53 protein-coding genes (1 of these 53 only partly in view) are annotated in these 57,671 nt (G+C 32.5%); 26 read left to right on the top strand and 27 right to left on the bottom strand.

The window, feature by feature from the left end; translation table 11 throughout:
- Positions 1-420 carry the 5' end (the start) of a GMP reductase gene (locus VKY41_RS06380; RefSeq protein ID WP_500813604.1) on the bottom strand. 621 nt of this gene lie to the left of the window's left edge, so the window shows 420 of its 1,041 coding nt (coding positions 1-420); the start codon lies at positions 418-420; its stop codon lies off the left edge, out of view.
- A gap of 215 nt (positions 421-635) precedes the next feature.
- Here VKY41_RS06380 and VKY41_RS06385 point away from each other — a divergent pair, with 215 nt between their 5' ends.
- Positions 636-1,184, top strand: a complete 549-nt coding sequence (locus VKY41_RS06385) for a class I SAM-dependent methyltransferase (protein WP_500813605.1) — start codon at positions 636-638, stop codon at positions 1,182-1,184.
- 2 nt (positions 1,185-1,186) lie between these two features.
- On the opposite strand, the gene VKY41_RS06390 is transcribed toward VKY41_RS06385, so the two are convergent.
- Both VKY41_RS06390 and VKY41_RS06395 read right to left on the bottom strand, forming a co-directional pair.
- The gene (locus VKY41_RS06390; RefSeq protein ID WP_500813606.1) at positions 1,187-1,567 is read right to left on the bottom strand and encodes a RidA family protein; all 381 of its coding nucleotides are present in this window, start codon (positions 1,565-1,567) and stop codon (positions 1,187-1,189) included.
- A gap of 48 nt (positions 1,568-1,615) precedes the next feature.
- Positions 1,616-4,366, bottom strand: coding sequence for a putative LPS assembly protein LptD (locus tag VKY41_RS06395; RefSeq protein ID WP_500813607.1), 2,751 nt, complete (start codon positions 4,364-4,366; stop codon positions 1,616-1,618).
- Positions 4,367-4,561: 195 nt separating this feature from the next.
- On the opposite strand from VKY41_RS06395, the gene VKY41_RS06400 reads away from it, so the two are divergent.
- From VKY41_RS06400 to VKY41_RS06425, 6 genes are all read left to right on the top strand, one after another.
- Entirely contained in the window at positions 4,562-5,689 is a 1,128-nt protein-coding gene (locus VKY41_RS06400; protein WP_500813608.1) for an N-acetylmuramoyl-L-alanine amidase family protein, read from the top strand.
- A gap of 55 nt (positions 5,690-5,744) precedes the next feature.
- Positions 5,745-6,692 (top strand): MlaD family protein, encoded by a 948-nt coding sequence (locus VKY41_RS06405; protein WP_500813609.1) that lies wholly within the window; start codon positions 5,745-5,747, stop codon positions 6,690-6,692.
- A 16-nt stretch (positions 6,693-6,708) separates the two neighbouring features.
- The gene (locus VKY41_RS06410) at positions 6,709-8,019 is read left to right on the top strand and encodes a 4Fe-4S dicluster domain-containing protein (RefSeq protein WP_500813610.1); all 1,311 of its coding nucleotides are present in this window, start codon (positions 6,709-6,711) and stop codon (positions 8,017-8,019) included.
- A 41-nt stretch (positions 8,020-8,060) separates the two neighbouring features.
- On the top strand, positions 8,061-8,507 hold the full coding sequence (locus VKY41_RS06415) for an LNS2 domain-containing protein (protein WP_500813611.1): 447 nt from the start codon (positions 8,061-8,063) through the stop codon (positions 8,505-8,507).
- A gap of 69 nt (positions 8,508-8,576) precedes the next feature.
- Entirely contained in the window at positions 8,577-9,368 is a 792-nt protein-coding gene (locus VKY41_RS06420; RefSeq protein WP_500813612.1) for a (Fe-S)-binding protein, read from the top strand.
- Complete coding sequence (locus VKY41_RS06425; RefSeq protein ID WP_500813613.1) at positions 9,368-9,853, top strand: ABC transporter ATPase; 486 nt, start codon at positions 9,368-9,370, stop codon at positions 9,851-9,853. Before VKY41_RS06420 ends, VKY41_RS06425 begins: the two co-directional genes overlap by 1 nt.
- 58 nt (positions 9,854-9,911) lie before the next feature.
- Here VKY41_RS06425 and VKY41_RS06430 read toward each other — a convergent pair whose 3' ends face one another.
- On the bottom strand, positions 9,912-10,310 hold the full coding sequence (locus tag VKY41_RS06430; RefSeq protein WP_500813614.1) for a helix-turn-helix domain-containing protein: 399 nt from the start codon (positions 10,308-10,310) through the stop codon (positions 9,912-9,914).
- A 300-nt stretch (positions 10,311-10,610) separates the two neighbouring features.
- Here VKY41_RS06430 and VKY41_RS06435 point away from each other — a divergent pair, with 300 nt between their 5' ends.
- The 3 genes from VKY41_RS06435 to VKY41_RS06445 all read left to right on the top strand — a co-directional run bounded on the left by VKY41_RS06435 (position 10,611) and on the right by VKY41_RS06445 (position 13,156).
- Positions 10,611-11,777 carry a M14 family zinc carboxypeptidase gene (locus VKY41_RS06435; RefSeq protein WP_500813615.1) on the top strand — a complete coding sequence of 389 codons (1,167 nt, stop codon included), beginning with the start codon at positions 10,611-10,613 and terminating at the stop codon, positions 11,775-11,777.
- Positions 11,778-11,840: 63 nt separating this feature from the next.
- Entirely contained in the window at positions 11,841-12,320 is a 480-nt protein-coding gene (locus VKY41_RS06440) for an Lrp/AsnC family transcriptional regulator (RefSeq protein ID WP_500813616.1), read from the top strand.
- 158 nt (positions 12,321-12,478) lie between these two features.
- Positions 12,479-13,156, top strand: a complete 678-nt coding sequence (locus VKY41_RS06445; protein ID WP_500813617.1) for a DUF2461 domain-containing protein — start codon at positions 12,479-12,481, stop codon at positions 13,154-13,156.
- Here VKY41_RS06445 and VKY41_RS06450 read toward each other — a convergent pair.
- Both VKY41_RS06450 and VKY41_RS06455 read right to left on the bottom strand, forming a co-directional pair.
- Positions 13,149-13,595: a transcription elongation factor gene (locus VKY41_RS06450; RefSeq protein ID WP_500813618.1), complete on the bottom strand. Its 447-nt coding sequence runs from the start codon at positions 13,593-13,595 to the stop codon at positions 13,149-13,151. The two genes, VKY41_RS06445 and VKY41_RS06450, sit on opposite strands and share 8 nt — an antisense overlap.
- 3 nt (positions 13,596-13,598) lie before the next feature.
- On the bottom strand, positions 13,599-14,000 hold the full coding sequence (locus VKY41_RS06455) for a glyoxalase (RefSeq protein ID WP_500813619.1): 402 nt from the start codon (positions 13,998-14,000) through the stop codon (positions 13,599-13,601).
- Between the two features lie 168 nt (positions 14,001-14,168).
- On the opposite strand from VKY41_RS06455, the gene VKY41_RS06460 reads away from it, so the two are divergent.
- Positions 14,169-14,555 carry an acyl-CoA thioesterase gene (locus tag VKY41_RS06460; RefSeq protein WP_500813620.1) on the top strand — a complete coding sequence of 129 codons (387 nt, stop codon included), beginning with the start codon at positions 14,169-14,171 and terminating at the stop codon, positions 14,553-14,555.
- Here the strand turns inward: VKY41_RS06460 and VKY41_RS06465 are convergent, their stop codons facing one another.
- Positions 14,556-15,800 carry a mechanosensitive ion channel family protein gene (locus VKY41_RS06465; protein ID WP_500813621.1) on the bottom strand — a complete coding sequence of 415 codons (1,245 nt, stop codon included), beginning with the start codon at positions 15,798-15,800 and terminating at the stop codon, positions 14,556-14,558.
- Entirely contained in the window at positions 15,800-16,099 is a 300-nt protein-coding gene (locus VKY41_RS06470) for a DUF3817 domain-containing protein (protein ID WP_500813622.1), read from the bottom strand. The genes VKY41_RS06465 and VKY41_RS06470 overlap by 1 nt, the downstream gene beginning before the upstream one ends.
- A 232-nt stretch (positions 16,100-16,331) precedes the next feature.
- Here VKY41_RS06470 and VKY41_RS06475 point away from each other — a divergent pair, with 232 nt between their 5' ends.
- On the top strand, positions 16,332-17,675 hold the full coding sequence (locus tag VKY41_RS06475; protein ID WP_500813623.1) for a T9SS type A sorting domain-containing protein: 1,344 nt from the start codon (positions 16,332-16,334) through the stop codon (positions 17,673-17,675).
- Between the two features lie 266 nt (positions 17,676-17,941).
- Positions 17,942-18,400 carry a cold-shock protein gene (locus VKY41_RS06480; protein ID WP_500813624.1) on the top strand — a complete coding sequence of 153 codons (459 nt, stop codon included), beginning with the start codon at positions 17,942-17,944 and terminating at the stop codon, positions 18,398-18,400.
- A gap of 197 nt (positions 18,401-18,597) precedes the next feature.
- Here the strand turns inward: VKY41_RS06480 and VKY41_RS06485 are convergent, their stop codons facing one another.
- Positions 18,598-18,969 carry a DNA topoisomerase IV gene (locus VKY41_RS06485; protein ID WP_500813625.1) on the bottom strand — a complete coding sequence of 124 codons (372 nt, stop codon included), beginning with the start codon at positions 18,967-18,969 and terminating at the stop codon, positions 18,598-18,600.
- A gap of 240 nt (positions 18,970-19,209) precedes the next feature.
- Between VKY41_RS06485 and VKY41_RS06490 the strand changes: the two genes are divergently transcribed.
- Genes VKY41_RS06490 through VKY41_RS06500 form a run of 3 tightly spaced genes read left to right on the top strand, consistent with a single transcriptional unit; the run spans position 19,210 to position 24,764 of the window.
- Complete coding sequence (locus VKY41_RS06490; RefSeq protein ID WP_500813626.1) at positions 19,210-22,125, top strand: serine hydrolase domain-containing protein; 2,916 nt, start codon at positions 19,210-19,212, stop codon at positions 22,123-22,125.
- A 46-nt stretch (positions 22,126-22,171) separates the two neighbouring features.
- A complete protein-coding gene (gene bshA, locus VKY41_RS06495) occupies positions 22,172-23,311 on the top strand; it encodes an N-acetyl-alpha-D-glucosaminyl L-malate synthase BshA (protein WP_500813627.1) in 1,140 nt (379 codons plus the stop codon).
- 49 nt (positions 23,312-23,360) lie between these two features.
- Entirely contained in the window at positions 23,361-24,764 is a 1,404-nt protein-coding gene (locus tag VKY41_RS06500; protein WP_500813628.1) for a Gfo/Idh/MocA family protein, read from the top strand.
- Here the strand turns inward: VKY41_RS06500 and VKY41_RS06505 are convergent.
- From VKY41_RS06505 to VKY41_RS06515, 3 genes are all read right to left on the bottom strand, one after another.
- Complete coding sequence (locus VKY41_RS06505; protein WP_500813629.1) at positions 24,747-25,850, bottom strand: phosphotransferase enzyme family protein; 1,104 nt, start codon at positions 25,848-25,850, stop codon at positions 24,747-24,749. The two genes, VKY41_RS06500 and VKY41_RS06505, sit on opposite strands and share 18 nt — an antisense overlap.
- The gene (locus tag VKY41_RS06510; RefSeq protein WP_500813630.1) at positions 25,844-26,683 is read right to left on the bottom strand and encodes a nucleotidyltransferase family protein; all 840 of its coding nucleotides are present in this window, start codon (positions 26,681-26,683) and stop codon (positions 25,844-25,846) included. The genes VKY41_RS06505 and VKY41_RS06510 overlap by 7 nt, the downstream gene beginning before the upstream one ends.
- Before the next feature lie 64 nt (positions 26,684-26,747).
- Positions 26,748-27,236: a hypothetical protein gene (locus VKY41_RS06515; protein WP_500813631.1), complete on the bottom strand. Its 489-nt coding sequence runs from the start codon at positions 27,234-27,236 to the stop codon at positions 26,748-26,750.
- 132 nt (positions 27,237-27,368) lie between these two features.
- Here VKY41_RS06515 and VKY41_RS06520 point away from each other — a divergent pair, with 132 nt between their 5' ends.
- From VKY41_RS06520 to VKY41_RS06535, 4 genes are all read left to right on the top strand, one after another.
- A complete protein-coding gene (locus VKY41_RS06520) occupies positions 27,369-30,263 on the top strand; it encodes an FAD-binding and (Fe-S)-binding domain-containing protein (protein WP_500813632.1) in 2,895 nt (964 codons plus the stop codon).
- A gap of 69 nt (positions 30,264-30,332) precedes the next feature.
- Entirely contained in the window at positions 30,333-31,394 is a 1,062-nt protein-coding gene (gene aroC / locus VKY41_RS06525; protein WP_500813633.1) for a chorismate synthase, read from the top strand.
- Positions 31,395-31,447: 53 nt separating this feature from the next.
- The gene (locus VKY41_RS06530) at positions 31,448-32,893 is read left to right on the top strand and encodes a dicarboxylate/amino acid:cation symporter (protein WP_500813634.1); all 1,446 of its coding nucleotides are present in this window, start codon (positions 31,448-31,450) and stop codon (positions 32,891-32,893) included.
- Positions 32,894-32,923: 30 nt separating this feature from the next.
- Positions 32,924-33,760 carry a sulfurtransferase gene (locus tag VKY41_RS06535; protein ID WP_500813635.1) on the top strand — a complete coding sequence of 279 codons (837 nt, stop codon included), beginning with the start codon at positions 32,924-32,926 and terminating at the stop codon, positions 33,758-33,760.
- 314 nt (positions 33,761-34,074) lie between these two features.
- Here VKY41_RS06535 and VKY41_RS06540 read toward each other — a convergent pair whose 3' ends face one another.
- From VKY41_RS06540 to VKY41_RS06555, 4 genes are all read right to left on the bottom strand, one after another.
- Positions 34,075-34,986 (bottom strand): EamA family transporter, encoded by a 912-nt coding sequence (locus VKY41_RS06540; RefSeq protein WP_500813636.1) that lies wholly within the window; start codon positions 34,984-34,986, stop codon positions 34,075-34,077.
- Positions 34,987-35,166: 180 nt separating this feature from the next.
- The gene (locus tag VKY41_RS06545) at positions 35,167-35,841 is read right to left on the bottom strand and encodes a hypothetical protein (RefSeq protein WP_500813637.1); all 675 of its coding nucleotides are present in this window, start codon (positions 35,839-35,841) and stop codon (positions 35,167-35,169) included.
- Positions 35,842-36,091: 250 nt separating this feature from the next.
- On the bottom strand, positions 36,092-36,508 hold the full coding sequence (locus VKY41_RS06550) for a thiol-disulfide oxidoreductase DCC family protein (RefSeq protein ID WP_500813638.1): 417 nt from the start codon (positions 36,506-36,508) through the stop codon (positions 36,092-36,094).
- A gap of 1 nt (position 36,509) precedes the next feature.
- Positions 36,510-38,678, bottom strand: coding sequence for an endonuclease MutS2 (locus VKY41_RS06555; RefSeq protein ID WP_500813639.1), 2,169 nt, complete (start codon positions 38,676-38,678; stop codon positions 36,510-36,512).
- A 140-nt stretch (positions 38,679-38,818) separates the two neighbouring features.
- Here VKY41_RS06555 and VKY41_RS06560 point away from each other — a divergent pair, with 140 nt between their 5' ends.
- Complete coding sequence (locus VKY41_RS06560) at positions 38,819-39,781, top strand: alpha/beta fold hydrolase (protein WP_500813640.1); 963 nt, start codon at positions 38,819-38,821, stop codon at positions 39,779-39,781.
- Positions 39,782-39,801: 20 nt separating this feature from the next.
- Here VKY41_RS06560 and VKY41_RS06565 read toward each other — a convergent pair whose 3' ends face one another.
- Entirely contained in the window at positions 39,802-41,295 is a 1,494-nt protein-coding gene (locus tag VKY41_RS06565; protein WP_500813641.1) for a YfcC family protein, read from the bottom strand.
- Positions 41,296-41,363: 68 nt separating this feature from the next.
- Here VKY41_RS06565 and VKY41_RS06570 point away from each other — a divergent pair, with 68 nt between their 5' ends.
- Complete coding sequence (locus tag VKY41_RS06570; protein ID WP_500813642.1) at positions 41,364-42,029, top strand: uracil-DNA glycosylase; 666 nt, start codon at positions 41,364-41,366, stop codon at positions 42,027-42,029.
- Between the two features lie 292 nt (positions 42,030-42,321).
- Here the strand turns inward: VKY41_RS06570 and VKY41_RS06575 are convergent, their stop codons facing one another.
- The 5 genes from VKY41_RS06575 to VKY41_RS06595 form a co-directional block, all read right to left on the bottom strand.
- Positions 42,322-43,176 carry a substrate-binding domain-containing protein gene (locus tag VKY41_RS06575; protein WP_500813643.1) on the bottom strand — a complete coding sequence of 285 codons (855 nt, stop codon included), beginning with the start codon at positions 43,174-43,176 and terminating at the stop codon, positions 42,322-42,324.
- 44 nt (positions 43,177-43,220) lie between these two features.
- Positions 43,221-44,087 carry a nucleoside phosphorylase gene (locus VKY41_RS06580; protein WP_500813644.1) on the bottom strand — a complete coding sequence of 289 codons (867 nt, stop codon included), beginning with the start codon at positions 44,085-44,087 and terminating at the stop codon, positions 43,221-43,223.
- Complete coding sequence (locus VKY41_RS06585) at positions 44,077-45,018, bottom strand: DUF1835 domain-containing protein (RefSeq protein ID WP_500813645.1); 942 nt, start codon at positions 45,016-45,018, stop codon at positions 44,077-44,079. The genes VKY41_RS06580 and VKY41_RS06585 overlap by 11 nt, the downstream gene beginning before the upstream one ends.
- Complete coding sequence (locus VKY41_RS06590) at positions 45,018-45,350, bottom strand: translation initiation factor (protein WP_500813646.1); 333 nt, start codon at positions 45,348-45,350, stop codon at positions 45,018-45,020. Before VKY41_RS06590 ends, VKY41_RS06585 begins: the two co-directional genes overlap by 1 nt.
- Positions 45,351-45,424: 74 nt before the next feature.
- Entirely contained in the window at positions 45,425-46,375 is a 951-nt protein-coding gene (locus tag VKY41_RS06595) for an isopenicillin N synthase family dioxygenase (RefSeq protein ID WP_500813647.1), read from the bottom strand.
- A 135-nt stretch (positions 46,376-46,510) separates the two neighbouring features.
- On the opposite strand from VKY41_RS06595, the gene VKY41_RS06600 reads away from it, so the two are divergent.
- On the top strand, positions 46,511-48,508 hold the full coding sequence (locus VKY41_RS06600; RefSeq protein WP_500813658.1) for an alpha-ketoacid dehydrogenase subunit alpha/beta: 1,998 nt from the start codon (positions 46,511-46,513) through the stop codon (positions 48,506-48,508).
- A gap of 67 nt (positions 48,509-48,575) precedes the next feature.
- Here the strand turns inward: VKY41_RS06600 and VKY41_RS06605 are convergent, their stop codons facing one another.
- Complete coding sequence (locus VKY41_RS06605) at positions 48,576-49,889, bottom strand: dipeptidase (protein WP_500813648.1); 1,314 nt, start codon at positions 49,887-49,889, stop codon at positions 48,576-48,578.
- 123 nt (positions 49,890-50,012) lie between these two features.
- Here VKY41_RS06605 and VKY41_RS06610 point away from each other — a divergent pair, with 123 nt between their 5' ends.
- Positions 50,013-50,405, top strand: coding sequence for a 3D domain-containing protein (locus tag VKY41_RS06610; protein ID WP_500813649.1), 393 nt, complete (start codon positions 50,013-50,015; stop codon positions 50,403-50,405).
- A 670-nt stretch (positions 50,406-51,075) separates the two neighbouring features.
- Entirely contained in the window at positions 51,076-51,765 is a 690-nt protein-coding gene (locus tag VKY41_RS06615) for a hypothetical protein (RefSeq protein WP_500813650.1), read from the top strand.
- Here the strand turns inward: VKY41_RS06615 and VKY41_RS06620 are convergent.
- Complete coding sequence (locus VKY41_RS06620; RefSeq protein WP_500813651.1) at positions 51,755-52,333, bottom strand: pseudouridine synthase; 579 nt, start codon at positions 52,331-52,333, stop codon at positions 51,755-51,757. The genes VKY41_RS06615 and VKY41_RS06620 overlap by 11 nt on opposite strands.
- Before the next feature lie 152 nt (positions 52,334-52,485).
- On the opposite strand from VKY41_RS06620, the gene VKY41_RS06625 reads away from it, so the two are divergent.
- The gene (locus VKY41_RS06625; protein WP_500813652.1) at positions 52,486-54,045 is read left to right on the top strand and encodes a DEAD/DEAH box helicase; all 1,560 of its coding nucleotides are present in this window, start codon (positions 52,486-52,488) and stop codon (positions 54,043-54,045) included.
- 136 nt (positions 54,046-54,181) lie between these two features.
- On the opposite strand, the gene VKY41_RS06630 is transcribed toward VKY41_RS06625, so the two are convergent.
- The 3 genes from VKY41_RS06630 to VKY41_RS06640 form a co-directional block, all read right to left on the bottom strand.
- Positions 54,182-55,018, bottom strand: coding sequence for an OmpA/MotB family protein (locus VKY41_RS06630; RefSeq protein ID WP_500813653.1), 837 nt, complete (start codon positions 55,016-55,018; stop codon positions 54,182-54,184).
- A gap of 219 nt (positions 55,019-55,237) precedes the next feature.
- A complete protein-coding gene (locus VKY41_RS06635; RefSeq protein WP_500813654.1) occupies positions 55,238-56,044 on the bottom strand; it encodes a DUF1853 family protein in 807 nt (268 codons plus the stop codon).
- A 616-nt stretch (positions 56,045-56,660) separates the two neighbouring features.
- Positions 56,661-57,455 carry a hypothetical protein gene (locus VKY41_RS06640; RefSeq protein ID WP_500813655.1) on the bottom strand — a complete coding sequence of 265 codons (795 nt, stop codon included), beginning with the start codon at positions 57,453-57,455 and terminating at the stop codon, positions 56,661-56,663.
- Between the last annotated feature and the right edge of the window lie 216 nt (positions 57,456-57,671).

Raw genomic sequence — 57,671 nt, forward strand, 5'->3', positions numbered from 1 at the left:
ATCCACAAAATGTTCAGAATAACCATTGGCCACATCGATGCATATAAATTTTAATTCAGGATGTAACTTAAAAATAGTGGCAAGTTTTTTTAGATCTTCTTTTCCTGTGCCTGTACTTACTGCAATATAATCAGAAATGTTTTTAGGCGCATTTTTTAAAAAGTTTTCCCAATCTTGAAGAGAGTAATGTTTGTGTATAGCCGTGAATAATTTGTTTTTTGTCAAAGCCAAGGCCATTTCAAAAGTGCCAACGGTATCCATATTTGCAGCCATAATAGGAATTCCACTCCATGTAGCTTGACTGTTTAGAAAGTTGAAACTTCGCTCTAAACTAACTTGCGACCGACTTTTTAAAGTAGAACGTTTTGGTCTAATCATCACATCCTTAAAGCCTAGTTTTATGTCGTGTTCTATTCGCATTTTTGAAATTTTTTGGGTTACTATCAAAAATACAAGTTCTTTTATTCATTTTAAAGCCAATTGTATTATTAAGTTTTCTTCTTATTAACAATTATTAATGAAAAACACAAAGATTAATTTACTCACATTTTGTCATTAGATAATAGAAAGATTAACTTCGTGAACTAATAGTTTTATTAAGTTTAAAGGACAAATATTTATAAATACATGTTTTAATGAAAGCCTTAGATAGATATTTGCAAAATGTTCGTATTAACAAAGCGAAAAAGTTTATTAGAAAGAACGATGCTGTTTTGGATATTGGCAGTGTGGATGGTGTGATGTTTGAAAAGTGGAAAAATGAAATTTCATATAGTTATGGAATTGATCCAATTTTGAATAAGGAAATTAAGACAAATTCATATACACTTTTGCCTGGAAAGTTTCCTGAAGATGTTCCGAAAAACTTAAGCTTTGATGCTATTACTATGCTAGCTGTTTTAGAGCACATTCCAAAAGATGTTCAGGATAGCATGTCGCAAGAAATTTATAGCTTATTAAAACATAAAGGGAGAGTTATTATAACTGTCCCTTCACCACAAGTAGATTTTATTTTAGAAATTCTATTAAAATTAAAGCTAATAGATGGTATGAGTTTGGAAGAACACTATGGTTTTAAACCTAGTGATACTGAAACTATATTTTCAAAAGGTTTTAAGCTAATTAAAAAGAAGAAATTTCAATTAGGACTCAATAACTTGTATGTGTTTGAAAAATTAGATTAAGCTTATTTCGCGGCCATCATACTAATTTCAACATTTACAAATTTCGGTAAATTGGCAACTTGAACTGTTTCACGGGCTGGTGCAGTTTCTTCATTAAAATAGGTGCCATACACTTCATTTATTTTCGAAAAATCATTCATGTCGCTAACAAAAATGGTTGCTTTAAAGACGTTTTCAAAAGTCATGTCTGCAGCTTTTAAAACAGCTTTTAAATTTTCCATTACCTGTCTAGTTTCCGTTTTAATATCGTCCAAAACCAAGTCCATAGTTTCTGGATTCAAAGCTATTTGACCTGAAGTGTATAAAATACCATTAACTAAAACAGCTTGATTGTATGGTCCAATTGGAGCTGGAGCTAGGGGAGTGTTGATGATTTTTTTCATAATTAATAATTTTACATTCTATTAATGAAATATTTTCATTAACAATAATTAAAGTAGTTTATCAGGTTGTCTTCGTTTATCGTATTTAATATCTTTAAGAAGATTAGATTTAATACCAATAAAGAAGTTCCAAGAACTTCTGTCGCTAAATGGTATCCAGTTTAAACTCATTCTCCAGCTCAGTAAGTCTCTTTCAAATCTTAAAGAAGTATAGGTGAAACCTTTATTTTTGAAATCGTAACCTGAAGAAGCTCCAACTTTCCAACGTGGGGACAATTCCACATCTCCAGAAAACATTAATGAATGAGAGGATATTTCATCTTCACGTCTTACGTTTGTATAGTTAACGGCATAGGCAAAGCGAATACTCCATGGGATTAAACTTGTGTATAAATCGCTTGGTGTTTTTTCCTCTTCGTCGTCATCTTCATAAAAACTTTGATCCGCAAAATCTTGAGAACGTCCAAATAAATCATCAGCTCGGCCACCACTTCTTAGGTTTTCATTAGTGCTTTGTTTGGTTTCGCCACCAGTAAAAGTAGTATTAGAAATGGTGTAATTCATGGTAATGTTAGCACTTGTTAGTCTAAAAAGGCTTCCTCCATTATCAACATTCCACATGTCAACTAAGTTGTTGTTATTGTCTAATGCGTAAGGGTTTAAAGAAGCTCCAAAGTTAACAGACATTTTATTTTTTAATAACTGAGTACTACCAGAAATTGTAACATTACTCCAGTTTAATGAGTCGGCTGCAATGTCGTAACCTGTACTAATGTTTAGGTTGTCCAAAAGTTTTATTTTTCTTGGTTCGGTTGCAGTAGAATCTTTATCGCGAACTTTCATTTCTAAATTGTTTCCTAAAGAAAAACCAACAGTATTTGAGTAACGGTTATTAGGAGAGCCATAAACAGATTTTTCAAACCTAGAGTATTCTACTTCCTCTCTAGTTAAACCATCTGCACTAACTACTTCGTAAGTATCGTAATACTTATTAAAAGATGGATTTATGCTATAGCTTATTGAAGGTCTAACAACATGCCTAAGCGCTTTAATTTTTTTGTCCTCACCTTCTTTTTCAAAATTAAACATTCCGTATAAAGTGGTTCCTAAACTAGTATTGAAATCGTATGTTCTATAGGAAGCAAACCCGTTATTTTCATTGGTTATTACTTGATTTATAGTTTCGTCGTAATATTTATCCACGGTTTTAAAAGTCCAAGTCTCCTTGAAATTAGTTGTAGCACTCAAGCTTAAATATTTAAACACTTTGAAATTGGTTGTAAGTGGAATACTATGACTTACTCCGTTTTGGGCTTGATCCCACATTTCTTTTTTAAAGAATAAAGAATCGGTAGTTTGAATTCTGTTTTCAGCTCTTACACTGTATTGAAAGTTGATATTTTGAATGGCACCTTTTTTAGAACCTGTTTTTGGCTCGAAAGGATAAATTCTGCTAACACTTGCTTGTAATGTTGGCAAGGTCATGTTAATTTGTTCAGTATTGGTGTTTTGTGAATGAGTTGCTGCTACACTCATATTTACCTGTGGTTCTCCTTGAAAGGTTTTTGAGTAAGAAACAGACGATGCCATGGTGTTATTCAAAAAACTTGGGGCGTTTACCTGATTTATAGACTCTTGATAATACTTACTACTTCCTAAGTTAACAGATGCAGAAAATCTAGAATTTGGACTTGATTTCGTGTCTTGGCTATGAGACCATCGTATATTATAAATGGTGGATTTGGAATAATCGGGAAATCCACGTTCACTGCTAATAAGGTTTTCATACCTAAACCCTAAATTACCACCAAATTTATAACGTAGGGCATAATCGCTTTCAAAACGTAAACCATAACTTCCATTGGTATAATAATCTCCTAAAACAGCTAAATCAATATAATCGCTAATTGCAAAATAATAACCACCGTTTTGTAAAAAATAACCCCGACTGCTTTGTTCACCAAAACTAGGAATTAAAACTCCAGAAGTTTGTTTCTTGGTTAAAGGGAAAAAACCAAATGGTAAACCAATTGGAGTTGGAACATCTGCAATTACCATATTAGTTAGTCCAACAACAATCTTTTTTCCTGGTACTAACTTAATTTTATTAGCTTGAAAGTAATATTCAGGATTCTCTATGTCTTTAGAAGTTGTAAACCGACCTTTGTATAAAAAGATAACGGAATCGTTTTCTTTTTTTGTGATTGGCGCGTAAATTTGCATGCCTTGCTGTTCGGTTTTCGAATTAAAAATTAAGGCTTTTTCAGTTTTATAGTTAAATCTAATAGAGTCTGGTTCTACCAAATTGTCTCCTTGTTTAAATGATGGACGCTGTGTATAAACTCCAGCCGTATCTTTTATTCGTCCAGCATAAACTTCATTTTTATTATAATCTATTACTATAACTCCGGCTTTTAACTCCATATCATCAAAAAACACTTCGGCTTCATTATATAAATAAAGTTTTTGTTCTTTAATGTTAAATGAGGTGTAGTCTTTAGCTTTATACGTAACAGTAGACGTTAATAGTTCTGGTTTAGGCTTAATGGAATCTTGTATGGTAGAGTCTTGTTCAACTTTGGCAACCTCTAATTTTTGTAGAGCATCAACACCAACGGTAATCGTGTCCTCGACTTTATTAGGAGAAACTATTCTTCCAGTTTTTGGAATGTCTTGAGCGAAGCCAAAAGTGTTTATAAACACTGTAAAACTTAAGGCAAAAAGTATGTAAAAGTTGTTTGTATGCAACGCTTTTAAATGTATTTTTGTAAAAGTATGGCTCGGTTTTTGAATTGCCAAAATTACATATATTTTTTGTGATTAATTTAATAAACAGAAAAATTCGAAAATTAAATTATACTGAATTTTTTAGAGTAATAAATCTGCTCTAAAGTTGTTGTTAGATATATGAATCAACTTCATTAATTTTTCCGTACAAAGGAAAGGATTAAAATGGTTGTTATGTGTAACAAATAAAAAACAATATACATTTACATGAAAACGAAATCAATTATATTTTTCTTATTTACTTTATGTGTTTTATTACATATAAGCAGCAACACGTTGTATGCACAAGGTGGTTCTGATAAATTTATTGTGGTTTTAGATCCAGGTCATGGAGGGAAGGATCCAGGAAAACCTTCTAAAGATGGATATAAGGAAAAAGATATTGCCTTGAAAATTGCTTTAGAGGTAGGAAAAGAGTTGGAGAAAAATCCTGATATTAAAGTAGTCTATACAAGAAAAACAGACATTTTTGTAGATTTATTTAAAAGAGGTAAAATTGCTAATGAAGCTAAAGCCGATTTATTTGTTTCTATACATTGTAATGCGCATCATACGCAAGCATATGGATCGGAAACTTATGTGCTTGGGATCAATAGAAACGACACTAATTTTAATGTAGCAAAAGCGGAAAACGAAGTTATTTATTTAGAGGATAACTACGAGAAAAACTACGAAGGCTTTGATCCAAATTCACCAGGTTCTTTTATAGGCTTAACTCTTATGCAAGAAGAGTATTTAGATCAAAGTATTCTGTTAGCTAGTTTAATTCAAGACAATTTTACAAATATTCTAAAGCGTAAAAACAGAGGGGTTAAGCAAGCAGGTTTTATAGTATTACATCAAACTATTATGCCAAGTGTTTTAGTTGAAACAGGGTTTATTACTAATAAAGAAGAAGGTCCTTATTTAAACTCTAGTAAAGGGCAAAAAGAAATGTCTACCGCTATAAAGAAGGCTATTTTAGATTATAAAAATACTATTTATCAAAACATAGATAATTTTGTGTACCAAGATAAACAAGAAACAAAGTTAGTAGCCTTAGAGAATCCTGAGCCAGCAGAAATTTATAAAAACATCGTGTTTAAAGTTCAGATTGCAGCTAGTTCTCGGGAAATTGATCTTAAGCCATTTAATTTTAAAGGTTTAGAAGGTGTTACACGAGAAAAATTGAAAGGGCTTTATAAATATTATTATGGTTACACTTCTAATTACACTGAAATAAAAGATTTCCAAAAATATGCGAAATCAAGAGGTTATACTTCAAGTTTTATTGTAGCATTTAAAGAAGGTAAAATTATTCCATTGGCAGAAGCGTTAAAATCTCCTGTAAATTAGAGTCATTCTTTATAAATTTATTTCTAATTTTGTTAGGTAACTAAATACATATAATTTGAAACTATCAAGAGAAGTTAAAACAGCTATCTTAGTAATATCTGGGATTTTATTCCTCATTTTTGGATTTAATTATTTAAAGGGTAAAAATCTACTAGATTCTTCTGATACATTTTACACCGAGTTTGATTATAACGCTTTAACAACAGCTTCTCCCGTTACAATTAAAGGGAACAGTGTTGGAAAAATAAATAAAATTACCTACGTTACAGAAACGGGTAAAACTCTAGTTTCATTTACTGTAGACAAGGAATTAAAGTTTTCAAAAAACAGTAAAATGAGGCTCTATCCAATGGGGCTTTTAGATGGTAATGGACTTGCTATCATACCTGCCACGGATAATGAATTTGCTAAAAGTGGTGACAAATTGGAGTCTGAAGTAGAACCAGGACTGATTAAAGACTTAACTGATAATTTCTCTGGTTTAAGTGACGGCTTAGATGGTACCTTAAAATCTGCCGATACCTTATTAGTAAACCTTAATAATTTAGTTCAAGACGATTCTAATGCTGGTTTAAAGCACGCCATAAAAGAATTAAACTTAACTTTATCTTCATTTAAAAACTTATCAGGTTCTTTTAATAATTTAATAGCCAAAAACCAAGATAGCTTAACTCAAGTTATTAGTAATTTTAATGCAGTTAGTAAAAACCTCGCTGTACTTTCAGAAGATTTGAAAGATGTTGAATTTTCAAAAACTGTTGCAAACTTAGATAATACCTTGCAAAATGTAAATTCACTATTAGAAGGATTAGACAAGGGTGAAGGGTCTATGGGAAAATTACTTAAAGACGAAAAATTGTATCATAATCTTGAAGTGGCTTCAGGACAACTAAGCGAATTGCTACAAGATTTTAAATTGAACCCAAAACGTTATATTCATGTATCCGTTTTTGGCGGAAAAAATAAAAATAGTTACGAAAAACCAGTAGACGAAAGAGAATAATTAAACCAACCAATCAATGAATTATCTTCCAAATATTTTATTTGCTTTAGTACTTATAGCAGGTCTGGGTTATTTTGCCAGAAATGTAAAAAAACTTATTAGAAATATCAAGCTAGGGCAAGATGTAGATGTAAGCGATAATAAATCGCAACGCTGGAAAAATATGGCCATGATAGCTTTAGGACAAAGTAAAATGGTTAAAAGACCAATAGCTGGTTTTTTACACGTTGTAGTGTATGTTGGATTTGTTATCATCAATATCGAATTATTAGAAATTATCATAGACGGTTTAACCGGATCTTGGAGAGTTTTCTCATATTTCGATAAACTATACGGGGTTTTAATTGGTAGTTTCGAGGTTCTAGCGCTTTTAGTATTCATTTCAGTAACTATTTTTTGGATAAGAAGAAACGTTATAAAAGTTCAACGTTTTTGGAAAAGCGAAATGACAAGCTGGCCAAAAAACGATGCCAATTACATTTTGTATTTCGAAATGGTACTTATGGCTCTTTTCTTAGTAATGAATGCCACGGATATTCATTTTCAATTAATGAATTCAGGAAATATTGTTAGTCAATTTATTGCTCCTTGGTTTAGTGGCTTACCAGACACAACACTACATATTATTGAACGTGCAGCTTGGTGGTTACATATAGTAGGTATTTTAGTTTTCTTAAACTATTTGTATTACTCTAAGCATTTACATATTCTTTTAGCATTTCCTAACACATATTATGGTAAAGTAAAACCTAAAGGGCAATTAAGTAATCTAGAATCTGTTACCAAAGAAGTTAAAATGATGATGGATCCAAACGTCGATCCGTTTGCAGCACCAGCAGAGGGGGCCGAGGCTGAAATGCCAGCAAAATTTGGAGCTAGTGATGTTCAAGATTTAAGTTGGGTGCAATTATTAAACGCCTATACTTGTACCGAGTGTGGACGTTGTACGAGTGAGTGTCCAGCCAATTTAACTGGAAAAAAACTATCTCCTAGAAAAATCATGATGGATACTAGAGATAGATTAGAAGAAGTAGGTAAAAATATTGATGCTAATAATGGTGAATTTAAGGATGATGGCAAGCAACTTTTAGGAGATTATATAACCCCTGAAGAGCTATGGGCATGTACCACATGTAATGCTTGTGTTGAAGCTTGCCCAGTAAGTATTGATCCACTGTCCATTATTATTGAAATGAGACGTTATCTAGTTATGGAGCAAAGTGCAGCCCCAATGGAACTAAATAATATGATGACAAATATTGAAAATAATGGAGCGCCTTGGCCATACAATCAAATGGATAGATTGAATTGGAAAGATGAAAAATAAAAGTATAATTTAAGGAGTTCTGCTTTTGCAGGGAAAAACAAATGAAAAGGGAAGACGCAGACAAATTATTACGAGAAAAAGTAGAGGCTGGTGAAAAGGTAAGTCCTATATTACCAGAAGGAATAAAAAACTACTTAATAGATATTGATGGAACTATCTGTGATGATATTCCAAACGAAGAACCAGAGCGTATGCTAACTGCGGCTGTATATCCAGATGCGCTAGAAACATGTAATAAGTGGTTTGATGAAGGCCATTTAATTTGTTTTTTTACATCTAGATTAGAAGAGCACAGAACGAATACTGAAATCTGGTTGAAAAAAAACGGGTTTAAATACCATAGTTTATTAATGGGAAAACCTAGAGGAGGAAATTATCATTGGATAGATAATCATTTAGTAAAAGCCACGAGATATAAAGGAAAATTTACCGAGTTAGTAGATAAAAAAGCGACCATTCAAGTTTTTGACGATGGTCATCATGATTAAGCAAGTACTGTATAATCAAGAAATTGAAGATTCAGCAGAGCTAATCGTATAATTAAAGCACGTAATACAATGAGCGAACAATTAAAGGTGCCAACCATGGCGCAATGTATGGCAGAAGGCAGACAACCAGAAATTTTATTTTGGGTTGGTGCAGCTGGAAGTTACGACGATAGAGCAAAAAAAATAACTAGAGCTTTTGTGAAGATTCTCAATAATGCAAATATTGATTTTGCGGTATTAGGTACAGAAGAAAGTTCAACCGGTGATGTAGCTAAACGCGCAGGAAACGAATTTTTGTTTCAAATGCAGGCTTTAACCAATATTGAAATATTGAATGCTTATGAAGTAAAACGAATTGTAACCGCTTGTCCGCATTCATACAATACTCTAAAAAACGAATATCCAGAGCTTGGTGGAAACTACCAAGTCCAACATCATACAGAGTTTATTAATGATTTAATAGTAGCTGGTAAATTAAAAATAGGAAAAGCTTCAGAACTAAACGGAAAGCGTATCACCTTTCACGACCCTTGTTATTTAGGTCGAGCAAATAATGTATATGAAGCTCCTAGAGAATTGTTAAAAACATTAGGCGTGGAATTGGTAGAGATGAAGCGTAATCGAAACTCGGCTCTATGTTGTGGAGCAGGAGGCGCACAAATGTTTAAGGAGCCAGAAAAGGGAGATAAAGACATTAATGTGTTAAGAACAGAAGATGCTTTAGAAACCAAGGCAAATATTATTGCAACAGGTTGTCCTTATTGTAATACTATGATGACAGACGGTGTAAAAGCCAAAGAAAAAGAAAACAGTATTCAAGTATTGGATATTGCCGAATTAATAGCAAACTCTCAAGAATAATGTTAGTAGATTTTAACACCCTTCCAGAAGAATCCAAAGTTTGGATTTACCAATGCAACAGATCTTTTACAGATGAAGAAATAAAAGAAATAGAGGCTAAACTAGATATTTTTCTTGATAATTGGACAGCTCATGGTAGCGATTTGCAAGCTGGCTATAAAATTGTTTACAAGCGCTTTATTGTTATTGCTTTAAATCAGCAAGTAGGAGCGGCCACAGGATGTTCTATAGATGCTTCAGTGCATTTTATTCAAGATTTGGAAAAGGAGTATGGAGTAGATCTATTAGATAAAATGAATGTCTCATACAAACAAGGAGATTTCATTGCGTACAAAACCTTAATCGATTTTAAGAAAATGGCTAAGGAAAGAGCCATTTCAAAAAACACCATAGTATTTAATAATTTGGTTGTAAATATTGCAGAGTTTAATGAAAATTGGGAAGTTCCTGCAAGCGATAGTTGGCACAGCCGATTTTTAAAATAATTTTTTCTGAAATAACGTAGTTATGTACAACCTGGATTTTTATCCAGGTTTTTTTATTTCAAAATTCTTCAAAGTTTTTAAAACTACCGTCCGTATAAAATATTACTATACGCTCGATACTTTTTCCTGTTGAACTAATTTTTTCAGTTTGTTTAATTTCTGAAGGAACAGTTATAGGATTATTGTTTTTACTATTTTCTTCAAAATCCAATTTGCCTTGAGAATTATCTTTTACAGGAAATTGACCTTTACCATTTAATAGCCAATATAATTCTACTTCCGGAAAAGTAGAGAGGACCTTCAAGATGAAGTCTAAACTTGGTTTATTTCTTCCAGATAATATATGTGAAATACTTGAACGTTGAACTCCAATTTTTTCAGCGAAAGAAGAAGCATTTTCGTTGTAAAAATCAATCACTTTTTGAAGCCTTAAGGCAAATTCTTCATTGTTTATCATTGTAAACATTTGGTTAAATAGTTCTATTTACAAATGTAACAATAATTGTGTAATATGTAGTAAAACAAGCGAAATAATTAACAATATGATTAAACAAAGGCTTTATATTAATACTCATAACTAACTGATATACAATTTAATAAAAGTTTCTTTAAATTATACATATAATTTTGTATCATAGGTGATTACAGACTTAATAATCCATTAATACTATGGTTAATCTTGTAAACAACTTTATGTAAAAACAATGTTTACAAATGTAAATTGTTATTTGTTTACATTTGTATCAAAGCTTTTTCAATGACTAAAGACTATTTAAAAAACTGTTACGATTCTTATAAAGAATTACGACTTAAACATCGCTACATAAATAATGACCACATCCTTCCTTTGATTGAAAACTTAAAAGACCATTTTGAGATTAATCAGATTGGTGATTCAGTATTAAAGGCTCCTATTCATTCTATAAAAATTGGGAATGGCACAAAAAAGATTTTGATATGGTCTCAAATGCATGGTAACGAAAGCACGTCTACGAAGGCTATTTTCGATTTGTGTAATGTATTTTCTTTAGACGACTCCGATAATATTCAACAAATTCTTAATAGTTGTACTGTACTTATTATTCCCATTTTAAATCCTGATGGGGCTAAAGCCTTTACAAGGCTAAATGCTAATGGAATTGATTTAAATAGAGACGCAAAAAGCCTGACTCAACCAGAGAGCATAGTTTTAAGAAACTTGTTTAATGACTTTAAACCTCATTTTTGCTTTAATTTACATGGACAAAGAACCTTTTTTGCTGCAGGAGAGGTTAATAAATCAGCTACCTTATCATTCTTGTCTCCGGCTGTAGATGAGGGGTGTATGTTGAATGATACCCGAAAAAAGGCTATGGAGGTTATTGTAGCTATTAATAACTTGTTACAGGCTCAAATTCCTAAACAAATAGGTGTATACGACGATACCTTTAATGATAACTGCGTAGGAGACACTTTTCAGGTTTTGGAAGTTCCTACACTTTTATTTGAAGCTGGGCACTATAAAAACGATTATGCTAGAGAAATTACTAGGTTTTACATGTTTCAAGCTCTTATGTACGGATTGTACTATATAGCTATTAATAAGGTGTCTGGTTCTGAGTATAAACCTTATTTTGATATTCCTATGAACAGTAAAAGTTATTTTGATATCATTATTAGACAAGCGAAGATTCCTGATTCTAATGGAGTGATAATAAGGGATATAGCTATTCAGTATCAAGAGGTTTTAAAAAATAACAGCATAGATTTTGTTCCTAAAATTGAAAAAATAGGGGATTTAAGTTCTTATTTTGGCCACAAAGAAATTTCTGCTCATAGCAATATGGTTTCAGTGAAATCAAACCAAGATTTAATAGAAGGACTTGAAGTTGATGAGATTTTTATAGAAAACACGAAATACTCATTAAAATTAACACAATCTTAAGCCAATATCCTATTTAATTGCGATTAATGTATTAATTTTGGCCTTTATTAAAAAAAACTATAAATGGCGAAAATTAAGTTAGATGATATTGATCATCAAATTTTAGATATGTTAATTGAAAACACGAGGATTCCTTTTACTGATATTGCGAAAAAACTATCAATTTCAGCAGGGACTATTCATGTTCGAGTAAAGAAAATGGAAGATGCAGGCATTATTAAAGGCTCTTCGTTAACCTTAGATTATAAAAAGCTAGGTTATTCCTTTATTGCTTATGTAGGTGTTTTTCTTCATAAAACATCACAAACTAAGTTTGTTTTAGAGCGTATTAACGAAATACCTTTCATAACAGTTGCACATATTACTACTGGGAAATTTAATATATTTTGTAAAATAAGAGCTAAAGACACAGAGCACGCCAAAGAAATTATTTTTATGTTAGATGATATTGAAGGGGTTTACAGAACAGAAACGATGATATCATTAGAGGAGAGTTTGAATGATAAAAAACGACTGATGCATTCTATATTTAACGATATGTAGTTAATATTATGTAAGAAAAATATAAAGACCGTCTTTTAAAGATGGTCTTTTTTTGTTTTAGGTATATTGAATCTTTGCTATGACACTAATATAACCCAAATATAAATTTCAGTAATAACATGGAGTGTTTTTCGTACTTTTAAGCAAATTACAATATTATGAACCCTCGTATTTCAGAAGATCTTTTTCAATTTCTATTAAAGCTTGAAAAAAACAACAATCGTGATTGGTTTAATGAGCATAAAGAAGAGTTTAAAAGAATAGAAAAGCAAACTAAATTATTTTTCAACGCTTTGTTACAGGGCTTAATGGTTCATGATGACATAGAGAAATTAAAAGTTTTTAGAATTTATCGTGATGTCCGTTTTTCAAAAAATAAATTGCCTTATAAAATCCATTTTAGTGGTTCATTTAAAAGAAAAAAACCGGAATTTCGTGGAGGTTATTATGTGCATTTAGCTCCAAATAACCGATCGTTTATCGCCACAGGATTTTGGGAGCCAAATAAGGCCGATTTGCTCCGAATTCGTAAGGAATTTGAAATGAATGATACGGAGATTAGAGAAATTATATCTCATAAAAAATTTAAAGAAATTTGGGGTGATTTAGAAGGAGAGGAGTTGAAGACGGCTCCAAGAGGCTTTGATAAAGATCATCCAGCCATACATTTAATTCGAAAAAAACAATATATCTTCAGTAAAGGTTTTACCGACGAACAGGTCTTGGCTGCTAATTTTTTAGATGAAGTAAATGCGTCATTTAAAATAATTAGGCCGTATTTTGATTATATGAGTGATGTGCTTACAACGAATTTGAACGGAGAACGTATTATATAATTTCTATAATAGTAAATGTATTATTGTTAAAGGTTATTGTATCTCCAACAATTTTATTTTTAAGTAGTTGCCCAATAGGAGAATTTAAAGAAATACCTAAATAAGGAGTACCCTCAACTTCTATTTTGCCGACACTTATAGCGATAAAAAAGTTATTAGAAGTTGTTTTTACAAGACTTCCTAACACTACGTTGTCGCTTACCGTTTTGAAATTTATCAAATTCAAGATATCCAACATTTTATTGGCATCACTTAAATATTGTGAATTTGATTCCAAATCGTTAAATAGTTTTCCGTTTCCGGAATCGTCTCCTTCGTCATTGCTTTTATCGTTACTCTCAATAGAATCTTTAATAGTTTCTATTTCGTTTTTATAGCTAGCAATACGTTTATTTACATAGCTGAAACAAGCTTGTAAAAGTTGTTCTTTTGTATTCATATCTTACGCAAATATATGACAGAATATTTGAATGTTACTAATTAATTTTTCCTTAGCTAAATGCATCATTCGTTTATTTAATGCAGAAGAATTGGTAATATAAAATTTGTATTCTTCTACAGTAAATTGACCAATAATCATTCCTTTTAGGGAATTTCTGAACTTCATGTCTTTTTGTATAGAATTCTCGATGTAATCTATTTTCTGTTCTGTAGTTAGAGTAAAGAATACATTTTTGTGTTTAGAAATATAGTTTTTAAAAACCTCCACAAGTAAATCATTTTGAAGTTTAAAAATAGGTCGCAAAGTAGCATTTTGAAAACGCTCGTCGTCGCTCATGGATTCTGAAAATAACGCAGAAGAGATTGTAGGACGACATTCTTTTAAGTCTGAAGATCTGTTCATTTTATTGAGTTTTCTTCAAGTTAGGAATAATATTAGTTGTTATGGAGAAGATTAGATAGCAATATCAACAGTCTTATTAACAAAATTTAAAAAGCAAAGTTGTAATAGTGTGTAATAATGCGCATTAAAATCTATCTTTGGGTATTGATAAATTTTAAAGATTCAAATATGAATTTTCACACAAGAAAATGGGTAAAACCCGAAGATTTAAATCCAAATGGAACTTTATTTGGAGGGAGACTGTTAGCATGGATTGATGAAGAGGCTGCATTGTACAGTATCATTCAATTAGAAAGTGCTAGGGTAGTAACCAAGTTTATTTCTGAAATTAATTTTACAAGTTCAGCCAAACAGGGAGATATTATTGAATTGGGTATGAAGGTGGTGAAATTTGGGAGATCTTCAATTACCTTAAATTGTGAAGCAAGAAACAAGATGACCAGGCAAACTATATTAACGGTAGAAAATATTGTAATGGTTAATCTTGATGAAAACGGAAGTCCGCTTCCTCATGGAAAAACCAAAATAGAATTCGTAAAGGATCGATTAAAATAGTTATTGTAATCTTGGGAAATCGGTAGGGTATTCAAAAAGTTCCAAATCGAAATAACTAACGGCGGAAATGGCATGATCAAAAATATCAGCCATAATATATTCGTAGTTTTCCCAGCGTTTGTCACTACTAAAAGCATAAATTTCTAAAGGCAATCCGTTTGGAGTAGGGTCTAATTGTCTAACCATAATGGACATGTCTTTATTAATTGCTGAGTGGTTTTGAATATAAGAGAGTAAATATTTTCTAAAAACCCCCAAGTTAGTCATGTTTCTTCCGTTGATAAGAGTGTTTTTGTCGATGTTGTTTTGGGAATTGTAGTTGTCAATATCGTTCTGACGCGTAGAAAGATATTCATTTATTAACTGTATGTTTTTTAGTTTTTCAATATCTTCATTAGTCAAATAATGAACGCTTTTTGCTTTTAAAACTATAGCGCGTTTAATACGTCTTCCACCTGAAGACTGCATTCCTCTCCAGTTCTTAAAAGAGTCAGTAAGAATAGCATATGTAGGAATGTGGGTTATGGTTTTGTCAAAATTTTGAACTTGAATAGTAGAAAGGTTGATTTCGATAACGTCTCCATCAGCTCCAAACTTTTCCATTGTAATCCAATCTCCAATTCTTACAGAGTCGTTTATAGCTATTTGAATACTAGCAACTAAACCTAAAATGGTATCTTTAAAAATCAACAATAAAACGGCTGACGCAGCTCCAAGTGTAGTGAAAAACTGTGTAAATGGTAAATCAATAACTATGGCTAAGCACGAAGCTATACCAATAACCCATACAAATAGCATAACTACTTGAATGTAACTATCTATAGGTTTGTCTTTTAAGGTTGGTAAGGTTTTAAAATAAGATTCAAAAGTTCTTAGAATACTTCTAATAATCCAAACAGTAAGGAAAACACCATAAACTTTTAGAATAAGGACTATGTATTCTTCAAAGTGTGGGAAATCGTAGAAAACAAAAGGAAAAACCTTAATGGTAATAATTAAAGGAACAATATGGGCAATGTATTTTGGAGCTTTATGGTTGACTAGTAAGTCGTCGAAATTGGTTTTAGATTTACTGGAAAACTTGATAAATGCATTTACTAAAATCCTACGGGTAATAAAATCTGTTAAGTATACAACAGTAGTTAAAATTACCAACAAGCATACCATGTTTAGGTATTTAGCTGCGGTTTCAGGAAGTTGTAGCGCTAGAAAATAATCGTAAAAATAACATTGCCATTCTTTCATTAAGATACTCGTTTTAAGTAAGTTTTATCTACATAAAAAGTTCCAAATGGTATTACGGAAGCTGCTAAGATAAATAGTAATGTTTTTCCTTCCCACTTAAGCTTGGATCCTAAAATAATGGCCAAAATAACATAGCCAACAAATAATAATCCGTGAGGCATTCCAAGTAGTTTTACGTATTGCGGATCCTCGCCAAAGTATTCAAGGTATTTAATTGGCATAGCAATAAACAATAACAAAAGGTAGGATAATCCTTCTAATAAAGCAACAATTCGAAAGACGTTTAATAAGGAGAACATATATATTATTTTAAGTTGCAAAAATACAATTCAAGTTACAATTTACCTCATATTTAAAATGTTTTTAACTTCTGATATGTGTGCAAATTTTGTAAGTAATTATGTTCAAAGCAGTAAGTTGTCGTTGAAATTTAAATTCTAACGATAAAATTCTATTTCATTTTAATTAAACAATATCTTTATTGTGTTAAATAACAGCGAAATAGGCTGTTGATTTTTTAAAAATAAACGTATGCAACCTACTACTTTAAGCATATTCCGATTTCTTTCGCCAGTCATATTTGTTTTAATAATTTTAAACACAAATAAAGGATACTGTCAAACCACGCTTATTCCAGACCCTAATTTTGAACAAGCCTTAATTGATTTAAATATTGATACTAATGGTTTAAATGGTAATATTTTAAATAGTGACGCTAGTGTAGTCTATTATTTAAATGTATCTCAAAATTTTATTTCTGATCTTACAGGAATAGAGGCGTTTACTAATTTAAAAACACTTGATTGTTCCGCAAATAATTTAGTGGGTTTGGATGTTTCTCAAAATACAAAGTTGTATGAATTGAATGCGGATGACAATCAGATTGCCAATATAGACCTCTCGTTAAACACAAAACTCAAATGGGTTTGGCTTAGTTCCAACTCATTAAGTTCTATTGATGTGTCCAACAATCTACTTTTAGAGGAGTTGGGAGTAAATCTAAACTACTTAACAGAGTTGGAAGTTTCTAATAATATAAACCTAGAACATTTAGGTTGTTACTCTAATAATTTAACCAATATAGACCTTAGTAATAATAGTGCTTTAAAAGTATTGCATATTGGGGTTAATAATTTGAATACTTTAGACGTTTCACAAAATACTAGTTTGCAAACTCTTACCTGTAATGAAAATAATTTAACCGAGCTTTCTGTAGACACCAATTCTCAATTGAATTATTTTGATTGTAGAGACAATCATATCAGTAATTTAAACATTAGTAATGCGCCAGAATTAGTTAGGTTGTTTGTTAGTAATAACAACTTAAATGAAGTTGATTTATCTGCTAGTCCAAACTTGAAATTGTTTTACGCAATAAATAACAACCTTCAAACTTTAGATATATCCGGAAACTCGGTTCTTAGATGGATTAAATGTGATGACAACAATTTGTCTTTTGTAGATTTTAGAAATGGAAATAACGGCTATATTTCAGAATTTAAAATGCTTCAAAACAATAATTTATCTTGTATTCTCGTTGATGATTCCAATGCATCATTTTTAACTAATTGGAGTGTAGATGAAGACTGTTCTTTTGTTGAAAGTAATTTTGATTGCGAGGCTTTGTCAGTAAAAAATCCATCTTTATTGGAAGTAGAGATGTACCCGAATCCAGCTTTAGACACAGTTGTAATTACAGTGAAAACAAATGAAGCTAAATTAGAATTATATACAGTTAGTGGGCAAAGAATTTATCTTAAAATTTTAAATCAGGGGATTAATAATATTGATTTAACCAATGTTAGTTCAGGGATGTATATTGCACAAATATCTTATGGTCAAGCCATCGAAACTAAGAAGTTGATAATAAAATAGCGTAGTAGGGTTGGTTTTAATTTGTGTTGCTTTAGTGTTTTTTATGTGAAATACAATAAAATTTCGTTGTTTTTTCAGATAGTTTCAAATAAATCGAAATGATTGCCTATCTTTGCTGATGATAAAGAAATCTACCTTTGCTTGGAAAAGCAAATAATCTCTTTAGGTAGTTTTAAGAAGTCCAAGATTCCTGATAGTAAATCACCGTTTAATATTTCAATCATCTTCTTAAACAATTAAAATAAAATTAATATTTAAATTAACGAATGGCAAAATCGCAGCAAACATTTAATAAAAGTGAAAAAGAAAAAAAACGTTTAAAGAAGCGTGAAGATAAACGTAAAAAAATGGAAGCTCGTAAGCTGGACAAAGAAACTGGCGGAAACGAAGGTATACAGTTTGCATACGTAGATTACAACGGGAACCTAACTGATACTCCACCAGATCCATCGATGAAAATAAAGGTAGATGCTGAGAGTATTGAAGTAAGTATTCCAAAACGTGATGATAGTGATATAGAAGAAGTAGATCCAATTAGAAAAGGAAAAGTGTCATTTTTTGATAACTCAAAAGGATTTGGATTTATTATTGATTCTGAAAATCAAGAAAAATATTTCTGTCACGTAAGTGGATTAATCGATGAGATTCAAGAAAACGATAAAGTTTCTTTCGAATTAGAGAAGGGTATGAAAGGTTTAAATGCGGTTAGAGTAACTCTAATTTAGATTTAAACAATCGTATATAAAACTAAAAGACCATCCAAATAGGGTGGTCTTTTTTTTGTTTTATTTCCTTTTTTAAAAATAGCAGTGTTGTTATATGGACCAGTAACTTATATTTTAAAACTCAAATTAAGTGATTTAAACTCCTGATTAGAATAGTTTAATTGCTGTTTACTTAAAGTTATTGTTTAAGCTAACGATTACTCTAGTTTAGTTGCAATTCCAATTTGTTTTGTTTTTTCACCTACATAGGAATATTCAAATGTGTAAGTGGAATCTGTTGTAGTTAATATTTTTAAGTGGATATCTTTTTGCTCAGCCATACTTTTTGGATTAATGGTTTTAAAAATAACTTCACAATCGTTTATCCATCGAACTTGTGCTGAGTCAATTTTGTTGTTATAAGTTTCCACTTGAAGGTCTTTAGTTCTAATAAATTTCGACTTGAAAACTTCACCATCTATGGTTATTTCGCTATAAAAAGTTCCTAGTTGATAATCTGTACAATTGCGTTCAACTTCGTAACATCCTGATAATAAGAGTAAGCAAGCTATGCTGAATAAATATTTCATAAACGGTTTAAAAAATAATAAGAATTTCATTTAAATAATTAGTCAAAAGTACTAAAAAGAAGCCCATAATCCCATATAGGCTCTTAATTTTTAATTTTGAGAATAAATTAATTATATATGCGTTACTTGAGTAAATTAAACTATATAAAACTATCTTAAAGTCTTTTAATCTTCTTTATAAAAGTGGTATTTTGCAACGATTTTATTCTTAATTCAATAATGCTTATAAAGCCTATATTTATGCGTCAATTAATTTGTCTGTTAACTTTCTTTTTAACGTATACAAGTCTTTTCTCACAATCAACAAACCCTTTACAGGCAACCGATGCGGTTGCTCAGCAAAAATGGGTGGATGATTTGTATAACAAAATGACTTTAGAAGAAAAAGTAGGGCAGCTTTTTATGGTTCAAGCATTTTCTAACCAAGGTTTGGCACATGAAAATATTATTAGTCAGCTTATTACAAATTATAAAATAGGGGGGATTATTTTTTCTAAGGGTGATCCTATTAGTCAAGCAAGAATTAATAATATTTTTCAAGAAGCATCAAAAATACCATTACTAATTGGCATGGATGCCGAATGGGGTTTAAGTATGAGATTAGAAAATACTTATGCATTTCCTTGGAACATGACGCTAGGTGCTATTAAAGATAATGCCTTGATTGAGCAGGTTGGTAAGCAAATGGGAGAGCACTGTAAGCGATTAGGCGTGCATTTTAATTTTGCGCCAGTGGTAGATATTAATACAAACCCAATTAATCCTATTATTGGAAATAGGTCTTTTGGAGAAGATAGAGATAACGTTACAGAAAAGGCTTCTGCTTTTATGAAGGGGATGCAAAGTGTGGGAGTTTTGGCTAATGCTAAACATTTTCCAGGGCATGGGGATACCGATAGCGATTCGCATAAAACCTTGCCAAGCATTAATTTTGATGCGAAACGAATAGACTCGGTAGAGATTTACCCATACAGAAAATTAATTCAAGAAGGTTTGTCAAGTGTTATGGTGGCTCATTTAAATGTCCCAGCCTTGGAGTCTAGAAGTGGATTCCCTTCTTCTTTGTCTTACCCTATAGTTACGGAGCTTTTAAAAGAAAAGCTTCAATTTCAGGGTTTAATCTATACAGATGCGTTAAATATGAAAGGGGCTTCAAACTACAGTAGTCCTGGAGATATTGATTTAGCAGCTTTCATGGCCGGAAACGATGTGTTGTTGATTTCTGAAGATGTACCTAAAGCAATTAATAAAATTGTAGAAGCATATAATTCTGGAGTTATTACAGAAGGTCGGTTAGCTCATTCTGTAAAAAAGATTCTTCAAGCAAAGTATAAAGTAGGACTAAATAATTATAAACCTATTGAAACAAAGAATCTAGTTGAAGATTTAAATAGAATTAAAGATGAAACTCTTTCTGAAGTTCTTTTTGAAAATGCCATTACAGTTATTAAAAACAAAGAAGACTTGTTGCCAATTAGAAAGCTTGAAAAAAAGAAAATCGCCTATGTGAAAATGGGTGATGACGATGGGTCTGTTTTTTTAAAAGAACTTCAAAAATATGCTAAAGTTCACGAGGTTTCTGCAGATAATCTCGACGAATTAATTAGAAAACTTTCAGCGTATAATACTGTAGTAGTTGGTTTTCATCGTTCTAATGAAAGTCCTTGGAAAGATTATAAGTTTAGCGATAAGGAATTGGTTTGGTTGTATGAAATTGCCCGTAATAACAATGTTATACTCGATATTTTTGTAAAACCATATGCTTTATTAGATTTAAGAACAGTTGAAAATTTTGAAAGTATTGTAGTTAGTTATCAAAATAGTGCCGTTGCTCAACAAAAATCGGCACAACTTATTTTTGGAGCTATTTCTGCTAAAGGAATGTTGCCGGTTTCTGTTGGTAACGGGTTTCATGCAGGAGATGGTCTTACTTTTACAAAGTTATCACGATTAACCTATGGAGCTCCTGAGCGTGTTGGAATGAGTTCAGAGAAGCTTAAAAAGTTAGATTCTGTTGCTCAATATGCCATAGATAAAAAAATGACTCCTAGTATTCAGTTGTTGGTTGCAAGAAAAGGAAAGGTTGTGTATAGCAAAAACTTTGGGTCGCACACTTACGATAAAAATTCGGAGGCAGTGGATTTTGATGATATTTATGATTTAGCTTCTCTAACAAAAATCTTAGCTACTCTGCCTTTACTAATGGAGCTTGATGAAAAAGGAGAGGTGAACTTGGAGTCTAAGTTATCCGACATTCTCCCTGAATATGCCAATTCAAATAAGAAGAATATTACCTTAAAAAAAATGTTGTCTCATTATGCTAGATTAAAACCTTGGATTCCGTTTTATTACGCCACTTTAGATTCTTCAAAACAACCCGACCCTAAATATTATAGAAAGGAGCCAAGTAAAAAGTTTTCAGTAAAAGTTGCAAATAATCTTTATATGAGAACAGACTATCAAGATTCTATTCAAAAAATAATTAAGGACACAGACTTGTTGGATAGAGAACGTTACAGATATAGCGATTTACCTTATTACATTCTAAAGAAATATATTGAAACCTATTACGACCAAGGATTGGACGATCTTGTTCAGGAGCATTTTTATGAATCTCTAGGAGCTAATTATACCACATATAATCCTTATGTTAAGTTTAGTGATAAAAAAATCATTCCTACGGAGGTAGATGATTACTACAGGTACCAAGAAGTTCATGGTTATGTGCACGATATGGGGGCGGCCATGCAAAATGGTGTTGGTGGACATGCAGGGGTATTTAGTAATGCCAACGATGTAGCTAAAATTATGCAACTGTTTTTGCAAAAAGGGTTTTATGGAGGAAAACGTTATTTTAAACCAGAAACCATAGATAAGTATAACACCTGCTATTTTTGTGATGAAAATAACCGACGAGGAATAGGCTTTGACAAGCCTCAATTAGGAGAATCTGGCCCAACTTGTGGTTGTGTGTCTATGACTAGCTTTGGCCATTCTGGATTTACAGGTACTTATGCATGGGCCGATCCTGAAGAAGAAATTGTATATGTGTTTTTAGCAAATAGAACCTATCCAAAAGCAGACTCAAACTTGTTATTAAGGGCGAACATAAGAACGGATATTCAACGCTTAATTTATGAAGCGATTATTGATTAATAAAGGCTTAAGATTGAAATAGTACAAGGTACTTAAAACTTAAAATATGAAAATTGGAATAGTATGTTATCCAACTTTTGGAGGAAGTGGAGTAGTGGCAACAGAACTTGGAATAGAGCTCTCAAAAAGAGGGCACGAAATTCATTTTATAACTTATAAACAGCCAGTAAGGTTGGATCTTATAGGTAGTAATGTGCATTTTCACGAAGTTACTGTTCCAGAGTATCCATTATTTCACTATCAACCATACGAGTTGGCTTTAACAAGTAAGCTGGTAGATATGGTAAAGCTTCATAAAATAGAAGTTCTTCATGTGCATTATGCTATTCCTCATGCCTATGCAGCCTATATGGCTAAAAAAATGCTGCAGGAAGAAGGAATTTACTTGCCTATAGTAACTACGCTTCACGGTACAGATATTACTTTAGTTGGCTCTCATCCTTTTTATAAAACAGCTGTAACTTTTAGTATTAACAAGTCGGATGCTGTAACCTCGGTTTCAGAAAGTTTAAAGCGTGATACCTTAAGACTGTTCGATATTAAAAATGACATTCACGTAGTAACCAACTTTATAGATATTGCTAAACATACACCTCATTTTGGAGATTGTCAGCGAGACTTATTGGCTAATAAAGATGAGAGGATCATCACGCACATCAGTAATTTCAGAAAAGTAAAATGTATACCAGATGTTATAAAGGTGTTTTATAACATTCAAAAAGAAATTCCTGCAAAATTGATGATGGTTGGTGAAGGTCCTGAAAAAGAACCGGCTGAAAAACTATGTGCCGAACTAGGTATTTCCGATAAAGTAGTTTTCTTTGGAAACAGTAATGAAATAGACCGAATTTTATGTTATTCAGATTTGTTTGTTCTTCCTTCAGAAACAGAAAGTTTTGGACTAGCTGCATTAGAGGCAATGGCCTCAGGAGTACCTGTTATTTCAAGTAATTCGGGTGGAATTCCCGAAGTCAATATTCATGGTGTTTCTGGGTATTTAAGTGATGTAGGAGAGGTGGATGAAATGAGTAAAAATGCCCTTCTTATTTTAAAAGACGAAAAAGTATTGGCTAAATTTAAAAAACAAGCAAAAAAGCAAGCTAGAAATTTCGATATCTATCAAATTGTGCCTCAATATGAGGCTATTTATCAGGCAACGCTTTCCAAATGTAAAACCATGTTATAGGTGGTCTGAAAACATTTAATACTTTCTATTTAAATAAACTCTATCTAAAATGAACAGAAAATCCTTCTTAAACCTAACAGCAAGAGCGGGTCTTTTTTTGGGCTTAGCACCAAGCATGCTAGCAAATAAAAGTAATGATGTTGTAGAAAAAGAACTTGTTAATGAGCTTTTAAAACAAAAAAAAGCAATTGGAAGCGCTGTGGGGCTTACGGCAGATCCAATTTCGAAAGTTCGTGTAGGTATGATAGGTATGGGGAACAGAGGGAGTGTTCTTATCCAGATGTTTGAATACCTTATTAAAAATAATCATGCTGAAATTGTTGCTCTTTCAGATTTAAAACAAGATAAAGTTGAAAAAAACAACGAATATCTTAAAACCATTCAAAATTCATCTGCAGATTTATACTATGGAAATGAAACTGAATGGAAGAAATTAGTTAAAAGAGATGATATTGATTTAATTATAATCGCAACGCCTTGGGATTCGCATACCGAAATGTCTGTTTATGGCATGGAACATGGAAAACATGTAGCTTGCGAGCAACCAATGGCCTTGTCTTTGGAAGATTGTTGGAAATTGATTGAGGTGGCTGAGCGTACTCAGAAACATTGCATGTACATGGAAAATTGCTGTTATAATGGTGAAGAGCTTTGGGTGCTTAATATGATAGATAAAGGTATTTTTGGTGATATTAATCATGCAGAAGGTGCTTATATTCACGATTTGCGTAAGCATATGATGGATGAAAAGTATTACGAAAATCAGTGGAGAATAAAATATCATGAAAATCGAAATGGCAATTTTTATACAGGACATGGTTTAGGTCCAACAAGTTTCTATATGGATATTGGGCGTGGAGATAATTACGATTTTATAACATCCATGAGTTCACGTGACGACAGTATGAAAGATGGAGCGCGAATAGAAAATTATCCAGTAAAAGAGTTTGCTTGTGGAGATATGAACACCACAATGATTAAGACCAAGTTGGGAAGAACTATTATGTTGCAGTTTGATACGCATACTGGTAGACCATATTCTAGGTTAAATAATGTTTTTGGAACCAAAGCAGCTCATCAAGGTTACCCGTCTAGATTATATGTTGGTCATGAAGAATTGCAATGGGGGCATAATTGGCTTAAAGATGAAGAATATAAAGAATATAGAGACCGATACGACCACCCGTTATGGAATAAATTGAAGACGCAAATTGATGCCAATGCTGTTGGACATGGAGGTATGGATTTTGTAATGATATACAGGTTAATACGCTGTTTAAATGAAGGTTTGTCCTTGGATATCAATTTGTACGACAGTGTTCTTTGGAGTGCGATTACGCCTTTATCAGAACTGTCTGTCGCTAATAACAGTGCTAGAACAATAGTTCCAGACTTTACAGGAGGAACTTGGGAAACTCCTAGGAGAAATGAAATTTTACGAGATATCCTCTAAGTTGAAGTTGGAATAAGTTATCCGCTTGATCTCATCATAATTTTGAATGGCACTTTTTAAAAGTGTCATTTGGTTTTTAGCTCGTATCAAATTATGGTTTTCATAAGCTGTTTTGTAGTACACATCATTATTTAAAAAGTCTGTTAAAAAACGTAAACCCATAATGTATATTAGGGTTTTAATACCTAAAGGCAAATATTTAACTTCTTCTAAGGTTAATATGTTTGAAGTTTCCGAAGCAAAGCCTTTACAGTAAGCTTCATAAAACTTCAAATTAATGGTTGTTTGTTTCAAATCTTGAGAATCTTCGACCGTATTTGAGCAAATAGAGCGAATTGAATCTCCAAAATCAAAATGTACAATTCCAGGCATAACTGTGTCTAAGTCTATTACCGCAAGACCATTGTCATTTTTATCAAATAGGATGTTGGACAATTTGGCATCGTTATGTGTGATTCGAATTGGAAAATTATTTTTTTCTTTTAACTCTGAAAGCACCAATATTTCCTTCTGAAGTTCAAATACATAATCAATTAGCGCTTGGGCTTCTGTTTTTCTAGACTCCCTTGCATTTTTTAAAGCAGCTTCAAATTGAGTAAATCGAAAAGGAACAGAATGAAATTTAGGTAGAGTTTCAGTAATTTGTTCGGTTTCCAAGGTAGAAGTGCTAGCTATAAAATTCCCAAATAATTTCCCCGCTTCAAATACCTGCTTTTCATTTTCAGCTCTATCAATTGTTTTGGAGTTTGGAATATATTCCATTAAAGTCCAAAACCCATTATTTGCTTCAATAAAAAAAGCATCATTTTTAGATTTAATAAAGCCTGCAACTTGATATTTACTATCGGTTTTATTGTAAGTGTTTTTTAGGAAGTCACTAACTATAATCTTGTTGTTAATGATGTTTTCTAAATTTGTAAAAACCTGATTGTTAATTCTTTGAAGTATGTAATTTGAATTATTACAACAACTCACTAAATAGGTGTCGTTTATGTGTCCTGAAGCCAAAACCTCTATATTTAGAATAGGTTTTTCTATTTTAAATTGGTAACAAATATTTTTAAGAATTTCTACTGAATTTACCATAATTTAGTTGGATATACACGGTTAGAAATAAGGTCTAGAAGTTGTTTTCTAACCATAGTCTCATCTTCTTTGTAAGTAACTCCAAACCATTGACTGTTAGATTCGAGCATTTTAAAAGCGCCTAATTGGTTATTAATCATAAAATCTACTACTTTAGGAATGTAAAACTCTGCGGTTTCAGAATTTTTATGTTCTTTTAAAAACACTTCAAATAGTTGTTCTGTTATTTTAAAAACATCAGATGTAAATCCCCAAAAATTCATAGAAACCATGGTGTCTAATGGCATTATTGGGTTGTTTTTACTAATGTCGGTTCGCTCAATAATGCTAATAAGTTCTTGATTTTTATTTAGAACACATTCACCTCTAGAAACTGTTCCAAAATCTGATAAGGTGTTTTTTAATTGATAACCAATAAAGTAATTTTGATTGTTTGTATTTGTGTACAAAGCTTCATACATGAGTTCAAATGCAGGTCGCCCATAAAAATCGTCAGCATTTATTAAAGCAAAATCATTTTTTATGGTGTCTTTTAGGCAAAGTAATGCATGTCCTGTTCCCCAAGGTTTCTTGCGTTTAGGTAAATCTTTTGCATTTTGTATAACGAAATTCACTTGGATGTTTTTAGGTAAGTTGTTATCATAGCGATCCTTAAAAATTTCAAGGATTTCTTCTCGAACAATAAAAACTACGTGGTTGAAACCAGCTTGAAGTGCATCGTAAATGGAAAAATCTAAAATAGCATAATTATCTACAACAGCATGTGTTTGTTTTAAGCCTCCAAATCTGGAACCCATTCCAGCTGCCATAATGGCTATTGATTTTTGTTTCATTTTACAAAATTATATAAAAAAACACCTTAAAAAAGGTGTTTTAATTAATATTTCAAATGGTGTTTTAGAATTGATATCTAACTCCAAGGCCAAGGTCGAAATTCATATTGTTATTATCGTAATCGCTACTACCTAATCCTAGTTCAGGCCTTACATCTAATGATAGCAGTAAAGGAAAATCGAAATTGTATTCAATACCCACAGTTCCTGTTAAAATAACAAAACCATCTCTATGGTTGTTATAATATTTGTTGTAACGGTATGTAGCAAAACCAATTCCTGGTCCTGTGTACCAATTAAAGCCTCCATCAATGTTCCAAATCCATTCGTAAAGTCCAATTAGTTTTGTACCGTCATAATTTTTGCCATCGGTCCATCCAAAATTGAATTCTAACCTGTTGTTTTCCATTATTGCACGTTGGTAGGAAATGGAGGCTCCAAAACCGTCGCTATCACCAAGTCTTAGTCCTATGGCATTTTTAGATATTTCCTGTGCATGTACAAATGTTGTAAAGCCTAAAAAGGCAATTGCTATAATTAATACTCTTTTCATAATACGATTTTATTTTTAATTGAAATTAATAATTTTGTTTCGTAATAAGTCATAAACTAATCTTAAATTTATGGCTATCATATTAACTAAAAATTTCAGAAATTATTGCAAGCAGATACGTTTTTTAAAGATTTGAAAAAGCAGCTAGATGGCGACTTACAGTACGATGAGTTAACTAAAGCTATCTATGCTACTGATGCTTCGGTATATAGGAAATTGCCTGAGGCTGTTGTGTATCCGAAAACGGTCGAGGATATAAAAAAACTTGTTCTATTTGCTAAAAAAAATAAAACTTCATTAATTCCTAGAACGGCAGGAACTTCACTCGCGGGTCAGTGTGTTGGAAATGGTATTGTGGTAGATGTTTCTAAATATTTTTCTAATATATTGCATCTTGACAAAAAGAATAAAACAGTTAGGGTTCAACCGGGAGTGGTTCGAGATGAGCTTAATAATTATCTAAAACCCTTTGGATTATTTTTTGGTCCAAATACTTCTACTTCCAACCGTTGTATGATTGGTGGAATGGTTGGGAATAATTCCTCTGGAACTACTTCAATTCAATATGGAGTTACAAGGGATAAGGTTTTAGAGCTAAAAACCATTTTAAGTGACGGTTCAGAGGTTGTTTTTGGTAAGATTTCTAAAAGCGATTTTCATGAGAAAACAAAGTTAAATACTTTAGAGGGATCTATTTATAAAGCTATTTATTCAGAATTGGCTTCTGAAGTTGTTCAAAATGAAATTCTTGAACAATTTCCAAAACCAGAAATCCATAGAAGAAACACAGGTTATGCTATAGACGAGTTAGTAAAAACAGAAGTGTTTTCTGATGGTTTCGAGTCTTTTAATATGTGTAAATTACTTTCTGGAAGTGAAGGCACCCTTGCCTTTACCACTGAAATTACATTGTGTTTAGACGTGCTTCCGCCAAAAGAAAGTATTATGGTGGCAGCTCATTTTAAATCCATTCAAGATTGTTTAAATGCCGTAGAAGTAGTTATGCAGCATAATTTGCATTCGTGTGAAATGATGGATAAAACCATTTTGGATTTAACAAAACACAATAAGACTCAACAAGAAAATAGACAGTTTATCGAGGGAGATCCTGAAGCTATTTTAATGTGTGAAATTAAAGGTGAAACCATTGAAGAAATCCAATCTAATGCCGTAAAACTAATTAGTGATATTGATAGTTTGAATTTAAGTTACGCCAATCCAATATTGAAAGGAGAAGAAATTGATAAAGCAGTTGAATTGCGTAAAGCTGGATTAGGTTTACTGGGAAATATGATTGGCGACAAAAAAACAGCAGCATGTATAGAGGATACGGCTGTAGCATTAAATGATTTAGCTAATTATATAAGTGAATTTACTCAGTTAATGGCTGGCTATAACCAAAAAGCAGTTTATTACGCTCACGCAGGAGCAGGAGAATTGCACTTGCGGCCAATTTTAAATTTGAAGAAAAAAGAGGATGTGGTTTTATTTCGAAAAATAACCACAGAGGTAGCACATTTAGTTAAGAAATATAAAGGATCCATGAGTGGTGAACATGGAGATGGGATTGTAAGGGCAGAATTTATACCCTTAATGATAGGTGAAGCTAATTACCAAATTTTAAAGCGAATTAAAAATGCATTCGATCCTGAAAATATTTTTAATCCTGGAAAAATAGTAGATGCATTTCCAATGGATAAAAATTTACGTTATGTTCCTAATAGAAAAGAACCTGAAATTAAAACATTTTTAGACTTTTCCGAATCTTTAGGAATTCTGCGAGAAGCTGAAAAATGCAATGGCTCGGGAGATTGTAGGAAACTTCCTGAATTCGGGGGAACCATGTGTCCTAGTTATCGCGCTACTAGAAGTGAAAAAGACACCACCAGAGCAAGAGCAAATGCTTTAAGAGAGTTTTTAACCAATTCTGAAAAAGCAAATAAATTTAATCATAGGGAATTAAAAGAGGTATTTGATTTGTGTTTAAGTTGTAAAGCCTGTGCCAGCGAATGTCCAAGTAGTGTGGATGTAGCAACTTTAAAAGCAGAGTTCTTATATCAATATCAACAGGTAAATGGGGTGTCTTTACGAACCAAATTATTCGCTTATAATAATAGGTTGAATGAGTTTGGAAGTAAGGTTCCATGGTTAACGAACTTTGTGTTTTCAAATAGACTTACTTCTTCATTATTGAAAAATTCTTTGGGAATATCCTTAAATCGAAGTTTGCCTTTGATTTCAACTAAAAGTTTAAATAATGTATATAAAGAATTTGCAATTCAACATGATATAAAAAAATACATTAAGGAAGTTTATCTGTTTAATGATGAATTCACAAATCATTTAGATACGCAGATAGGAGTAGATGCTTTGATTTTATTAAGAGCCTTAAATTACAAAGTTCGTATCATAAACCATGCGGAATCCGGACGTGCTTTTTTGTCTAAGGGTTTATTAAATCAGGCAAAAAAAGTAGCTAATAAAAACATAGATTTATTTAAGGATCTACTAAGTTCTGAAAAGCCATTAATAGGAATTGAACCTTCGGCTATTTTAACTTTTAAAGATGAATATTTAAAGTTGGCAGATGATAAAACGTCTGCTGAACATGTAGCAAAACATTGTTTTTTAATTGAAGAATTTCTTCAGAATGAAATAAATTTAGGAAACATAACAGCTGAGCAGTTTACAAAGGAGGTTAAAACCATTAAATTTCATGGTCATTGCCATCAAAAAGCAATGAGTAATCAAAAAACTAGTTTCGATATTTTGAATTTACCTAGAAATTATAAAGTAACTATAATTCCAAGTGGTTGCTGTGGTATGGCGGGGAGTTTTGGTTATGAAAAAGAGCATTATGAGGTAAGTATGCAAATTGGAGAACAGACTTTATTTCCTGCAATAAGAAGAGCAGATGAGGCTACCATTATTTCAGCAAATGGAACTAGTTGTAGGCATCAAATTATGGATGGAACACAAAAAGTTGCCAAACATCCCATTACAATCCTTAAAGAAGCACTCTTATAATTTTTGTTTCTGTAATATAAAATATATTTTAGCGTACTTGATAAAAAACTAACAATTATTCCCAACTAAATGGCAGGAAATACCTTCGGAAAAATATTTAAATTAACCACTTTTGGCGAATCTCATGGGGTTGCCATTGGAGGGACTATCGATGGTTGTCCACCTGGATTACACTTAGATCTTAACGCTATCCAAAACGAGCTAAATAGAAGAAAACCAGGGCAGTCAGAAATTGTTACACAACGTAAAGAACCCGACACTGTTGAGTTTTTATCCGGAATTTTTGAAGGAGTAACTACAGGAACTCCAATTGGTTTTGTTATTAAAAACACCAATCAAAAACCTAAAGATTATTCTCATATAAAAGACGTGTATCGTCCAAGTCACGCTGATTACACTTATGACAATAAGTACGGGATACGCGATTATAGAGGAGGAGGTAGAAGTTCGGCACGTGAAACAGCATGTAGAGTAGTTGCAGGAGCAATAGCTAAACAATTTTTACAGGGTATTAAAATCAATGCTTATACCTCGTCAGTAGGTGATATTTTTCTTGAAAAACCATATCAGGCTTTAGATTTTTCAACTACAGAATCCAATGTAGTACGTTGTCCAGACACTGAGACCGCTAAAAAAATGATTGCACAAATCAAGGAAATTAAAAAACAAGGTGATACTATTGGTGGTACCGTTACTTGTGTACTTCAAAACGTTCCTATTGGACTTGGAGAGCCAGTATTTGACAAGCTCCATGCAGAACTTGGTAAAGCCATGCTATCTATAAACGCTGTAAAAGGTTTTGAGTATGGTAGCGGATTTTGTGGTGCAAAAATGAAAGGTAGCGAACATAACGACTTGTTTAATGCTGATGGAACAACTAAAACTAATCTTTCTGGAGGTATTCAAGGTGGAATTAGTAATGGTATGGATATTTATTTTAGAGTGGCATTTAAACCGGTAGCCACTATAATTCAAAAACAAAAAACTTTGGATAGTTCGGGAAATATTGTTGAAATGCAGGGTAAAGGCAGACATGATCCATGCGTGGTTCCTAGAGCCATTCCAATTGTAGAAGCTATGGCGGCTTTAGTATTAGCAGATTTCTACTTGATGAATAAAATATATAAATAATTAAATAGACAAATATTTCCGTTTAGGAAGATTTTCGACGGACGAATTAGCTTATGAAAAAACTAGCATTACACTGGAAAATAATTATAGGAATGGTTCTCGGTATCATTTGGGCTTTATTGTCTAGCTCGATGGGATGGAGTTCTTTTACTATTAATTGGATTGATCCTTTTGGAACAATATTCATTAATTTATTGAAGCTCATTGCTGTTCCGTTAGTGCTATTTTCTATTATAAGTGGAGTTGCCAATATTGGTGATCCTGCTGCTTTAGGTAGAATGGGTGGGAAAACTTTAGGAATTTACCTTTTAACTACCGTTATGGCTATTTCACTAGGGCTAGTGTTGGTTAATACGTTTAAACCAGGAGAATTAATTGATGAACAAAGTCGTATAGATAATAGAATTAGTTATGAAATTTGGGCTAGTTCACAAGGTTACCAATTGAAGGATGGGATAAATTATCTGCAAAACCCGGAGTTTTTCGAACGTGCTCAAGAAATTTCAAAATTATCCAACACTCAACTTAAAGAAGCAGCTGTTTCAGATAAATTGGAAACAGTTAAAAGTAGAAAAGAATCTACACCACTACAGCCTTTAGTTGATATAGTTCCAAGCAATTTTTTCCATTCCTTATCAAATAATGGGTTAATGCTTCAAATCATCTTCTTTGCTGTATTTTTTGGAGTTTGTTTGTTGTTCATTCCATCAGATAAAGCAAAGCCAGTATTGGTTTTTGTAGAGGGAATTAACGAAGTATTTCTGAAAATGGTTGATTTAGTGATGCAAGCTGCTCCGTTTTTTGTTTTCGCTTTGTTAGCAGGAGTGGTAAGTAAAATGGCCGGAGACGATATAGGAAAAGTAGTTGAAATTTTTAAAGGCTTAAGTTGGTATTCATTAACCGTGTTAACAGGTTTGTTGTTGATGATTTTTGTAATTTACCCGGTAATCTTAAAGGCTTTTGTGAAAAAAATCCCATACAAAGGATTCTTTAAGGCTATGAGTCCTGCACAGACTTTAGCTTTTTCTACTTCTAGTAGTGCTGCAACCCTTCCTGTAACTATGGAATGTGTAGAGCAAAACCTAGGAGTTAATAAAAAGATAAGTAGTTTTGTTTTGCCCATTGGAGCAACAGTAAACATGGACGGAACAAGTATGTATCAGGCAATTGCTGTGGTTTTTCTAGCGCAACTGCACATGATAGACTTAACTTTAGGTCAGCAATTAACAGTTGTTTTAACAGCAACCTTGGCGTCTATAGGGTCTGCGGCAGTTCCTAGTGCAGGATTGGTCATGCTTATTATTGTGTTGGATTCTGTTGGATTAAATCCAGCTTGGATTGCTATAATTTTTCCAGTAGATAGAATTCTAGATATGTTTAGAACAGTTGTAAACGTAACCGGAGACGCAACAGTATGTACTATTATTGCAGATGGTGAAAATATGCTAGACTATGAAAATCCAGAAAACCCAACAGAAACCTTTGATTTAAAATCCTAAGCCTTTTATAATCAATTAACAAAATAAGAGATGAATTCCCATTTAACTTTAGATTCTCCTTTAGTTTCTGTGTCATGGCTTAAAGAACATTTAAGTCACCCAAATCTTGTGGTTCTTAATGCAACTATTCCTAAAGTTACTGGAAATGACACTAATTTAAAAGCAATTCAGATTCCTTCAGCAAGATTTTTTGATTTAAAAAATAAATTCAGCGATGTTTCAGCACCTTTTCCTAGCACATTTCCATCTGAAGAACAATTTACTAGGGAGGCACAAAACTTAGGAATTAACCAAAATAGTACAATTGTAGTTTACGACGAAAAGGGAATTTATTCAAGTCCTAGAGCTTGGTGGTTGTTTAGGGCTTTTGGCTTTGAAAATATTGCTGTATTAGACGGGGGTTTTCCTGCTTGGGAGAAGGTTGGATTTGAAACAGAAATAAAAGGTGATCAAAAGTTGGAAAAAGGAAATTTTGAGGCTAAACTTCAACCAGTAGCCATGAAATTTTATAAGGATATCCAAAATGAATCCCAAGATAAGAGCCACTTGATAATTGATGCTCGTTCAGAGAATCGATTTAATTGCTTAGAAGGGGAGCCAAGAGAAGGATTGCGAAGTGGAACCATTCCAAACTCGGTTAATCTTCCTTTTGAAAATTTAATAAATGAACAAGGATTATTTAAATCTGAAGCAGAACTGAAAGATTTGTTTAAGCTTTTAGCAAAAAAAGAACAAGCTATAACTTTTTCTTGTGGATCAGGTATTACAGCTTGTGTTTTGGCATTAGGAGCAGAACTTGCAGGGTACAAAAACCTCTCGGTTTATGATGGCTCTTGGACGGAATGGGGTAGTCTTACTGCTGAATAATACGTGCTAACACGTAGAGGTAGCATGTTTTTGTGATGATTATTATAAACTAACAATTCAAAAACAAATTAACTATCAAATAGTTATGTGATATTATGGTGATTTGTATATGATTTACTATTAAAACAAATAATTCCAACACTTCATCGAGTATTTATCTGACTTTCATAAAACTTAACTAAATTTATACTTACAAAATTAATGTGCTATTAATTTAAGCTAAGATTTTTCTAAGTTTTTATTTGTTTTTGGTTAGTTGTTAAGTTTTAAAAAAAGGTCTTGAACGTATTCAAGACCTTTTTTGTTTTAACCAATTATTGAATATGGGCAGCTCGTCGTCTGTGAATACGATGTCTTAAAGCTGGTATATTAAAAATTACAATGGATATAAATATGAGTATATAACTTAAAGCTTTTAGTGTACTAACTTCTTCATTGAAATAAAAAACAGCCAAAAAGAAATTAATAATTGGATTTAAATATATAAACACTCCAACAACAGAAGAAGGTAAACCTTTAAGTGCATAAATATTTAAAAACATTGGAATAATAGTAAATACAACTGCTATTAAAATAATCATTCCATAGAAAAATGGAGTTTTAACGGTGCTGAATTCATAAGTCATGAAAAACGGAAACAATAAAATTACGGCAAAAAACAGCTGTGCTGTAAGTACTATAAATCGATCTAATTCTTGGTTTTTTCTCTGTAAAACAAGATAAATAGCATAACTAAAAGCAATTATCATACTATAAAACAAATCCATAAAGTTTCCTATGGAAAGTAATAGACAGCCAATTAAACTTAATATCACCGAGAACCATTGTAATTTAAATAGTTTCTCTTTTAAAATTATATAAGCCAAAACCATGGTTAAAATAGGGCAAATAAGGTAAGCTAATGAAGTAGCACTTACACTTACATTGTTCATTACATAAATATAAATGTACCAATTGAGAGCTAAAAATAGGCCACTTAACATGTTTATTCCCAATATTCTATACCGGGTACTTTTTGAAAAAGACAAAAATAGGTCTTTGTTCTTTTTTAACATTTTTGGCCTAAGAAACAATGAAATAACCATCATGATTGAAGCAGACAATACTGATCGATAGCTTAAGATATCAAAAGCCGGAAAATCGTCAAGGGATTTTAAGACTACACTAAAAAAACCCCAAATGGTAAAAGCTGAAATTACAGCAACGTAATATTTAGTAACATTCATTTGAACGATTTTAAAATAATTTGCAAATGTATCTTATTAAATATTTTTAAGCTTGTTAAAAAGTGTTATTATTTCCGTGTAATGTTTAATTAAATACTTTCCTTACTTTAAATAATATAAAAAAGCCTTGAACGTGTTTCAAGGCTTTTGATTTAATTCATACACTAAAGATTATAATCTTTATTTTTTATTTAGATTTTTCACTACTTTTTTGGAATGCTCTTGTGCGTTTTTAATAATATTTTGAGAATCTTCAATTTGAGATGTCACCACAGCAACTAATTGCTTTTCTTCAGGTTGATCCAAATCGTAAATTACTGTTTCAACAATAAAACTTTTAATTTTAGTTGTGGTAAAGCTACTTGGTACATAAACTCCATAAGTAGAATAAGACAAAGGATGTGAATAATAGTTATAAAAACCTTTGTAATACGAAGGGTAATAATTAGGGAGCGCATTAGATTCTGAAGAAAAACCCTCATCAGTTGAGGATTTGGTGTTTTCTCTCTCGTCTTTCACAACAGTTACCAACATACCGTTATAACCTTCATTACCTATGAATGATTTAAAATCTTCTAATTTTTCTTTTGATAACTTTTCGTCGGGTAATAGATTAGGGAATTTACTAAAGCTTTCTATGGCTTTTATTCCGTTCGCTCTCATCTGGTTAGCCATTTCTTGTTCAAAAGCAATTCTAGCCTGTTTGTTTTGGGTTCTAGCAATAACCAAAACATTGTTGTCCTTAATGGAGTAGGCTGTTTCAGAATGCCAAGAATCTATAACTTTAATACTTGAGCAACTTGATATGATAATTAATAAAGTAAGGGCAAAAGTTAATTTTATTGAATTTTTCATAGAAAGTATTTAAAATAAAGAGAGTTATTAAGGATAGAGGGGTGGTTAATAAGTATTGTTCACAGCTATTCCATATCTAAATGAAACTGTTGAGAATTTTGATTAGTTTTTGGTGGTTTGTAGTCTATTTGTATCCCTTTAGAGGGAGTATTTAATCTTATTTCAAATTCAAATGATAATTAGAGCTCATATCATTCATATATGCTCCGGTTTAATCTGAATTAGTCTAAATTTACAAATAAATTTGGCCCTATTGTAAGAATTTAGCCTTTATTTTTTCAGTTGGAATCATGCAGTCGTTTCGTTTGCCGTACCACTTATATCTGTTTTTAGCTATGTAGTTATAAACCCTATCTCGGATAAAAACTGGGACTATTAAGAATACAGCTAATAAGTTATTTGGGAATTTGAGTTTACTCGCAATTTTTAAGGCAGCTGAGGATTTGAAATATAATTTATGATGGCTGGTATATAAAATTATAGAATCTGTTTTGGAGGTATCTATATTATGTTTTTCTAATATTTTTTTACCAGTTTCACTTTGTAAGGGAGCAAATAAAAACAAATTGTCTTTATCATTTTTTATAACATATTGAACACTGGAATTGCAGAGATTGCAAATTCCATCAAAAAGGATTAATTGTTTATTTTCTGCTAAATCGAGCATATTATTTTGAAGCTTCAACAAGTTCTAACTGATCCAAACTTACATTGGTTGTAAAGATACCATAATTTACTATAGCCTTATTCTTTTCTATGCTGTCAATGCTTCCAACAGCACGACCATCTTCCATGCGTACTCGGTCTCCAACTTTTAAGATTGGCTTAGGAGTAGGAGGTTTGAGAGCCTCTTTTTTCTTGGCTTCTTTTTTCTTTTTTCTAATTACTTCAACCTTTTTCTCTGCCTCCTGTTTTACTTGTTTTTCTTTAGCTTTTTCTACTTTTTTCTGTTTAGCAGTTACTTTTTTACGCTTGGAATTTTCTACTTGAACTACTTTAAAAAGCTCGTCCATAAGTTGGCGCTTTTTACCATTATCAAAATATTTTTCTGATAGATCGTTTAGTTTTTGTCCTAGGTAGATAAGTCGTTGATTACTATCGTATAATTCTTGATAGCTTTCTAATTTTTTCTGAATTTTCGCGTTGATTTCTTCTAGTTTCTCTGCTTCAGTTTGTTTTTTACGTTCATTTACTTTTAGAGACTGCTCTGTTTTTTCAAGCTTTGAACGCTCTTTTTGTAATTTCGCTATTGTTTGGTCAAAACGAACCTTTCCTTTTTCTATTTTCTTTTTGGCTCTATTAATTAATCCAAAAGGAATTCCATTTTTTTGCGCAACTTCAAAGGTAAAAGAACTTCCTGCTTGTCCTAAGGCCAATTTATAAATGGGTTCGAGGGATTTTTCATCGAACATCATATTGGCATTTTGCATGTACGGTAATTCGTTTGCCAAAATTTTTAGATTGGAGTAGTGGGTTGTAATAATTCCAAAAGCTTCTCTATGGTAAAATTCTTCTAAAAATGTTTCAGCTAGCGCGCCGCCCAATTCAGGATCACTACCGGTACCAAATTCATCTATAAGAAACAAGGTGTTTTTATTACATTTCTTTAAGAAGTAATTCATTTGCTTTAACCTATAGCTGTAGGTGCTTAATTGGTTTTCTATAGATTGGTTGTCACCAATATCCGTAATAATTCGGTCGAATAAAAACACTTTACTACGTTCGTGTACAGGGATAAGCAAACCACTTTGCAGCATAAGTTGTAATAAGCCAACTGTTTTTAAGGTGATGCTTTTTCCACCAGCATTAGGGCCTGAAATTACAATTATCCTGTTTTCTTGATTAAGTTCTATAGTTTGAGGATATGTTTTTGCTTTCTTTTTAAGATAACTTAAGTATAACAAAGGATGGTAAGCATCTCTTAGAAATAACTCTTTTTCTTCACTAATTTGTGGTAATACAGCGTTTAAGGATTTGGCATATTTGGCTTTAGCAGAAATAACATCTAATTCTGTTAAAAATTCCTGATACTGCTTTAATAGCTCAGAATATGGACGAATAAAATCGGTTAAACTCTTTAAAATTCTTATTACTTCTTCACTTTCTTCATATTCCAGATTGTTCAGCTCTCGGGTGTGTTGTAAGGTGGTTTCTGGTTCAATGTAAACGATACTTCCTGTTTTGCTGCCTCCCATTATAGAGCCTTTCACTTTACGTCGGTACATGGCTTTTACTGCTAAGACACGTTTGTTATCGACTACAGATTCTCGAATATCATCTAAGTAATCTAGTTGGTGATAATTATTTAAAGCTGTTGTAAAACTTTGATTTATTTTACCCTTCAGCTTGTTTATTTCTTGTCTTAGTTCAGAAAGTAGTGGCGAGGCAGCGTCTTTTACATCGCCAAACCTATCAATAATCGCATCTATTGCAGTAATAAGCACTTTAGTGACTTCAATTTCTGAAGCAAACTCATATAGTTTCGGATAATAGTCCTCGAACTTTTTCAGGAAAGTAATAATCTCATTTGAAGTCAATGAAATTGCTACAATTTTTTTCAAACTATGCGCTTCTAAATAGGTGTTTTCTATTCTTAAAAGCTTTAGTTCGTTTGCTATAGTTTCAAAACCATGATTCGGAATCCTATTGTCGTTATAAAATGAAGCTAAAAATTCATTCGTTAGTGTTAAGGAAGTTAATACGGTCTCTTTAGTTTTAAGAGGTTCAATTTTTAATGCATGTTCATGTCCTAAAGCGGTGATACATTGTTCACTAACTTGCTGTAGCACTGTTGAAAATTCTAAGTCTTGAAGAGTTTTATTATGAATATGTATCATGGCATTTTACTTCGAAAAAACACTGGTTTATTATGAGTTTTAGAAGGGTGTAAATTTAAACATTATGTTTTAAACAAAAGGACAAGCAAACATAATTGATAAAGAAATATTATTAAATTTGAAATAATTAAATAAAAAATATGAACCTAAATAAAATCTGTTATTTACTTTTTATCTGCTTAGCTTTAGTGGGTTGTAAAAATAAATATGATAAATACACAGAGAAACCGGATTATATAATTAATCCACCAAGCGAATTAAAATCTTATTTTGATGCATATGATGCAACTTTAGCCGTTTGGGATGTTTCTTTAAAGGAATTATATATTCCAACGACCTATGGCATTGCGCATGTAATTGTAAGTGGTCCAAGTTCTGGTGAGCCTTTAGTTTTATTGCATGGAATGAATGCTAGTTCAACTATGTGGTATCCAAATATTAAAGCGCTTAGTAAAAAATACCAGGTATTTGCAATCGATTTCATTTTAGAGCCAGGAAAATCAAAGAAAACAAGAGAATTTGAAAGTGTAGAGGAAATTTCTGCATGGTATCAAGAAATTATTTCTAAACTAGAGTTGAAATCCTATCATTTAATTGGTGCTTCACGAGGAGGTTGGCTAGCCGTTAATTTTGCCTTACAGAATCAAGAAAACATAAAAAGCATGGTTTTATTAAGTCCTGCGCAAACCTTTATTTGGATTCGACCAAGTGTGGATTTACTCAAAAATATAATCACTGTGTTTTCATCTAAAGAAAAACAAGTTGAGCAAACATTAGAGTCTATGTCTAGTAATATGGCTGGAATTAATAAAAAATATATCAATCAATACATAATTGGAAAGGATCAAGAGAGTGACAATAAGTTTATATTAGATATGATGCCATTTTCTAAAGTAGATTTTAAATCTCTTAAAATGCCTGTTTTAGTATTAATTGGTGATGATGATGTAATTAATAACGATAAAACCTTGAGAATAGCAAAAGAGAATATTGCACATAGTCAGGCTGAAGCGATAAAAAACGCCGGTCACTTCCTGTCTGTTGATCAGGCAGAAGTAGTTAATACTAAAATCCTAGAGTTTTTAAAAAACTCTAAAAATTAACTGAGTCAACGAAGTTCTAATTACAAATAAACTTGAATGGTTAGAACTACCATGGTTAAGATAGTTAATAATACTACTAATGGAATAACAAATTTCAACCATTTATCATAACCAACTTTCACTATGGCTAATGAAGCTAAAATAAGTCCAGTTGGATTTATGAATGCGAATAATCCCATTCCATATTGATAGCAATTAACGATTATTTCTCTTCCAAAGCCTACTGTATCAGCTAGAGGAGACATAATTGGCATGGTTAATACGGCCATTCCAGATGAACTTGGAATGAAGAATGATAAACCACCATATATAAATAACATTACATTTGCGAATACACCTTTATTCATCCCTTCTGTAAAATTACTTGAGTGAAATAATAATGTGTCGCTTATAAAACCATCTTCCATTAATACAGAAACACCTCTGGCTATTCCGATAATAATAGCAACTCCTAATAAATCTCCAGCTCCTTTTACAAAAGTTTCTACAAAGTTTGCTTCCTGTATTCTTCCAATAAAACCAATAAGTATGGCACCCACAAGAAATACGGTGGTCATTTCTAAAAACCACCATTCTAATTGGGATACTCCATAAATCATAACCACAAAACACATGGCAAACACAAATAAGATAGTACGTAAACGTGTTGTTAATACCACTGTAGCATTTGTTGAACTACCAAATAGTGCCTCAATTTGTTCTTTCTGACTGTAAATAATAGATTTTGAAGGGTCTTTTTTTACTTTGTTTGCATAAATCAAAATGTAGATAATACAAATAAGTGTTCCTAAAACAAACATGATTATTCTTCCTGTTAAACCAGTAGTCCAGTTAATTCCCGCAGCATCAGATGCAATAATTACACTAAAAGGATTTACCGTAGAACACATGGTTCCAATGGAGGATCCAATGTAAATAGCTCCTAAGGGCACGATGGCATCGTATTTTGCTGCTAAAAACATAGGAATTAAAATAGGGTAGAAGGCTATAGTTTCTTCAGCTAGGCCAAAGGTTGTTCCTCCTAAAGCCACTAAAATGGTTACCAAAATAATAAGGACGTATTCATGACCTTTTAAGGCTTTAGCTAACCAAGCAATACCCGCATCAAAAGCTCCGGTAAAATTCATAATTCCTATTAGACCACCAATAATTAATACAAGAAAGATAATATCTGCAGCTTCAATAATTCCTTTTACAGGCGATTTAAAAAACGCTAAAGCACCTTGTGGTCTGGCCTCAACTTCTTGATATGTATTAGGAATGGAAATTGGTTTCCAAATATCTCCACTTGTAAATTTTTCTAAAGGAATTTTTATATGTAAATCTTCTAAGGTTTTCTGATTGGCCTCTAGAGTTATAGTACTTTCCAGATTACTTCTTGTAAAAGTATTTGTTTCTTTATTATATGATAAGGAGTCGTATTTCCCAGCAGGAATAATCCATGTTAAAAGTGCCACAGCTGCAGCAATTAGCAATAAAATAGTTTGTGCTGTTGGAAATTTAATATTTTTCAATTGCTTATTGTTTTTATTTGAATTCAGATAGTATTATTTTCGTTTCCACTTAATAGCGAAGATATAAAATGACTGCAAATATCGATAAAAGTTGGTTAGCTTTTTTAAATAAAGAATTTAATGCTGCATATTTTAAGAGCTTAGAAAGCTTTTTAGCTAAGGAATATAGTACTCAGTTTTGTTTTCCTCCACAAGAAGAAATATTTAATGCGTTTAATTACTGTCATTTATCTCAACTGAAGGTCGTTATTATTGGGCAAGATCCTTATCACGGAGAAGGGCAGGCTAATGGGTTGTGTTTTTCGGTTCATGATGGAATAGCGCATCCACCTTCACTAAGAAATATTTTTAAAGAATTGGAACAGGATTTAGGAACTTCATATCCTGAAAGTGGCGATTTATCTAAATGGGCAAAACAAGGAGTGTTTTTATTAAACGCAACTTTAACGGTAAGAAAGGGTGAAGCGGGGAGTCATCAAAATCAAGGATGGGAACAATTTACAGATGCTGTTATTCGGGTTATTAGTGAAGAAAAGGAATCTGTTGTTTTTTTACTTTGGGGAGGTTTTGCTAGGAAAAAAGCTAAATTAATCGATAAAAAGAAGCATATTATTTTAGAGTCTGGTCATCCATCACCTCTTAGTGCTAATCGAGGTTATTGGTTTGGAAACAAGCATTTTAGTAAAACTAACTCCCTGTTGGAGCAAGTTGGGTTGGAGCCGATTGTTTGGTAGTTTGTGCTTGAATAACTCTAGCCGATTTTTCTTCCATTTTATCAATTCGTTTTGTTTTTTTATTGCAACTAAAAAATAGTAATAAAAAATTTATTGCAACCAAGGATAGTAAAATAATAATAATAGTAGAAAGCATAAGCATTTTTTTTAATATGACTCGCGTCAAATCTAAGGTTTTTGTGTTTAATAATTAAATTTTTCTTAACATTTTATTAATAATTAAAGTTTTTAACATTCTGACTTTTAGTTTGTCTTGTATAATTTTAAGAAATATTTATGTTAAAAACAAATATTAAACTTCTGCCACCAAGTCTTTATACTTCATCGCTTTTGAAATAATATTAGTGCTTATTAATTGATTTTGCACATTCGATACTGTTTCCTCATCTAAGAGGCTTTGAGACCATTCTGTTAATGACAACCACTCTTGTACATCCTCAATTTTTTGGTCATACCTTTCTGCAATTACTTTATCGATATCTGGAATAGTTTTAAATCCAAGTGTCATTTTATTTATGATATCAAGAATCACCTTAATCTCATCTTTATATAATTCTAAAGCGTTGTTACTAGCTGCAATTACAAAACATGGCCAAGGAGTTGGACAATTTCCAATGCGTCTAAAAATTCCTTGGTCGACTAAAGGTTTCGTCATGAATTTTTCCCACATAAAATAATCGGCTTTTCCTTGTGTTAAGCCTTCAACGGCTCCATCAAGGTCCTTAATTACTTCAAAATTCAAATCAGAGTCCAAGTCCCAATTATTGTTTTTTGCTTGGATATACGCCATTAAATGCGAACCCGACCCATAACGACTTATGGCTGCCTTTGTACCTTTTAGTTGTTCAATATTATGGTATTTGGAATTTTCTGCTACATGAATTCCCCAAATTAAAGGTGTTTGTACAAAAGTTTGAATGATTTTGCTAGGGTTGCCGTCAACAATGTCTTTAATAATACCTTCGGTTAGGATAACAGACAAGTCTATATCTCCTTTTCTTAAAGATTTAGCCATGGCTCCAGTTCCGCTAGGGTAGTCTTTCCATCTTAAATTAATCCCTGCTTTTTTAAAGAGACCTTGTTTTAATGCTAAATACCAAGCTAAATTAAAATGCTCGGGAACACCTCCAATATGAATTGTTTTCATCTAAATAGTTTGATTTATATTCCTAAATTAGGATTTAAAAATTATTACACCAGTTTGTTTAAGGTGTAGATTATTAGTTTTTCAACTACTGCTTTTGGGTCTTTGCTAAATTGTCCAGTAGCTCTGTTGGCAATAATAGCATTTAAGGAAAGTGCGTTATGTCCTAGTAATTTTGATAGGCCGTAAATTGCTGAAGTTTCCATTTCTAGGTTGGTTATTTTTAAACCCTCGTAATTAAAACTATCCATTTTTTTGTTGAGAGTAGGGTCTTGGAGAGCTAATCTTAAAACGCGTCCTTGAGCCCCATAAAAACCACCAGCCGTTGCTGTAAAACCTTTATGTATTTGGTTGCTGTCAAATTTTTCTTCTAGGGATTTACTGTTGCTAATAACAATAGGTCTTGCTTTATTAACGCTCCAATTGGTGTGCAGTATAAAAGCATTTTCTATATCCGGATGAACAATCTCTTCTATGTTGTAAAAGTGAAGCATCCCATTTATGTCTAAAGCATGTGTACTCATTAAAAAAGCGTCAACCGGAATTTCTTTTTGTAGCGAGCCTGAGGTTCCAACTCTAACGAAGTTCAGAATAGCATGGGCATCTTTTGGTTTTCTTGTTTCAAAATCGATATTCGCTAAGGCGTCTAATTCGTTTAGTACAATATCTATATTGTCTGGTCCAATACCTGTAGAAATAACAGTTAAACGTTTCCCTTTATAATAACCAGTTTGGGTTTTAAATTCACGTTTTTGAGTTGAAAACTCGATACGATCAAAATGCTGGGTAATTTTCTCGACGCGATCTTGATCTCCAACTAGAATGATATCGTGTGCTATGTTTTCTGGTTTTAAATTTAGGTGGTACACGCTACCATCTGCATTTAAAATTAGTTCTGAATCTTTAATTGACATTTAATGATGTTTTTATTAATTTATTTGATTCGCTACAAAATGAAAAATCTAAACGATTAACTCCTCCATATACTAGGTTGTTATTTATTTCCCTAGAAAAATTGTAGCTTCCTATCAAGGCATCGTAGCCTTTTCTATTCAATGTAATTTCATTGTCTTCTTCTGTATAGAAGATTCTGAGTAAATGAATAAGTCTTTGTATTTGTATGTCGGAATAGCCATAGTATCCTTGATAATTCATTATATATCCCATGAGCTGATTTTTAGACCTAATGTTTTTTTCTTTTATTAAGGTTAAAATGTTTTCTTCCAAAACCCCTAATCCTGTTTTTAAATTAGGAAATCGTTCTAAATGGGCTTTTAAACAGTTACTCAAATATTTAAACGATGATTTTTGAGTAATATAAGGTTTAAATAAATTGTGATCTTTACCACAATAAATACGCCACAAGGAAATGGCTAATTCTTTATCGTCTTCCGTTAGTTTTACTTTGTTTTTATAATGATCCAAAAGTTGGTTTTCCGTTAATTCAGGTAAAGCTTTTAAATTTGCTTCACCTTTAATTCGGCCACTACATACTAAATAGAGTGGGAGGTTTGCTTTTTTTTTATTTAACAAACTAATAACAGCCAAGAGATTTATGTGACAAAACAAATCGTATTCAAACCAAAGTACTATTTCTTGGTAGGAATCTAGATTGTTGAGGATATGTAATTCTTCTTTATAGCTAGACTCATTGACTTCGATTTGATAAAATTTATTTAAGAACTCTTTTCGCTTAATTAAAAACTCATCGGTATCAATTTCACTTGTTGTAGGTCCTTCGCAAAGCATTTCCTGCCATGTAAGAATGTTACCAGCTACATCGAGTTCTTTTAGGTAATTTGTTAAAACTCCTCCATTTGTAATATGTAACGTTTTGAGATTCATTATCCCCCGACACGCTTCACTTGAAAACCTTTATCCTTTAGAATTTCCATTATTTTATCTCTAAAGTCTCCTTGAATAATAATTTTTTCATCTTTAAAACTTCCTCCAACACTTAAAGTGGTTTTAATTTCTTTAGCTAAGGCCTTAAAATCTTCTACAGCTCCGGTATACCCATCAATAATGGTAATGGGTTTGCCTTTGCGTTTTTCGTATTTACAAAGTAATGGTTCGTCTTGAATCCACAAATCAGAGACTTTGTCATGATTATCTTCTGAAGCAGGATCTGGTGTATGGTCTGGGAAGAGGTTTTTTAATTGATCTTTTAAATCCATTGGGTTTATTTGTAATTATGAGAATTAGTCTCTAAGAAGTTTATAAAAACAACTTAGAGACTGATTTTAAAACCTTATTTTTTTATAAGACCTAATTCTATTAGCCTTTCATTTAAGAATTCTCCCGCAGTAATATCTTCGAATTGTTTTGGGTTATTCTCATCGATACAACCTTCTAAAACATTTAATTTCATATCGCTAACAGGATGCATGAAAAATGGAATAGAGTAGCGAGAGGTTCCCCAAAGTTCTCTAGGTGGATTTATCACTCGATGAATGGTTGATTTCAATTTGTTATTTGTGTGTCTAGATAACATGTCGCCCACATTAATCATTAATTCGTCTGGTTCAGCAATAGCATCTAACCATTCTCCTTTATGATTTTGAACCTGTAAACCTCTACCTTGAGCTCCCATTAACAAAGTAATTAGGTTAATGTCTCCATGAGCAGCGGCACGAACTGCATTTTTAGGTTCATTTATAATAGGAGGGTAGTGTATTGGTCTTAAAATACTATTTCCGTTATGAATGTAGTTATCAAAATAAGTTTCTTCTAAGCCTAAATGTAAAGCTAAAGCGCGTAATACGTATTTAGCTGTTTTTTCTAACATTTTATAGGTTTCTTTTCCAACCTTATTGAATTCTGGAAGTTCTTCAACCTCTACGTTTCTCGGGTATTCAGCTTCAAGTTTTGGGTTGTTTTCCACATACTGTCCAAAATGCCAGAATTCCTTTAAATCTCCTTCTTTTTTTCCTTTAGCACTTTCTTTACCAAATGAAATATAACCTCGTTGACCACCAATACCTTCAATTTCATATTTACGTTTGGTTTCAACCGGTAGAGAAAAGAATTTCTTTACTTCACTATAAAGATTATCTACTAAGGTGTCGTCTAAAAAATGACCTTTTAGGGCAACAAACCCTATTTCTTCGTACGCTTTTCCTATTTCATCTACAAACTTTTGTTTCCTTACAGGATCGCCGGAGGTAAAATCGTTTAAATTTACGCTTGGTATATTATTCATAAGTGATTATTTTATTTTGAGTGTCTTACAAATGTACGAAAACATTATAAAGTTTTACATACTAAATATTTTAAGATTAATAATTGGAATGCACAATTAGTAGTATATTTGACAAACATTTTTTTAATGAGTACTATGCTGTCTAAACATACAGAAATTCAATACAACAAGACAAATCTAGATTCTAATAAATTACTAGAATTATATAGAAATATGTTGAAGCCTCGATTGATAGAAGAGAAAATGCTAATTCTATTACGTCAGGGGAAAGTATCAAAATGGTTTTCAGGAATTGGCCAAGAGGCAATTTCCGTTGGAGTAACCATGTCTTTACATAAAGACGAATATATTTTACCAATGCACCGAAATTTAGGTGTTTTTACTACTAGGGAAATTCCGTTATATCGTTTATTTAGTCAATGGCAAGGAAAAGCCAACGGATTTACGAAAGGCCGTGACCGATCGTTTCACTTTGGAACTCAGGAGTTCAAGATTGTTGGAATGATTTCGCATTTAGGTCCTCAATTAGGTGTTGCTGATGGGATTGCGCTTGCTAGTAAATTGCAAAATAAAAACCAAGTAACCGCTGTATTTACAGGTGAAGGAGGAACTAGTGAAGGAGATTTTCATGAAGCTTTAAACGTTGCCTCGGTTTGGCAATTGCCAGTTATCTTCTGTGTTGAAAATAACGGATATGGACTGTCTACACCAACTAATGAACAATATCATTGTAAAGATATAGCCGATCGTGCTATAGGTTATGGGATGGAGTCTCATATTATAGATGGAAATAATATTATTGAAGTTTATACGAAGGTTAGAGATTTAGCGGAAAGCCTAAGAGAAAACCCTCGTCCAGTGTTGTTAGAGTTTAAAACCTTTAGAATGCGTGGGCATGAAGAAGCTAGTGGAACCAAATATGTGCCACAAGAATTAATGGATGAGTGGGCTAAAAAAGACCCTCTTGAAAATTTCCAAACTTATTTGAAGGAAGAAGGAATTTTAAGTGAAACTCAAGAAGCTACCTTTAGAGAAGAAATTTTACGTGAAATTAATGAGCATCTTCAATTGGCTTTTGATGAAAAAGTTATCTCGCCAAATGAAAGTGATGAGTTAAATGATGTGTATAAACCGTTTAACTACAAGGAGGTTGCTAAAAACAATGAAACTAAAGAGATTCGATTGATTGATGCGATTTCTGAAGGTCTAAAACAGTCTATGGAGAGACATGATAACCTAGTTATTATGGGTCAAGATGTGGCTGAATACGGTGGTGTTTTTAAGATAACTGAAGGTTTTGTCGAGCAATTTGGAAAAGACCGCGTTAGAAATACACCTATCTGTGAATCTGCTATTGTAGAAGCGGGTATGGGCTTATCTATTGCAGGAATGAAGAGTGTGGTTGAAATGCAATTTGCTGACTTTGTGACTTCAGGCTTTAATCCTGTAGTTAATTATTTAGCAAAATCGCATTATAGATGGAATCAAGAGGCCGATGTGGTAGTTAGAATGCCATGTGGAGCGGGAGTTGCAGCTGGACCTTTCCACTCGCAAACTAACGAAGCTTGGTTTACAAAAACCCCTGGTTTAAAAGTGGTTTATCCTGCCTTTCCAATGGATGCTAAAGGCTTATTGGCTACTGCGATAAACGATCCGAACCCTGTGTTGTTTTTTGAACATAAAGCCTTGTATAGAAGCATTAGACAGGAAGTTCCAACAGATTACTTTACTTTACCTTTCGGAAAAGCATCACTGTTAAAAGAAGGGAATGATGTTACTATTATTTCTTATGGTGCTGGAGTTCATTGGGCTTTAGAAACCCTTGAGAAAAACCCTGAAATTCAAGCTGATTTAATTGACTTAAGAACTTTGCAGCCTTTAGATACAGAAGCTATTTATGCTTCCGTAAAGAAAACAGGTCGCGCCATTATTTTACAAGAAGACTCTTTATTTGGAGGAATTGCTTCCGATATTTCTTCTATGATTATGGAGAACTGTTTTGAATACCTAGATGCACCGGTAAAACGTGTTGCTAGTTTGGAAACACCTATTCCATTTATCAATCAATTGGAAGAGCAATATTTAGCTAAAGGGAAGTTTGAAGCGGCTTTAAAAGATTTGTTAGCTTATTAAGCAATTACCTATAGAATATAAAAAGAGAGCCAATTGGCTCTCTTTTTATTTACATAATCTTCAATGATTACTTTAAAGAATTGGCGAAAGCTTGAACTTCGTCCAGCACGCGTAATAAGTTTCCACTCCAAATCATTTCAATTTGTTTTTCTGTGTAGCCACGTTTTACCAATTCAAGGGTTATATTAAAAGTTTCTGAAGCATCATTCCAACCCTCGATTCCACCGCCACCATCAAAATCACTACTAATGCCCACGTGTTCGATGCCAATTTTATTCACTAGGTAATCGATATGGTCCACGAAGTCTGAAACATTTACGTTAGGCGGGAAGCCTTCTATTTTATCTGCTTTGGCATTTGCTATATCCATAACTTTTTTATAATATCCAAAGAAGTCTTCTTTCTCTTGTGGTTCTAAGGCCATGACTTCATCGAAGGAGTTATACCATTTAAGTCCTAATGAATCTGCCACTTTTTTACGAATTAAGTTAATTTCAGCATTTCTTGCTTCCATTTTCTTCGCATTCACAAACTCATCTAAAGCAACTACTTGAATTACACCGCCATTTTCCTTTAATAATTCTAACTGTTCGTCGTCTAGATTCCTGCTTACATCACTTAAGGCTCTAGCCGCTGAATGAGATGCAATTATTGGCACCCTACTTAATCTTACCATTTGCTTCATGGCTTCTTTGGAAGGGTGTGAAATGTCTACCATAATTCCTAATCTGTTCATTTCTGCAATGGCTAGTTTTCCCATATCGCTTAAGCCATTGTGTAACCAAATATCGTCTTCTTCACCCGTATGACTATCGCTTAACTGGCTATGGCCGTTGTGAGCCAAAGACATATATCGTGCGCCAAGTTGATGAAATTTCTCAATGTTTTTGAGGTCTAGACCTACAGGATAGCCATTTTCAACTCCAATCATAGCTACTTTTTTTCCTGAGGCTACAATTCTTCTAACATCATTAGAAGTTAAAGCTAGCTCTATTTGGTCTGGAGCATATTTTGTTACTAGGTTATGGATGGCTTCAAAATGATCCATAGCGCTTTTATGTGCGGTTTCATACCCTTGAGTTGATAATGAGTCTTGCGCTGTATAAACAATAAACCAAGCTACGTTTAGTCCTCCAGCTTCCATTTTTGGCAGGGTAACTTGGGAGTTTAGATCTTGTGTATAATTAAGGGAATCAGTAAAGTTTTTCAGATTGAAATCGATATGTGTATCTAGGGTAATTACTCGTTCATGGATAGCTTTAGCCTGTTCTACTAGGGTAAGAGAATCCTTTGTCATATTTGATTCAGGCGTTTGTTTGGCTTCATTTTTGCAAGACATAAGAGCAAGAATGAAAATTAGAATTAAAAAATTTGGTTTCATGTTTTTGGTTTGTTTTTGTGATGTGAAGTTACAAAAAAGATATGGAGGATTTAATTCGCTAAAAATTGTATATTTAATCAAGCTATTTTAATAATGATTTTAAAGATATTCGTTTACACAATAATGTTTGTTTGGAGTTCTAGTTGTACAACCGTTGAAAAGGATCCGTATACTTGGAAGCCTTTAAAGGTTACGGCATCTGCATACAACTCGGTTGCTTCTCAAACAAATGGGAACCCTCAAATTACTGCTTTTGGGGACAGCCTAAAACCAGGTTTGAAATATATAGCCGTTTCTAGGGATTTACAAGCTTTAGGACTGACTTACAATACGCCTGTTAAAATTGAAGGGCTTGAAGGGATTTACTTAGTAAAGGATAAAATGCATTCGCGATGGACGAATAAAATAGATATTTACATGGGGACCGATGTGAAAGCAGCAAGGCATTGGGGAAGAAAAAAGGTACATATTCAGTATGGAGTTCTAGAGGAGGAAGCTGTTACAGAAACAGATTAGTATTGTTTAGGGACTAAAGTTTATATTGTTTGATCCCTATCCAAAGTTCTTCGTTTAATTTGTAAAAACTCTCATGAAGTTTATTTACAGAAAAATATTCCGTCCTCTCATCCGTGTCTCGTAAAAATTTAATGACTGCTTTCATTTTAATGGGTATTTATAAAGGTTTGTTTCGGATGGTTTTACATATGTTCGGCAAGTTCACCTATGTCTTTTGGTGTTTTTCCAGGCATTTGCAATTCTTTCACAATTAACAAATGCTCGTTGGTTGTTTTTAAATGCTTTCATGATTTTTGGTTTTTAATTAATAATGCCATTAAAAGCATCTTCTTTTTGCATTCCAAGCATAACTTTTGCTTTTGCTAGGTATGTGTTTTCCAATGTTGCTGTTTAAAGTTCTCATAATGATTGATTTAAATAATGATTGATACTAAAAAGACGATTATTGAAATTTATTGTTACAAACTTGGGTATCTGAAACCTGATATTTAACACTATTTAACAGGTGTAGAGCGGTTTATATAAGAAGAAGGAGGCGTTTAATTAAGTACATTTGAATAATTAATTAAAGTTTTGATAAAAAATTGGATATTACTTTATAAGGTACGATTTTTGAGTAGTTATATTTTTTAATTTAGAAACGTTTTTCTAGAAATACCTGAGCTTAACTATGAAATACATTTGTTTCATCTTCCTATATTTTATTTCTGTAACGGCTTTTTCTCAAATAGACGCTAGTATGGAATCTACTAGTATTCCAGCAGTTAAAAGTGATGAAGGCGTTAAAGGAGAAGGTCTTTTTGAATCAAAACCTATTGAGAATAAAGGCTTAAGTACCGCTAATTCCGATAGAATTAACGGATTATCGGTACCCAAGCAAAATGAGTTAGCTAATCCAAACGAGAAAGGTTTTTCCATGATTGGTGGTGAAACTTTTGGTAATCCAGCCGAACTTTACACTAAGCAAATTAAAAAACACTCCAGGTTTACCGAAGTAGAGTCTCTTTCTAGAGATAACGGAAGTAGAACCAATCAATATTTAGGAGATTTTAAAACTGGATTTTCTAGGGTAAATATTGTTTATAGAGACCATCAATATCCAGATGGAGATCGTGTTCGTATTTTTGTAAATGACGAAGTGGTTATGCCAAACGTTTTATTACATTCTTCGTTTAGTGGCTTTAATTTAGATTTAGTTGATGGATTTAATAAAATAGACTTTCAAGCACTAAATCAAGGAGAGTCTGGGCCAAATACGGCTGAGCTTAGAGTTTTAGATGACGATGGTAATATAATTGCTTCTGGAGTTTGGAATTTGGCAACCGGAGTAAAGGCTACGCTTATTGTTATTAAAGAATAGTTGCTATTGCTTCAATTTCTCCAGGTTGCATTTCATTTAGTTTAAACCCTCCAATTCTTACTCGGACTAGGCGCAAAGTTGGAAACCCCACGGCAGATGTCATTTTTCTAACTTGTCTAAATTTCCCTTCTGTTAAAGTAATGGAAAGCCAACTTGTTGGTCCGTGTTTTTCATCTCTAACAAAACGTTCAGGAACCATTGGAATATTTTCTAAGCAAGAAACTTTAAAAGCTTTGGATAAATAAGGAGTTCCATTCACTGAAATTTCAACCCCTTCTTTGAGCTTTTTAATAGCTTCTGGAGTAATCAGGCCGTCAACCATGACGTAATATTCCTTTTCAACCTGAGAACTTCTTATGTGTTCGCTCATTTTTCCGTCGGTAGTCAATAAAATTAATCCTTCCGATTTTTCATCCAATCTACCAATAGCCATTACATTCTCTGGAAATTCATATAAGCCTCCTAAAAGTTTTTTGTTTCGTCTTTTGCTTTGATTATTAACAAATTGGCTTAAATAACCATAGGGTTTGTAGAGCTTAAAATGTTGATGTTTTTGATGATTGCCCATAATATAATAAAATAAGAAACTGTATTAAAATGGATATGTAGCGTACTTCCAAATCTTATTAACTGCAAATGTTGAAAATTCTTAGCAATATTATTCTGTTCTAAGGGGTAAATACTCTAAAAAGACCTTATTTTTGCACATTACAAATTTTTATGAGCAAGACAGTAACATCTTTAGAATTAGAAGACAGACGTGTAGGAAAAGATCTTTATAGCTACCAAAAAGGTGCTATTGATAAGGTTTTCAAATGCTTTGAAGAGGCTCCGAAAGACTATCATTTACTATATCAATTACCAACAGGAGGAGGGAAGACCGTTATTTTTTCTGAAATTGTTAGGCAGTATTTAAAACACCACAAAAAGAAAGTTTTGGTTATGACTCATCGAATTGAGTTATGCCGACAAACTTCTAACATGTTGGAAGAGTTTGGAGTGGTTAACAAGGTGGTTAGCAGTAAGGCTAATTTGGACGATCAAGCGCAATACAGTTGTTTTGTGGCTATGGTGGAAACCTTAAACAATCGTTTACAGGAAGACAAATTAGATATATCAGATATTGGTTTAGTGATTATTGATGAGGCCCATTACAACTCTTTTACTAAGTTGTTTAAGTATTTTGAGAAATCGTTTATCCTTGGAGTTACAGCAACCCCTTTAAGTTCAAACATAAAACTTCCAATGAAGGATAATTATGATGAGCTTATTGTAGGTGAAACAATTGAGTCCTTAATTAAAAACAAATTTTTATCGCAAGCAGAAATCTATTCCTATAATGTAGGATTAACTTCTTTGGTTGTTGGTGCTAACGGAGATTATACTGTAAAATCTTCTGAAGATTTATACACCAATAACGATATGCTTACTAAGTTGATGCAAGCATACGAAGAGCGTTCGAAAGGGAAGAAGACCCTAATTTTTAATAATGGTATTAACACCTCGTTACACGTATACGATACCTTCCGTGCAGCAGGTTATCCGGTAGCACATTTAGATAATACCAATACCAAGAAGGAAAGACGTAAAATTTTAAAATGGTTTAGAGATACACCAGATGCTATTTTAACTTCTGTAAGTATTTTAACAACAGGTTTTGATGAACCAACTGTTGAAACCATTATTCTGAACCGAGCAACCAAATCGTTAACTCTTTATTATCAGATGATTGGTCGTGGGTCACGTATTTTAAAAGATAAAACAAGTTTTAACGTTATTGATTTAGGGAACAATTTACACCGATTTGGTCCTTGGGGAGCAGATTTAGATTGGCAACGAATATTTAAATCGCCTAACTATTATTTAGATAATATTTTAAGTGATGAAGAATTAGAAGATAATTTTAGATACGAAATGCCAGATGAGCTACGTGCTGAGTTTGGAAATTCGGATTCTGTTTATTTTAATATTAAAGAAACCTATATAAGTGCCGTGAGAAATGGAGAATCCTCGAAGGTTGTTTTAGAGCGTTCCATTGAACATCATGCTAAAATTTGTATAGAAAATAGTGAGGATTTATATGATGCCTTAGACCTTGCTAAAAAGTTAGGAGACGACATAGACTACAGAATTCATCGTTATACAAAATGTATTAGTAAAAGTACTTATAATTTTGTTGAATGGTTGAAAGACGATTATAGAAAAAAACTTAGAGCGTATTTAAGATCTAATTTTGATGAAGTATTTGAGGAAGTTCATGGTAGACCAGCTGAAAGTTAAACCATTCTTTTAAGTTGTAATCCAAAGCAAAATAAGCTTGTTTACTAGGAGAAGTTATCTCAAATTAAAAAGACGTTGTCAATAGTGACAACGTCTTTTTTTTATGGACTAATTATAACATCATGTTGAGGATGTATTATTCGTTCGTTGACATTAGGGCAAAAAACTTGTTGATGTTTGGTAGAATAATAATTCTAGTACGTCTGTTTTTAGCACGGTTATCTTTAGAATCGTTATCTACTAAAGGCTGATAGAAGCTTCTTCCGGCTGCAATCAATTTTTCAGGTGCCACATTGAAATCGTTTTGTAATTTTTTAACTACAGAGGTAGCACGTAATACACTTAAATCCCAGTTATCCTTTACTGAAGCAGTTGGAAGCATTAATTTGTTGTCGGTATGACCTTCAACCATCACGTCTAAACTTTCTTCAGAATTAATAACATCGGCAATTTTTTGTAAAATATTGTTTGCTTTATTACTTACACGGTAGCTTCCAGAGTTGAATAACATTTTATCGGAAATTGAAATCATTACCACTGTTTCATTAATATCAATGGCAATATCTTCATCTTCATTCATGTTAGATGTATCCATCGATTTACGTAAATTGTAACCAACGGCTAAGTTCATAGAATCCTTAAGGGTTTTGGCTTGAGCCAAATCCTCTTGATTTACATGTTGTAAAGTGGCGTTCATTTGTTTTCTAACATCGTTAGAGATTACGATATCGTCTCCAACAACCACTATTTTCGCATCGTTTTCTTCCGTTAGGGAGTTTATTTTATTGTTGTACGTATTGATTCTGGCTTGAATTTCATCGAATTTAGCTTCTAAATCCTCTTTTTCTACTTGGGTTTTCTGAAGTTGGCTTCTAATTTCACCATTTTCTTGTTCAAGTGCTACATATTTCTTTTTTGAAACACATGCAGACATTAAAATTACTGTAAGTAGTAAGATTGATAATTTTCTCATAATCTCTGTTTATTGTTTTGGGTTATATTATATATGTACGAAGCTAGGAGCGTGGTAGATGTTTTACAAGTTGATTTTATACTTTTTTTAACAGTATTTCTCTGCTAAAATTTTCTATAATCTTGTTGTTTGTGTAGATTAAATACTTGGTCTATAAACTTTTAAACAGAGATGTTTTTATTTTATTCCGAAAATAAAAAACCATCTATTTATAAGCTCTTACCACCAAAGGACAAAGCATTTTGATAGTTCGCCATTGTTTTGTTTGATCCAAACTAGAGGAGAGGTTTTGTCTTCTAATATGGGGTTTAGCGCTTCCATAAAGGTCTCGTAAAGGAGCCAATCTACTTGAGGGTGAGGCTCTAATAACCAGTTTTCTTTTCTAGGAATATAGAATTTACTGGTTTTGAATTGTGGTAAAAGTTCTTTCTTGATGGAATGTCCGACTACGCAAGCAGGATTCAGGAGGGTGAACGCAGGCTTGGGTTTATTATATGGGACAAATAATTGTGCTTTAAAAATAACTTGTTGTTGTATTTCGGCTGCATTTAAATTAAACTTCTCTAGGTATTTGGAAGTTTCAGGATGATAGAGAAGTGGTAACTGTTTGTTTTTTAGCTTGTCTAGCTTTTGTATGAGACTATCTTGTTTATTTGGACCAATCCAGCGAAGTAATTCTGTGGTTTCTACAGAGTCATCAAAGACATAGAATTTGTAGATAATTTCTAGATGTACCGGTTTATTCGCTATTAAAACTAAGGCATCCATTTCGCCTAAAGTGTGTTTTTCTTGTTGGATTTGCAGGTTTGTTCCTAAGATGGAAACCTGAGGTTCCTGCATTAAATGGTAAAATAGAAACTGTTCTACACGTTTACCCAAACGGATGTTTTTGGGTAGTTCTTGGTTGAATTTGATGCCTGTTGGTTTTGATAAAACCGATTGTTGAAGATTATAAACTGAGTTTTCCATCCAGAGATTTGGTGTATTTATAGCTCCATGGAATTGTTCGTTTATTATGTTATGCATGAGAAGGCTTATTAGTTGATATCGGTATGAGTAATCAAAGATATAAAACCAATCATAAAGCTATCTAGGGTAAGAGTTAAATATCCTATTTTACATAATATAAATTATAGAACAATTGAGTCTTTATCGAGAGGTCGGTTTTTTATGTTAGTTTGGTTGGTTTCTACTTGAGTGTGATTTGGCCTTATCAACTTATTCATTTTTCAGGTATTATTGTACGGCTTATAATTTACGTATTCTGAATTAAGATGCGTGAATTTTTAAATACGCGATTTATGAGACAGTTCATTTATTGCTTCCAGAGAGAAACTTAATATCCAAATTTTAGGAATTTAACGTGGTTGCTATTTTAGTATGGCATATTCCAGATTTATATGCGTCTCATATTTTGCATATTCTGTAGTTTGTCCATTAAAAATTAAATATGCGATTTATGAGGCTTTGCCATTTCATGGTAATTATATTGGCGATTCGTATATATAAAGTTACTTTGTTGATGCCTTGTGTATGCCATGACTTTAAGTTATGGTATATACGGCTTTTACATAAGGTTAGCATGGCTTTACTACGGAGTATCTACGAGGGAACCCTTGATAAGCTGATTGTTTATAAGGGTTTAAAGCAGGTTGATGCACTGCATAATCCGCGTATTTTTATAGCTGTACCAATTAGAGCCTTCTTGTTTTAGGTACTGGAATCCGAACCAAACCACTAGAGAAACATGTGTAGAAACTTGTCTTTTTACAGGCGTTTTCAGTTGGATTTGAAGATTTGTATGTTCTATTTTACATAATAATGGCTCTGTATTTTGGCTGATACCTAAGGCATTTTGCTTAGCAGCCACTGGTTTGTAGGCCTTATGATCTGGACGGCATTTATAATTAGACACCATAGAAAGTGCTGCTGTTAGCTGAAAATGTGTGGCTGTTTTTGGTTTTTTCAGAAGATGGATTTCAGAGCTTTTTGGGATGGTTATGGTAATAAAACGTCTGTTTTTATGGCTTGTAACCCCTGGTATTGGTGTGTATATTTGTTCCAATTTACGTTGATTGTGGAGTTGGAAGCCAATTAGGGCTTGGGGGTAGTTTGTTAGTATGGCGTCTCTTTTTCCGTGAGTTCCACTCCCCTCTTTGATGATTTTATAGCATACGCCAGTTAAGCGGCTTGCCATAGTAGTATCTTGAAAGTCTTTTGCTGTTTTTAAAATGCCTGTTCTAATGGCTTTTGACCATTTAGATGCCATACCAAACTCCTGGTTGTTTGCTTTTATATGCGCATAAGCAGGATCTGTTAGGATGCGTTTTTTAGAAGGTCCAGAAGCCACACGGGATAGATACTTTCCATTAAGTGGATAATATGTGATTCCATTTAAAGTACCATGAATTTTTATGATTCCTTTTTGCTTAGGCATTTGATTTTTAAGTGTTTGATTAAGACTAAGATAATAAAAAAATTGTGATGTAAAAAATACGTGAATTAAGATATTTTTGGATGCACCTGTTGTCTAGCTATTCGAAGATAAGGGTGGTCCTCCCCTATTGTTTTCAAGCTAATTTTTGTTCCGGTTTGTGAGATTTTGATTTCTAAATACTAGAAAATATAGATGGTAAATAAAAAAGCTTAAATA

The organism is Xanthomarina sp. (assembly GCF_035306605.1).
Classification (GTDB): domain Bacteria; phylum Bacteroidota; class Bacteroidia; order Flavobacteriales; family Flavobacteriaceae; genus Xanthomarina.

Bases quoted from the DNA above. Each gene is read 5' to 3' on its own strand.
- VKY41_RS06450 (WP_500813618.1), bottom strand. From the start codon at position 13,595: ATGAATACAAAAGAACAACTTTTACAAGCTTGTTTCAGCTATGTAAAT.
- VKY41_RS06415 (WP_500813611.1), top strand. From the start codon at position 8,061: ATGAAAAGGGAAGACGCAGACAAATTATTACGAGAAAAAGTAGAGGCT.
- VKY41_RS06505 (WP_500813629.1), bottom strand. From the start codon at position 25,850: ATGGTAAATTCAGTAGAAATTCTTAAAAATATTTGTTACCAATTTAAA.
- VKY41_RS06570 (WP_500813642.1), top strand. From the start codon at position 41,364: ATGACTGCAAATATCGATAAAAGTTGGTTAGCTTTTTTAAATAAAGAA.
- VKY41_RS06500 (WP_500813628.1), top strand. From the start codon at position 23,361: ATGAACAGAAAATCCTTCTTAAACCTAACAGCAAGAGCGGGTCTTTTT.
- VKY41_RS06515 (WP_500813631.1), bottom strand. From the start codon at position 27,236: ATGAAAAGAGTATTAATTATAGCAATTGCCTTTTTAGGCTTTACAACA.
- VKY41_RS06430 (WP_500813614.1), bottom strand. From the start codon at position 10,310: ATGATAAACAATGAAGAATTTGCCTTAAGGCTTCAAAAAGTGATTGAT.
- VKY41_RS06555 (WP_500813639.1), bottom strand. From the start codon at position 38,678: ATGATACATATTCATAATAAAACTCTTCAAGACTTAGAATTTTCAACA.
- bshA (WP_500813627.1), top strand. From the start codon at position 22,172: ATGAAAATTGGAATAGTATGTTATCCAACTTTTGGAGGAAGTGGAGTA.
- aroC (WP_500813633.1), top strand. From the start codon at position 30,333: ATGGCAGGAAATACCTTCGGAAAAATATTTAAATTAACCACTTTTGGC.
- VKY41_RS06435 (WP_500813615.1), top strand. From the start codon at position 10,611: ATGACTAAAGACTATTTAAAAAACTGTTACGATTCTTATAAAGAATTA.
- VKY41_RS06635 (WP_500813654.1), bottom strand. From the start codon at position 56,044: ATGCATAACATAATAAACGAACAATTCCATGGAGCTATAAATACACCA.
- VKY41_RS06455 (WP_500813619.1), bottom strand. From the start codon at position 14,000: ATGAACAGATCTTCAGACTTAAAAGAATGTCGTCCTACAATCTCTTCT.
- VKY41_RS06440 (WP_500813616.1), top strand. From the start codon at position 11,841: ATGGCGAAAATTAAGTTAGATGATATTGATCATCAAATTTTAGATATG.
- VKY41_RS06470 (WP_500813622.1), bottom strand. From the start codon at position 16,099: ATGTTCTCCTTATTAAACGTCTTTCGAATTGTTGCTTTATTAGAAGGA.
- VKY41_RS06385 (WP_500813605.1), top strand. From the start codon at position 636: ATGAAAGCCTTAGATAGATATTTGCAAAATGTTCGTATTAACAAAGCG.
- VKY41_RS06510 (WP_500813630.1), bottom strand. From the start codon at position 26,683: ATGAAACAAAAATCAATAGCCATTATGGCAGCTGGAATGGGTTCCAGA.
- VKY41_RS06575 (WP_500813643.1), bottom strand. From the start codon at position 43,176: ATGAAAACAATTCATATTGGAGGTGTTCCCGAGCATTTTAATTTAGCT.
- VKY41_RS06585 (WP_500813645.1), bottom strand. From the start codon at position 45,018: ATGAATCTCAAAACGTTACATATTACAAATGGAGGAGTTTTAACAAAT.
- VKY41_RS06600 (WP_500813658.1), top strand. From the start codon at position 46,511: ATGCTGTCTAAACATACAGAAATTCAATACAACAAGACAAATCTAGAT.
- VKY41_RS06615 (WP_500813650.1), top strand. From the start codon at position 51,076: ATGAAATACATTTGTTTCATCTTCCTATATTTTATTTCTGTAACGGCT.
- VKY41_RS06425 (WP_500813613.1), top strand. From the start codon at position 9,368: ATGTTAGTAGATTTTAACACCCTTCCAGAAGAATCCAAAGTTTGGATT.
- VKY41_RS06460 (WP_500813620.1), top strand. From the start codon at position 14,169: ATGAATTTTCACACAAGAAAATGGGTAAAACCCGAAGATTTAAATCCA.
- VKY41_RS06605 (WP_500813648.1), bottom strand. From the start codon at position 49,889: ATGAAACCAAATTTTTTAATTCTAATTTTCATTCTTGCTCTTATGTCT.
- VKY41_RS06620 (WP_500813651.1), bottom strand. From the start codon at position 52,333: ATGGGCAATCATCAAAAACATCAACATTTTAAGCTCTACAAACCCTAT.
- VKY41_RS06550 (WP_500813638.1), bottom strand. From the start codon at position 36,508: ATGCTCGATTTAGCAGAAAATAAACAATTAATCCTTTTTGATGGAATT.
- VKY41_RS06535 (WP_500813635.1), top strand. From the start codon at position 32,924: ATGAATTCCCATTTAACTTTAGATTCTCCTTTAGTTTCTGTGTCATGG.
- VKY41_RS06480 (WP_500813624.1), top strand. From the start codon at position 17,942: ATGGCAAAATCGCAGCAAACATTTAATAAAAGTGAAAAAGAAAAAAAA.
- VKY41_RS06410 (WP_500813610.1), top strand. From the start codon at position 6,709: ATGAATTATCTTCCAAATATTTTATTTGCTTTAGTACTTATAGCAGGT.
- VKY41_RS06400 (WP_500813608.1), top strand. From the start codon at position 4,562: ATGAAAACGAAATCAATTATATTTTTCTTATTTACTTTATGTGTTTTA.
- VKY41_RS06630 (WP_500813653.1), bottom strand. From the start codon at position 55,018: ATGAGAAAATTATCAATCTTACTACTTACAGTAATTTTAATGTCTGCA.
- VKY41_RS06545 (WP_500813637.1), bottom strand. From the start codon at position 35,841: ATGAAAAATTCAATAAAATTAACTTTTGCCCTTACTTTATTAATTATC.
- VKY41_RS06595 (WP_500813647.1), bottom strand. From the start codon at position 46,375: ATGAATAATATACCAAGCGTAAATTTAAACGATTTTACCTCCGGCGAT.
- VKY41_RS06580 (WP_500813644.1), bottom strand. From the start codon at position 44,087: ATGTCAATTAAAGATTCAGAACTAATTTTAAATGCAGATGGTAGCGTG.
- VKY41_RS06485 (WP_500813625.1), bottom strand. From the start codon at position 18,969: ATGAAATATTTATTCAGCATAGCTTGCTTACTCTTATTATCAGGATGT.
- VKY41_RS06490 (WP_500813626.1), top strand. From the start codon at position 19,210: ATGCGTCAATTAATTTGTCTGTTAACTTTCTTTTTAACGTATACAAGT.
- VKY41_RS06475 (WP_500813623.1), top strand. From the start codon at position 16,332: ATGCAACCTACTACTTTAAGCATATTCCGATTTCTTTCGCCAGTCATA.
- VKY41_RS06420 (WP_500813612.1), top strand. From the start codon at position 8,577: ATGAGCGAACAATTAAAGGTGCCAACCATGGCGCAATGTATGGCAGAA.
- VKY41_RS06590 (WP_500813646.1), bottom strand. From the start codon at position 45,350: ATGGATTTAAAAGATCAATTAAAAAACCTCTTCCCAGACCATACACCA.
- VKY41_RS06625 (WP_500813652.1), top strand. From the start codon at position 52,486: ATGAGCAAGACAGTAACATCTTTAGAATTAGAAGACAGACGTGTAGGA.
- VKY41_RS06640 (WP_500813655.1), bottom strand. From the start codon at position 57,455: ATGCCTAAGCAAAAAGGAATCATAAAAATTCATGGTACTTTAAATGGA.
- VKY41_RS06445 (WP_500813617.1), top strand. From the start codon at position 12,479: ATGAACCCTCGTATTTCAGAAGATCTTTTTCAATTTCTATTAAAGCTT.
- VKY41_RS06465 (WP_500813621.1), bottom strand. From the start codon at position 15,800: ATGAAAGAATGGCAATGTTATTTTTACGATTATTTTCTAGCGCTACAA.
- VKY41_RS06530 (WP_500813634.1), top strand. From the start codon at position 31,448: ATGAAAAAACTAGCATTACACTGGAAAATAATTATAGGAATGGTTCTC.
- VKY41_RS06560 (WP_500813640.1), top strand. From the start codon at position 38,819: ATGAACCTAAATAAAATCTGTTATTTACTTTTTATCTGCTTAGCTTTA.
- VKY41_RS06540 (WP_500813636.1), bottom strand. From the start codon at position 34,986: ATGAATGTTACTAAATATTACGTTGCTGTAATTTCAGCTTTTACCATT.
- VKY41_RS06390 (WP_500813606.1), bottom strand. From the start codon at position 1,567: ATGAAAAAAATCATCAACACTCCCCTAGCTCCAGCTCCAATTGGACCA.
- VKY41_RS06610 (WP_500813649.1), top strand. From the start codon at position 50,013: ATGTTTGTTTGGAGTTCTAGTTGTACAACCGTTGAAAAGGATCCGTAT.